Origin of the sequence: Mesorhizobium sp. M0522, assembly GCF_040321085.1 — a bacterium.
Classification (GTDB): Bacteria; Pseudomonadota; Alphaproteobacteria; order Rhizobiales; family Rhizobiaceae; genus Mesorhizobium.
In genome coordinates, this window is sequence record NZ_JAMYQW010000014.1 from 1 (window position 1) to 55437 (window position 55437).

Here is a 55437-nt window from a genome sequence, read left to right on the forward strand (position 1 = left end):
GCGGGTTCCTTCCCTGGAGGCTTCCGGACGCCGGCCTCGAGCCACGCCATCTCAGTAGACGGCCGGCATCCGAAACCCATCACAAATGCCGAATTTGGTCCGCTGTAACATAGCTCCGACTTCCTTGCGCGCCGAGCACGAAATACCACCGATCCTGCCGACATCATGGCACACCTCGAGTAAAGCCTTCGTCTCGAGCCCCTCGCCCCGATTTTGTTCGCGCGATAGAAGCGGCGGTTGGCGATTAAGCAGCATGGAATCGCCGAATTCATGCGCGCGGTAGCGGTAGGCGGCAAAGGCTGTGGAGGCCTTGGCGAGCAGAGCATCGTCGGCAAAGGCGCGCAGGAGCTCGAAATGGCTTTCGCCGGGCTGGTGGACGCCTGTAAAAATCGCATCGACCACGCGAAGCGGCGTGCCGCGCGCGATGCGCCCTGTCGCAATGCCTTTTCCGGCACGCACACCGCCATCGGAATTGGCGGCTGCCTCAAGGGCGCGCACTACGCTCGTGCCGATCGCGATGATGCGGCTGCCGCGGAGCTTCGCCCGCACGACCTGCGCTGCGGTGCGCTCGGGAATGCGGTAGGGCTCGTCGAAGGGAAGACGCGAATCGAGTGCGGGATCGCCGGTGGAAGAAACGCCGGCGGCATGCGTGAGCGTTGCGAAGCCAACGTCGCGCCGACGCCAGACCTGGAGCGTACGCCAGTCGAGCGCGAAGCCTGCCGATGGCGCCTCGAACGCGGCCGGCTCGGCGGCAATATTCGTCCAGACATCCCACAGTGCCAACGGCTCACGAACATGCGCGTATTGGATCGGTCGGCCGTGCTGCGCCAGTGCTGCAAGCACCGCTGCGCGGTTGCCTGGCAAACGCAGCTCAAGAAGGCGAGGATGGTCGAGAAGGCGCTCTACGACGGCGTTAAGCGGGCCGAGCCGGAGTCGATCGCCTGGTGACAGCGGAGGCGGAGGCGGCCGGTCTTCAGTGCGCGTGCCGTGATCGCCTGCACCGAAGGCAATCGCCAAGAAACGGGTTGGATCGGGAAACGACTGCCAGCCTGCCAGGCGGATCTCGATCGCCTCGTCGCTCGGGACATGCGTGCCGTGCAAGCTGGCAGGCAAGGTCGCGGCGTCATTGGCGACGACCAGATCGCCGGGACCGAATAGCGTCTTGATTCCAGCGCGCGGCAGGTCGCGCGTCGTGCCGTCCGCCTCGAGGACCAACAGCCTGGCAGCGCGCCGGTCGGGACGGTCGGCGGCAATCATGTATTTGCCCCGGCGTGAAGCGTAGCACGGACCTGCAACGCGCCGAGCATCTTTTCGATGATCTCGGCAGCGGACAGCTCGGGGCGTTTCAATGTAGACGGATCGGCGTCAGGAAGCGCCAGCGCGTGCAATGGGGTGTCCATATCACCGGGGTCTAGCGCGAAGAGCCGTATGCCGTCAGCCTTCGCCTCCTCGTCCCAAATCGCCGTCAGATGAGCAAGAGCAGCCTTGCTCGTGCCGTAGGCGCCCCAGCCGGGATAGGCGTTCACCGCCGCATCGCTGGAGATGTTGATCACCAGCGCGCCACGGCCCCCGCGTGCGGACGCGGCAAGTGCACCGAACGGGGCCTTCGTCAGCCGGAACGCGCCGACCAGGTTGACCGCGAGCGCCACCTCCAGTTCCTCGCACTCAGTATCGGCGAGGAGCGCCAGAGGGACAGGGCCGAGGCTCGAGGCATTGTTGATCAGGACGTCGAGCCCGCCGAGGCTCGCAGTTACCTGTAGCGCGATCGAGTAGGTGTCCTCCTTCTTGCCGACGTCGCCGACAATGCCGTGCGCGCCCGTCTCGTCAGCGATGCGTTCGACATTCGCGGCGGTGCGAGCGACGAAGGCCACGCACGCACCCTGCGCGGTCAGCTGCCGCACGAGCGCCATTCCGAGCCCGGAGGTGCCGCCCGTAACCGCCACGCGAAGTCCCTGAGGATCAATATTCGACTGCATTGCCGGTGCTCCTTCAAGCTTTATGGCGCCTTCTACAAGTTCAAGTTAACTTGAAGTCAAGCGGGAATCGTGCTTTCGTTCATGCATGGATTCCATGCTGACCATCGCCGACGTGTCGCGGCGTAGCGGCGTCGCCTCATCGGCCCTGCGCTTCTACGAGGAGCGCGGGCTGATCGCGTCCGAGCGGGCCGGCTCGGGACACAGACGCTATCCGCGATCCGTGCTGCGCCGGATCGCCTTCATCGTCTTCGCGCAGCGAATTGGGCTGACGCTCGAGGAGATCGGCGCCGAGCTCGCCAAGTTGCCAGCCGATCGCGTGCCGTCGCGTCGGGATTGGTCGCGGTTGTCGGGCCAGTGGACCAAGCGCATCGACCAGCGCATCGCCGAGTTGCAGCGCCTGAGGTCGGGGCTTACCGAGTGCATCGGTTGCGGCTGCCTGTCGATCGACCGGTGTAGCCTTGCAAACCCTACCGATATGGCAGGACGCAAGGGGCCGGGGCCGAGGTATTGGCTGGGGTGAGTTGGCAGCCAAGTGCGAGACGCTGCGGACCGGTAAGTATCGCCGCTGCACGATGCGGGAGGCAAACCGCTTTTCTCACCTGCGCCTGCTGCCATTATCTCGTCTGTGTCATCGCCGAACAGGAAACAGACGGGACAGACAATGACCTGTGTTCTGCCACAGGTAAGCACTGTTCCTGAGCCCGTGACCTTAGACAGAATTGACCGCGCTCTGGATACGCTCGCCCTAGCTATCCACAAGGCTGGCAACAAAGGACGAGCGTATCTCCCGATTTACGAGCGTCTTGAACGGGAGAAGAAGAAATTGATTGCAGAGATGGGCGCAATGCTGCGCGTCCAGGAACGGCTCAAACGATCTCGGGATCGAAAGGCAAAGCAATTTTTTTGAGTTCGTCTCGTCGCCATTGCAACGATCCGCCCGTACCATACTCTACACGCTCTATCGTATGGCCCATCAAGATTTTGCGAAGCTCGCTGTCGATACCTGCCTCCTTCATACGATCCTCGAAACTGTGCCGGAGGGAATAAATCTTGTGCTTCGGTGTCGGGAAAAGTTTGTGTGTTTTAAAGAATTTATTGAGGTTTGCAGAAAGCGCCTCTTCACGATTGCGGTAGCGCGGAAAGCCCTGCGGATTTTTCTTAAAAACTTCCAGCGCGACGCCTACCAGCGGTACATCTCGCACTGACCATTCGGTCTTGATCTCGCGCGGATCATCGGCGTCCTCTCGTGGGGTAATGCGAATATACGGAACCGGCGTGTCAAGGAAGATCACGGTCTCATCAAGATTGCATATCTCGCTTGGGCGTGTGCCTGTCTCGATCAGCGCCAGAACGCAGCGACGCGCTTGAGCATCCAGGGATGCTAAAGCGCCCGGCCTCATGATCTGATCGGTTATCCATTTGGGTTCGAATGACGGCCGTTTACGACGGCGCTTGCCACGCTCCGAAAAGCGGAGGTCATCGAATGGGGTGCCTTTTTGTTCCTCGCCCAAATGAGCGAAATAACGCCTGTAGAGATCCCGCATGTTGCCGAGGTCTCGATTGCCGGCAGACGCCGAATGTGTCGCGGCTCCGATGTCTGGCGGCGGCGCGATGCGCTTGAGCCAGAACCGGTAGAAGGTCAGTCCGTCTTCACGCGTGACGTCGCCGATCGGCTTGTCACCAACCAGGGCAACGAAATTGTTTACGGCTCTCTGCTTTACCTTCTTCCACATTCGGCGCTGCGACTGGCTCTTACCCGCGACTTCATGGGCCATGATCTCATCGGCGTAGAGATCAAAAGCTTTGGAGACTTTGACCGGCGGCACCTGCACCCCGCCGAGGAGAGCGTCGGCGACCGCGGGGGCCGCTTGAACGCGCTCCAGCGCCTCGACACGCTTTAAAATTGAATCGACATTCTGAAAGCCTGCCACCTGTCCATTTGAAAGGTAGGAAACGCCCATGGCTTCAGCCCGGCGAACGGCGTCGCGATACTGATCGAGTGCTGACCTTGTCTCGCCGCCGCAAAGAAGCACCGCCCACAGGGTCTTGTCCGCGTCTTCGAGCTTGTCGCGCATGGCACGTGCGAGGCGGCGTTCGTCCGTTCCCAGGGACTTGCGAATGAACCTGCCGCGATCGTCGATGCCGACCATCTTGGCGGGCATTCGCCGATGATAATAGAAAATTCCGTCGCGCTGGACGAGGTAGCGATCCGGGTCTCTGGCGGGCTCTGCGACGGCCTCTTTTCGCATGGGCCAAACTCGCGATGTATCTCAGTTTGTATCCCAAATTGTATCGCATTTCGGCAAGAACGCCAAGCGCCCTCATCAACGGGTGCTCTGCCGGACTGGAGTTTCAATGGCTTAGAGGGCCAAGTTCACGAATTTGATGGTGCGGTCGAGAAGACTCGAACTTCCACGGGTTGCCCCACAGCGACCTCAACGCTGCGCGTCTACCAATTCCGCCACGACCGCACGTGGTAGGAGCCGGAACCAACCGGCCCGCGGCGTGTAGCAAATCGTTTCCGGTGAAACAAGTGCGCGGCCAGCAATAATCGGCCGGACATCGGCATAACTCTTCAAGGGCCGAACGTGCCGGAACTGGACGTTCGTACCGATTGCCGCCATATGAGTGGCGAGACGAGATATCATGACAGAACGCAGCCAGATCGCCACGTCGTTCCTGCCCTTGCCCGGCTCGGCGCCGGTCGAATGGCGCATCGAGCCCGGGCTCACCGCCTATCCCGATGCGCTCGCCGTGATGGAGGCGCGCGCCGAGGCAATCCGCAGCGGCGCCGCCGGCGAGATGGTCTGGCTGGTCGAGCACCCGCCGCTCTACACCGCCGGCACCAGCGCCCGCATCAAGGACCTGATCGAGCCGGACCGTTTCCCGGTCTTTGCCGCCGGGCGTGGCGGCGAATACACCTATCATGGGCCGGGCCAGCGAGTCGCCTACGTCATGCTCGACCTGAAGCGGCGGCGCGAGGATGTCCGCGCCTTCGTCGCCGCACTCGAACAATGGATCATCGGCTCGCTGGCCGCCTTCAACGTACGCGGCGAACGCCGCGAGGACCGCGTCGGCGTCTGGGTGGTTCGGCCGGACCGCCCCGCTTTGCCCGACGGCTCGGCGGCCGAGGACAAGATCGCCGCCATCGGCATCAGGCTGAGGCGCTGGGTGAGCTTTCACGGCATCGCCATCAATGTCGAGCCGGACCTTAGCCATTTCAGCGGCATCGTGCCGTGCGGCGTCCAGCATCACGGCGTCACCAGCCTTGTCGACCTCGGCCTTCCCGTGACCATGGCCGACCTCGACCTGGCGCTGAAATCCGCTTTCGAGGACGTGTTCGGGCCCGCCGCGGTGTCGCCTGTCGAAGTGTCCCGCAAGGCCGGCTGAAACACTCGCCCAATGCCTGCGCCAATATGCGAAGGCGGCCCTCGCTCATCAGCATCGAGCCCGCCCTCGAGCTAAATTCTCACATCGCGCCGATCCAGATTGCCATGGAAATGAGGAACGTGCTCATGCACACCAGCGAGACGACATCCTGAACAAGATCGGTCATAACTCTCTCCTGTTGTTAGTATGTTCGTATTTTGTTCTAATTTTGTTCGAATGTCAACGATCGCAGTCCGGGCGTCACCCGAATTGCGCTCGGTCATTTCGACAGGGTTAAGAAAGGGTTGAGAAGGAGATGCCGAGCGTTTCGGGGCCGACAGGCGCGCGAAAGCGGCGGGACGGCGCACGGCAGCTCGCGGGCCGTCATCGCCTCAATTGCAGCGCACCCTAAAGCGGCACAACCTTGCCGTCGGACAGCGTCACGCGGCGGTCCATGCGCGAGGCGAGCTCGTGATTGTGGGTGGCGATGAGCGCCGCCAGGCCCGATTGCCGGACCAGTGCTGCCAGCGCCTCGAACACATAGGAAGCGGTCACCGGGTCGAGATTGCCGGTCGGCTCGTCGGCCAAAAGCACCAGCGGCGCATTGGCGACGGCACGCGCAATGGCGACCCGCTGCTGCTCGCCGCCGGAGAGCTCGGAGGGGCGATGCTGTGCCCGCTTGCCGATCTGCATATAGTCGAGCAATTGCGCCGCCCGCTCGGCCGCCTCCTTGCGCGGCAGCCCTTTTATCAGCTGCGGCATCATGATGTTTTCCAGCGCAGAAAACTCAGGCAACAAATGATGGAACTGGTAGACGAAGCCGACATCGTTGCGGCGGATCGCCGTGCGCTCGTCGTCGGAAAGCCGGCCGCAGGCGCGCCCCGCCAGGATCACGTCGCCGGCGTCCGGTCGCTCCAGCAGCCCGGCCGTGTGGAGCAGCGTCGACTTGCCGGTGCCCGACGGCGCCACAAGCGCCACCATCTCGCCACGCTTCAGCGAAAAATCGGCGCCGTTCAGGATGGTCAGCTTGCGCGGCCCCTGTACATAATGGCGTTCGACGCTCTTCAGCTCGATAATGGCCTCGGCCATCATTCGTACCTCAGCGCTTCGACCGGATCGAGCCTGGCAGCGCGCCACGCCGGAAACAGTGTCGCCAGGAACGACAGCGCCAAAGCCATGAGAACGACCGAGATCGTCTCGCTGGCATCCATGCGCGCCGGCAGCTGGCTCAGGAAATAAAGCTCGGGATTGAACAGCCGCTCGTTGGCCAGCCAGGAGAAGAACTGGCGGATGCGCTCGACGTTGAGGCAGATCACGATGCCGAGCAGCACGCCGGCGATGGTGCCGACAACGCCGATCGCAGCCCCGGTCATCAGGAAGATGCGCAGGATCGCGCCGCGCGTGGCGCCCATGGTGCGCAGGATGGCGATGTCGTGGCCCTTGTCCTTCACCAGCATGATCAGGCCCGAAATGATGTTGAGCGCCGCCACCAGCACGATCAGCGTCAGGATCATGAACATGACGTTGCGCTCGACCTGCAGCGCGTCGAAAAACGTCTTGTTACGCTCCCGCCAATCGACGAGGGTGATCGGCCGTTGCGCCGCCTCTTCGACCTTCGGCTTCAGCGCGTCGATATTGTCGGGATTGTCGGCGTAGATCTCGATCGTCTGCGCCCTGCCGTCCATGTTGAAATAAAGCTGCGCTTCCGAAAACGGCATGTAGACGATGGAGCTGTCATATTCCGACATGCCGACCTCGAAGATCGCGGTTATCGGATAGCCTTTCATGCGCGGCGTCGTGCCGAGCGGCGTGACGTCGCCCTCGGGCGAGATCAGCGTGATGGTATCGCCGAGCACAAGGCCGAGATTCTCGGCCATGCGGCTGCCGATGGCGACTCCCTCGCCGGTGTCGAAGCCGACGATCGAGCCCGCCTTGATGTTGTTGGCGACGATCGTGATCTTGCCGAGATCCTCGCCGCGTATACCGCGCACCAGCGCGCCGGTGCCGCCGCCGACATTGCCTTGCGCCAGCACCTGCCCGTCGATCAGCGGAATGGCATATTTGACGCCGGGCACGCCGTTGATGCGGCCGGCGACCTGGTCATAGTCCTCCAGCGGCATGTCGAGCGGCTGCACGATCAGGTGCCCGTTGACGCCAAGGATGCGCGTCAGCAGTTCGGCGCGAAAGCCGTTCATGACCGCCATGACGACGATCAGCGTGGCAACGCCCAGCATGATGCCGAGGAAGGAGATCGAGGCGATCACCGAGATCACCGTCTCCTTGCGGCGCGAGCGCAGATAGCGCCACGCCACCATGCGCTCGAAGCCGGAAAAGGGTCCTGCCGCCGAAGGTTTGGCTGCTGCCGCTTCACTCATACGGCGGCACCGAAACGCTTTTTCACGTCGCCGATCGGCAGCGTCTCGCGCTCGCCGGTCCTGCGGTTCTTGATTTCGACCTCGCCGGCGGCGACACCACGCGGCCCGACGATCACCTGCCACGGGAGCCCGATCAGGTCGGCGGTGGCGAACTTGCCGCCCGGCCGCTGGTCGGTGTCGTCGTAGAGCACCTCCTTGCCGGCGGCGGCAAAGGCGGCATTCAGCTCGCGGCAGACGCGGTCGCATTCGGCATCGCCAGCCTTCATGTTGATCAGGCCGACATCGAACGGTGCCACCGCCTCCGGCCAGATGATGCCGTTATCGTCATGGCTGGCCTCGATGATCGCCGCGACCAGCCTGGACGGGCCGATGCCGTAGGAACCGCCAGAAACGAAATGATCCTTGCCGTCCGGCCCGGTCACCTTGGCGCCCATCGGCTTGGAATATTTGTCGCCGAAATGGAAGATATGCCCAACCTCGATGCCGCGCGCCGAGACCCTGTCGCCTTCGGAGAGCTTTTCCCATGCCGCCTCGTCATGCATTTCGTCGGTGGCGGCATAGGGCGTCGTCCACGTCTTGACGATGCCGCCGATCTCGGCGTCGTTCGAAAAATCGGTATCCGCCCCCGGCACCTCAAGCGAGAGATAGTCGCGATGGCAAAACACCTGGCTCTCGCCGGTGTCGGCCAGGATGATGAACTCATGGCTGAGGTCGCCGCCGATCGGCCCGGTGTCGGCGCGCATCGGAATGGCCTGCAGCCCCAGGCGCGTAAACGTCCTGAGATAGGACACGAACATGCGGTTATAAGCGGCCTTGGCGCCTTCATAATCGAGGTCGAAGGAATAGGCGTCCTTCATCAGGAACTCGCGCGAACGCATGACGCCGAAGCGCGGGCGCACCTCGTCGCGAAACTTCCACTGGATATGATAGAGGTTGAGCGGCAGGTCCTTGTAGGACTTGACATAGGAGCGGAATATCTCGGTGACCATCTCCTCGTTGGTCGGCCCGTAGAGCATATCGCGGTCTTGCCGGTCCTTGATGCGCAGCATCTCCTTGCCGTAGTCTTCATAGCGGCCGCTTTCGCGCCACAGCTCGGCCGATTGGATGGTCGGCATCAGGATTTCGAGTGCGCCGGCGCGATTCTGCTCCTCGCGAATGATCCGGCAGACCTTGTCCAGCACCCGCTTGCCGAGCGGCAGCCAGGAAAAGCTGCCCTGCCCCTGCTGGCGGATCATGCCGGCGCGCAGCATCAGCCGATGCGAGACGATCTCGGCCTCGCGCGGATTTTCTTTGAGAATGGGCAGGAAATAGCGCGACAAACGCATGGACTGGTCCGTGAGAGAGGATGGCGGCGCCGGAATCGGCGCAGCGCAGGCTTGCTTGCCCCGGCTTCATAGCCATTTCATGGCGGAATGGAAACCCGGCCCAAGCGCTGCACAGGCGCCGCAATTGCCGCACGCGGCTTGCTGGGCGTTTCGCAAGCAACGCCTGCCGTACTATTGTGCACTGCAGCACGAGATTGCCTGTTTCCGGGCAAAATTCTTCGTGACATTTTCACCCGCCTTAGGCTAGTGTGCCCCCATAACCGAGAGGGTAGAGAAAAATCTGCCCTCCTACGCGGTCAAAGTCTTGGGAGGATGCGATCTAGGCGCGGTAACTCGCTGCCGCCGGACACCGGAAACAGATCGGACGCGTTTAAATTGCAAGGCCTCGCGCCTTGCATTTTTTTTGTGCAATCATCTGGTTAGCACGACAGATTACCAAACTACATGACGTTGCGTCAGCCCAAACCCGCCCCGGCCTTTACTTTGGATTGACCTTGCTGGCTCAGCTTGATTTCAGAGCCTCGGCTAGGCTGGGATAGTCGGACACGGTAGGTAGCCGGCTAATGCGCTAGGCTCTGGTTGAAATCCGGCACGATGTGCGGGATGTCGTCGATACCGAGGCCAAGCCCTCTCGTGATGCCGTAGAAGATACCCATGAGGACCAGCGTGACGATCGTCGTGCGCAGCGCCGCGCGCAGCATGTGCGGTCCGCGCGGTGCGCTCGGAACCGTGCCAAGCGTCACGTCCCGATCCTCGTCCTGCGTCCGCATGCTGAACGGCAGGACGGCGAACAACACCACCCACCATGTGGCGAAGAACAGGGCGACAAACGAAACCCAACTCATGCTTGCTCCAGTTCGACCAGCGTGCCGAAGAAATCCTTGGGGTGCAGAAACAATACCGGCTTGCCATGTGCGCCGATCTTCGGATTGCCGTCGCCCAGCACGCGCGCGCCGCTGGCCTTGAGACGGTCGTGCGCCGCAACAATGTCGTCCACCTCATAGCAGACATGGTGCATGCCGCCGGACGGATTCTTCGCGAGGAATGCGGCGATCGGCGAGGCTTCGCCGAGAGGCTCGAGCAACTCGATCCTGGTGTTGCCGACGTCGACGAACACCACCGTAACGCCATGCTCCGGCAGCGCCTGCGGCGCGGTCACGCAAGCGCCAAGCGTATCGCGATAGACCGCCGCAGCCGCGGCCAGATCCGGCACCGCAAGCGCGACATGGTTGAGGCGTCCGAGCATAGGGTGCTCCAGGTCTGGGGTAGTGAGTAGTGAATGGTGAATGGTGAATGGTGAATGGAATATTGCGCATTGCAAAACCGCTAACCCACAACATCCTATTCTCTATTCACTATTCACTATTCACTTACCTTGTGACGAACACCGTCACCAGCGGCTTCTTGCCCCAGGCTTCGTTGGCCGCGCCGCGCACCGCGCGCCGCACTGCCTCCTGGACCAGGTCGAGGTCTTTTCGGCGCTGGCGGGGGATGGAGTCCACGGCGCCGATTGCCGCATCGATCATCAGGTCTTCCAGGCTCTCGCCGCTGCCGTCGGCCTCGGCGACGCCGATGGCGACGAGATCGGGATCGCCGGCAAGCGCGTATTTGTCGTCGAGCACGACATTGACGGCGACATGGCCGGCAAAGGACAGCTTGCGGCGGTCGCGAATGCCCATCGCCTGGTCGGTGCCGATCAGCCTTCCGTCCTTGTAGATGCGGCCGAACGGCACCTGGTCGATGATGGCGGCGGCACCCGGATACAGCCTGAGCATGTCGCCGTCGCGCACCTGCGCGACCTGGCCGATGCCGGACGTCGACATCAGCGAGCCCTGCGCCACCAGATGCGCCGCTTCGCCATGCACGGGAACGCCGATCTGCGGCCGCACCCATTCATACATCTTGCGCAATTCGCTGCGGCGTGGATGGCCGGAGACATGCACCAGCGCATCGCCGTCCTCGATGATCTTGATGCCGAGATCGATCAGGCGGTTCTTGATTTCGAGGATCGCCTTCTCGTTGCCGGGAATGGTGCGCGAGGAAAACACCACCGTGTCGCCGGCCGTCAGCGCCACCGACTTCATCTCGTCGCGCGACAGCTTGGCAAGTGCGGCAAGCGGCTCGCCCTGGCTGCCGGTGCAGATGATGACGAGGTTTTCGCGCGGGATGAAGCCGTAATCCTCCTCGGCGATGAATTCCGGCAACCCGTCCATATAGCCGAGTTCATCAGCCACATCGATGACGCGCTTCATCGAGCGGCCAATCACCAGGCACTGGCGGCCGGCATCCCGCGCCGCCTTGGCGATGGAGACGATACGCCCGACATTGGAGGAGAAGCTGGTGACGGCGACCCGGCCCTTGGCGTTCTGGATGACGCTCTTGAGGCCCTCGCCCACCGCCACTTCGGACGGCGATTCCCCTTCCCGCATCGCATTGGTGGAATCGCAGACCAGCGCCAGCACACCCTTGTCGCCATAGGCTCGGAAGCGCGCCTCGTCGGTCATCGGCCCGACCGTCGGCGCCGGATCGATCTTCCAGTCGCCGGTATGGATGACGACGCCGGCCGGCGTCGTGATCGCCAGCGACATCGGTTCGGGAATGGAGTGCGCAACAGGGATGGCCTCGATCTCGAACGGGCCGACGGTGAATTTCTCGCCGGCCCGGTAGATCGTCACCGGGATCTTCGGCGCCCCTTGCTCGCCCTGCCGCTTGGCTTCCAGCAGGCCGGCGCTGAACGGCGTCATCCACACCGGCGCCTTGAGCTTCGGCCAGATGTCGTGGAGCGCGCCGTAATGGTCCTCATGCGCATGGGTGATGACGATGCCGCGCAGATTGGCGACATTCTCCTCGATGAAACGCGTGTCGGGCAGAACCAGGTCGACGCCGGGCAGGGTTGCATCGGGAAAAGTGACGCCGACGTCGACCACGATCCATTCGCGCGCATTGGCCGGCCCATAGCCGTAGAGGGCGAAGTTCATGCCGATCTCGCCGACACCGCCGAGCGGCACGAAGACAAGTTCGGCGTTTTCCGCTATCGCCATGGTCTTTCCTTCCTTGCCGGTCAAAATTGTGGGCCGGTCAAAATTGTCGGCCGGTCAAAATTGTCGGCCGGTCAAATTCAAGCTGGTCAAATACCTGGCCAGTCAAACGTATTGGCCAGTCAAACGCCGGCCGAGGCAACCGCGCCGAAATGCACGTCGCCGGCGGCGATCGTCAGAACCGAACCTTGATCGTCGCGGATCACGAAACGGCAGTCCTCGTCAATGGTCTCGAAGGTGCCGCGCACCACATTACCGTCAATTCTGACAGCAACCTGCCCGCCAAGCCCCGCCGCACGCGCCAGCCACCGCCGCCTGACGGCGGCAAGCCCGCGCCCTTCGTTCCACAGCCGCGCATTCTCGCTCCATGTATCCGACAGCGCCAGGAACAGCGTCTCGGCATCGCAAGCAGACCCCAGCGCGCTGAGCGACGTCGCTGGATAAGGCAAATCCTCAGGGTATGCCACCACGTTGACGCCGACACCGACAGCCACCGCGGAACGGCCACCATCCAGCATCGCCGATTCCAGCAGGATGCCGGCGAGCTTGGCGCCCGAGGCAAGCACATCGTTGGGCCATTTCAGTTCGAAACGGTTCTTGCCTTGGCTCGCACCATCGAGGCCGATCGCGATCCTGCCCTTCGGCACGACAGCGTCGAGCGCGTCGGCCAGCGCCAGTCCGGCAACGAAGCCGAGCGTCGCGGCAAGCCGAAGCTCGGTGTTGGTGATCACCAGCAACGTCGCTGCCAGATTGCCCTCGGGCGTCGCCCAGGCGCGGCCACGGCGGCCACGCCCGGCTTCCTGCTTTTTGGAGACGACCCAGAGTTTGCCCGGATCGCCGGCCCGTGCATGCTCCAGCGCCAGCGCGTTGGTGGAGCCGACCGTGTCGTGCGCCTCGAGCCGGAACCCGTCCGAAGCCGCGGTTGGAGCCAGCCTGAAAGTCATTCCGTCAGAAGAAGGTCTTGGCCGCGGCTGCGGCGTAGGTTCCGATCGGGCCGCCGATCAGCACGTAGAACAGCACGAAGGCGCCACAGACACCGAGCACGACGCGCAGTTCGGACGCCATCGGCACGAAGCCGCCGACCGGTTCGTCGAACCACATGATCTTGATGATACGCAGATAATAGTAGGCGCCCACCACAGAGGCGAGCACGCCGATGATCGCCAGCGCGTAGAGGTTGGCATTGATGGCGGCGAGGAACACGTACCATTTCCCCCAGAAGCCGGCGAGCGGCGGGATGCCGGCCAGCGAGAACATCAGGATGGTGAGGATCGTCGCCATGATCGGATTGGTCGCCGACAGGCCGGCGAGATCGCTGATCTGCTCGACATTGCCCTCCTTGCGCCGCATGGCGAGGATGAAGGCGAAGGTGCCGAGCGTCATCACCAGATAGATCAGCATGTAGATGGCGACGCCGCGCACGCCATCCTGGCTGTTCGCGGCAAGGCCGACCAGCGCATAACCCATATGACCGATGGAGGAATAGGCCATCAGCCGTTTGATGTTGGTCTGGCCGATGGCCGCAAAGGCACCAAGCGCCATCGAGGCGATCGAGATGAAGACGATGATCTGCTGCCAGTCGGCGGCGATCGGCTTGAAGGCGCCCATGGTGACGCGCACCATCAGCGCCATCGCCGCCATCTTCGGTGCCGCCGCCAGAAAAGCCGTCACCGGCGTCGGCGCGCCTTCATAGACGTCGGGCGTCCACATATGGAACGGCACCGCCGAGATCTTGAAGGCAAGGCCGGCCAGCACGAAAACCAGGCCGAAGACGAGCCCAAGCTGGCGCTCACCGCCGCTCAGCGCCGTGGCGATCTCCTGGAAGCCGGTGTTGCCGGTGTAGCCGTAGACCAGCGAGATACCGTAAAGCAGCATGCCCGACGACAGGGCGCCAAGGACGAAATACTTCAGCCCGGCCTCGGTCGAGCGCAGATTGTCCCGGTTGATCGCCGCCAGCACGTAGATCGCCAGCGATTGCAGCTCGAGGCCGAGATAGAGCCCGATCATGCCGTTGGCCGAGATCATCAGCATCATGCCGAGCGTGCAGAGCAGGATCAGCACCGGATATTCGAACTTGTCGAAACGCTCCGCCTGGGCAAAGCGGACCGACATGACCAGCGTCACCGCCGAGCCGACGAGCGCCAGCACCTTCATGAAGCGGGCGAACGGATCCTGGATGAAGGCTTCGCTATAGGCGTTGCCCTGTCCCGGCGAAAAGACCAGCCAGGCGCCGGCGATCACCAGCACGGCGACGGCAAGGCCGCTCACCGTGACAGTGGTGTTGGCGCGCGAATAGGCGCCGAGCATCAACAGCGCCAAGGCGCCGATGGCGAGGATCAGCTCTGGCGTCGAGAGCGACAGGCTTGAGAGAAGGTCCGGCGTCATGGTTCGCAAAACCCCCAGTCAGTTCGCCGCCGCGGTCTGCGCGGCGCCGATGGATGCGGTGACATTGGTAACGAGCGCCTTGACCGATTCGGCGGTCGCGTCGAAGATCGGCGCCGGATAGACGCCGAAGAAGATGACCAGCGCGACCAGCGGATAGATGATCACCTTCTCGCGCGTCGACAGGTCGAGCAGGCCTTTCAGGCTTTCCTTGGTCAGCGCGCCGAAGATCACCTTGCGGTAGAGCCAGAGCGCATAGGCCGCCGAAAGGATGACGCCGGTGGCGGCGAAGAACGCTACCCAGGTGTTGACCCGGAACACGCCGAGCATGGTCAGGAACTCGCCGACGAAGCCGCTGGTGCCGGGCAGGCCGACATTGGCCATGGTGAAGATCATGAACACGGTTGCATATTTCGGCATGTTGTTGACCAACCCGCCATAGGCGTCGATGTCACGCGTATGCATGCGGTCGTAGACGACGCCGACGCAGAGGAACAGCGCGCCGGAGACCAGGCCGTGCGACAGCATCTGAAAGATCGAACCCTGGACGCCTTCCTGGTTCATCGCGAAGATGCCCATGGTAACGAAGCCCATGTGAGCGACCGACGAATAGGCGATCAGCTTCTTCATGTCCTCCTGCATCAGCGCCACCAGCGAGGTGTAGATGATGGCGACAACGGAGAGCGTGAAGATCAGCGGCGCGAACATTTCGGATGCGATCGGAAACATCGGCAGCGAAAAGCGCAGGAAGCCGTACCCACCCATCTTGAGCAGGATGGCGGCCAGGATCACCGAGCCGGCCGTCGGCGCCTCGACATGCGCGTCCGGCAGCCAGGTGTGCACCGGCCACATCGGCATCTTCACCGCGAAGGACGCGAAGAAGGCAAGCCATAGCCAAGTCTGCATATTGGCCGGGAAGTTGTGGGTCAGAAGCGTCGGGATGTCGGTGGTGCCGGACTGGAAGAACATCGCCATGATGGCGAGCAGCATCAGCACCGAGCCGGCCAGCGTATAGAGGAAGAACTTGAACGAGGCATAGACGCGCCGCTTGCCGCCCCACACGCCGATGATGATGAACATCGGGATCAGGCCGGCTTCGAAGAAGACATAGAACAAGACGATGTCGAGCGCGCAGAACACGCCGATCATCAGCGTCTCGAGCAGCAGGAACGCAATCATATAGGCCTTGACGCGCTTCTCGATCGATTCCCACGAGGCGAGGATGCAGAGCGGCATCAGGAAGGTGGTCAGGATGACGAACAGCATGGAGATGCCGTCTACGCCCATATGATAGGAGATGCCGGAATCCAGCCAGGCAAACTTCTCGACGAACTGGAAGCCGGGCTGCGAATTGTCGAAGCCGGTCCAGATGAACAGCGAAATCACAAACGTGAACGCGGTCGTGAACAGTGCTATGGCGCGGATGTTGCGGCGCGCGTTCTCGCTGTCGTCACGCACGAAAAGGATGAGCAGCACACCAACCAGCGGCAGGAAGGTGACCAGCGATAGGATCGGCCAGGCGGTCATCAGAGCATCATCCAGGTGACGAGTGCGGCAACGCCGATCAGCATGGCGAAGGCATAGTGGTAAAGATAGCCGGTCTGCAGCTTGACGACCCGGTTGGTGACGTCGACGACGCGCGCCGAAATGCCGTCCGGCCCGAGCCCGTCGATGACGGTGCCGTCGCCGGTCTTCCACAGGAAGCTGCCGAGGCGCTTTGCCGGCCGCACGAACAGGAAGTCGTAGAGCTCGTCGAAATACCATTTGTTGAGCAGGAAGGCGTAGAGCAGGCGATGGTTGGCGGCGACGCTCCGAGGCATTTCCGGCGCGCGAATATAGAACTGCCAGGCAATCGCAAAGCCGATCAGCATGGCGATGAACGGTGACAGCTCGACCCACAACGGCACTTCGTGGATTTCGTGCAGGATGTGGTTGTCCGGCAGCGTGAACAGCGACGCCTTCCAGAATTCGGCATAGCCCTCGCCGAAGAAGGCGCCGTGGAAGATCACGCCGGCAAACAGCGCGCCCGCCGCCAGGATGAACAGCGGCACCAGCATGACCGGCGGCGATTCATGGACATGGTGCATGACCTCGTGGCTGGCCCGCGGCTCGCCGTGGAAGGTCATGAAGATCAGCCGCCAGGAGTAGAAGGAGGTGAAGCAGGCAGCAATGACCAGCAATATGAAGGCAAACGCGGCGACCGCATTGTGGCCGGCGAAGGCCGCTTCGATGATGGCGTCCTTGGAAAAGAAGCCGGCCGTGCCGATGATCGTTACCGGGATGCCGACACCGGTCAGCGCCAGCGTGCCGATCACCATCATCCAGTACGTTTTCGGAATGAGCGTCCTCAGGCCGCCCATCTTGCGCATGTCCTGCTCGTCGGAGACGGCGTGGATGACCGAGCCCGAGCCGAGGAACAGCAGCGCCTTGAAGAAGGCGTGCGTGAACAGATGGAAGATCGCCGCGCCATAGGCGCCGACGCCGAGCGCCACGAACATGTAGCCGAGCTGCGAACAGGTCGAATAGGCGATGACGCGCTTGATGTCGTTCTGGACGAGACCGACTGTCGCCGCGAAGAAGGCGGTGAAGGCGCCGATGAAAGTGACCACGGTCAATGCCGAATGCGACAGCTCGAACAGCGGCGACAACCGCGCCAGCATGAACACGCCTGCCGTCACCATGGTCGCGGCATGGATCAGTGCCGAGACCGGCGTCGGGCCTTCCATGGCATCCGGCAGCCAGGTGTGAAGCGGCACCTGCGCCGACTTGCCCATGGCGCCCATGAACAGGAGCAGGCAGACAACCGTCATCGCAGCCTGCTTGTCGAGCGCATAGCCGAGGAAGGTCAGCACGGCCGGGCCTTGCGGCGCGCCTTCCGCCGGAATGAACGTCGCCGCATTGGCGAAGATGGTGCCGAGATTGACCGAGCCGAACAGCACGAACACGCCGAATATGCCGAGCGCAAAGCCGAAATCGCCGACGCGGTTGACGACGAAGGCCTTGATCGCAGCCGCATTGGCCGACGGCTTCTTGTACCAGAAGCCGATCAGCAGATAGGAGGCAAGGCCGACGCCTTCCCAGCCGAAGAACATCTGCACGAGGTTGTCGGCCGTCACCAGCATCAGCATGGCGAAGGTAAACAGCGACAGATAGGCGAAGAAGCGCGGCCGGTCCGGATCGTGATGCATGTAGCCGATCGAGTAGATATGGACCAGCGACGACACCGTGTTGACAACTACCAGCATCACCACCGTCAGCGTGTCGATCCTGAGCGCCCAGGACGCCTCCAGCCCGCCCGACTGGATCCAGCGCATCACCGGCACGGTGAACACCTCTCCGCCGCCGAAGCCAACCGAGAAGAAGGCGACCCACGACAGCACGGCCGCGATCACCAGGAAGCCCGAGGTGATGTATTCGGAAGCCTTGGCCCCGAGCGAGGTGCCGAACAGGCCGACGATCAGAAAGCCGAGCAGCGGAAGGAAGACGATGGCCTGATACATGGTGGTTCCGTCAACCCTTCATCATGTTCACGTCTTCGACCGCGATCGAGCCGCGGTTGCGGAAGAAGACGACGAGAATGGCAAGGCCGATCGCCGCTTCGGCCGCCGCGACCGTCAGCACGAACAGTGCGAACACCTGGCCGACCAAATCGCCGAGCGCCGCCGAAAAGGCGACGAAATTGATGTTGACCGCAAGCAGGATCAGCTCGATCGACATCAGGATGACGATGACGTTCCTGCGGTTCAGGAAGATGCCGAACACGCCGAGCGTGAACAGGATCGCCGATACGGTCAGGTAGTGCGCGATGCCGACGACCATCTCAGACTCCTTCGCCCGTCTTGACCTTGCGGATTTCCACTCCGGTTGCCGCCGTGCGGCCGACCTGGGCGGCGATCGACTGCCGCTTGACGCCCGGCTTGTGGCGCAGCGTCAGCACGATGGCGCCGATCATGGCGACCAGCAGCACCAGCCCCGCTACCTGGAAGTAATAGAGGTAATCCGTATAGAGGATGTCGCCGAGCGCTGCCGTGTTCGACCGCGCGGCCAGGTCCGGAATGGGTTTCGCGACCGTCGCCGCCAGTTTCGGCGCGAATGTATAGCCGCCGAGCACCACGATCAGCTCCGCCGCCAGGATCAGCCCGACCAGCGCGCCGATCGGTGCATATTGCAGGGCGCCTTCCTTCATTTCGGCGAAGTCGACGTCGAGCATCATGACGACGAACAGGAACAGCACCAGCACCGCGCCGACATAGACGACGAGCAGGATCATCGCCAGGAACTCGGCGCCGGTCAGCATGAACAGGCCGGCGGCGTTGAAGAAGGTCAGGATCAGGAACAGCACCGAATGCACGGGATTGCGCGCCGAAATGACCATGAACGCCGATGCCACCGCGACAAAGGCGAAGAGGTAGAAAAAGGCCGCCTCTAGTCCACTCAGCATGGGTTCCCCCGGGTTTCCTGTCAGAACAGGACGTTCGTCCTGTTTTTTGCCACCGCCTCCGGTCGGCAAGTTGCGTGTTCCTTAAACCAGGCCCCTCGCCCCGTCCATGCGTCAAATATCAGCGGTAAGGCGCATCCAGCGAGATGTTGCGCGCCAGCTCACGCTCCCAGCGGTCGCCATTGGCCAGGAGCCTGTCCTTGTCGTAATAAAGCTCCTCGCGCGTTTCCGTCGCGAATTCGAAATTCGGCCCCTCGACAATGGCGTCGACCGGGCAGGCTTCCTGGCAGAAGCCGCAATAAATGCATTTCACCATATCGATGTCGTAGCGCACGGTGCGCCGTGTGCCGTCGTTGCGGCGTGGGCCGGCTTCGATGGTGATGGCCTGTGCCGGGCAGATCGCCTCGCACAGTTTGCAGGCGATGCAGCGTTCCTCGCCGTTCGGATAGCGGCGCAGCGCATGTTCGCCGCGGAAGCGCGGGCTGACCGGCCCCTTTTCATGCGGATAGTTGATCGTCTCCTTCGGCGCGAAGAACTGGCGCATCGACAGGAAGAAAGCGCTGACGAAATCCTGCAAAAGCAGTGACTTGGCGGCCTGGGATAATGCTGACATCAGGCAAACCCGGTGAGTTTGAGAAAGGCGGCGGTGGCGACCACCATGAACAGCGAGATCGGCAGGAAGACCTTCCAGCCGAGCCGCATCAGCTGGTCGTAGCGATAGCGCGGCACGAACGCCTTCACCATGGAGAACATGAAGAACACCAGGCAGACCTTGAGCACGAACCAGATGAGCCCCGGCACCCAGGTGAAGGGTGCGAAGTCGAAGGGCGGCAGCCATCCGCCGAGGAACAATATGGTGGCCAGTGCGCACATCAGGACGACGGCGACATATTCGCCGAGGAAGAACAACAGGAACGGCGTCGAGGAATATTCGACCATATGGCCGGCGACGAGTTCCGATTCGGCTTCCACAAGGTCGAAGGGCGGCCGGTTGGTCTCGGCCAACGCCGAGATGAAGAAGACGATGAACATCGGGAACAGCGACAGCCAATGCCAGTCGAGGAAGGTGTTGGGCAGGCCGAGCCGCGTGCCCAGCCCGTCCTGTTGCGACAAGACGATGTCGGACAGGTTGAGCGAGCCGACGCAAAGCAGCACGGTGACGATGACGAAGCCGATCGAGACCTCGTAGGACACCATCTGCGCCGCCGAGCGCAGTGCGCCGAGGAACGGGTATTTCGAATTGGAGGCCCAGCCGCCCATGATGACGCCATAGACCTCGAGCGAGGAGATGGCGAAGACATAGAGGATGCCGACATTGACGTTGGCGATCGCCCAGCCTTCATTGACCGGTATGACCGCCCAGGCGGAGATCGCCAGCACCGCCGACACCAAAGGCGCCAGCAGGAAAACGCCCTTGTTGGCGCCGGACGGGATGACCGGCTCCTTGAAGACGAATTTCAGCAGATCGGCGAAGGCCTGCAGTGTGCCCCATGGGCCAACGACATTCGGGCCTCGGCGCAATTGCACCGCCGCCCAGATCTTGCGGTCGGCGTAAAGCACATAGGCGACGAAGATCAACAGAACGACGATCAGCACGACCGACTTCAAAAGGATCAGCAGCGCCGGCAGCACGTAGAAGGAGAAGAAGGTGTCCATGTCTACTCCGCCGCCTGCCTGAAGCCGTTCTTCGCCAAAGCCGAGCATTCGGCCATCACCGCGGAAGCCCGCGCGATCGGGTTGGTCAGGTAGAAATCCTTGACCGGCGAGGTGAAGGTGCCCTTGTTCAACCGCCCGCCGAGCTTGGCAACCCTGGCGATGTCGGCCGGGTCGCCGGCCGCGACATGATCGATGCGGGCAAGATGCGGGTATTCCGCATAGAGCTTTGCGCGTAGCTGCGGCAGCGAATCGAAAGGTAGCTTCTTGCCCAGCACATCCGACAGTGCCCGAAGGATCGCCCAGTCCTCGCGCGCTTCGCCGGGCGCAAAGCCGGCCCGGTTGGTCTGCTGCACGCGGCCCTCGGTGTTGACGAAGGTGCCCGACTTCTCGGTATAGGCGGCACCCGGCAGGATGACGTTGGCGCGATGCGCGCCCTTGTCGCCATGCGTGCCGATATAGACGACGAAAGCGCCGCCGGTCTTGGCCATGTCGATTTCGTCGGCACCGAGCAGGAACAGCACATCGGTCTCGCCGAGCATGCCGGCGACATTCCTGCCGCCCTCGCCCGGCACAAAGCCGACATCGAGGCCGCCGACCCGCGCCGCCGCGGTGTGCAGTACGGCAAAACCGTTCCAGTCGGCCCTTGCGGCATTGACGGCGACGGCGAGCTTCGCCGCCTGGCCAAGCACGGCCGCGCCGTCCGGACGCGCCAGCGCACCCTGGCCGACGATGATCAGCGGATGCGTCGCCTTCTTCAGTAGCTGGAAGAACTTGCCGTTGCCGTCGGCCAGATCCTTCAGCGATTCCGGCCCGGCGCCGAGCTGCTCATAATCATAGCGCGTATCGCCGACGTCGCCGATGACGCCGACCGGCAGATTGCCGGCCCGCCAGCGCTTGCGGATGCGGGCGTTGAGCAAGGATGCCTCGAAGCGCGGATTGGCGCCGATGATCAGCACCGCATCGGCCTGTTCGATGCCTTCGATGGTCGGGTTGAACACATAGCTCGCCCGGCCGAGCGACGGATCGAGTGCGGCGCCGTCCTGGCGGCAGTCGGTGTTCTTCGAGCCGAGCGAAGCCATCAGAAGCTTCAGCGCGTAGATCTCCTCGACGGCGGCAAGATCGCCGGCAATGGCACCGATCTTTTCGGGTGCCGCATTCGACACCGCTTCCTTGATCGCGGCAAAAGCCTCGGCCCAGCTTGCCGGGGCCAGTCTGCCATCCTTGCGCACATAGGGGCGGTCGAGGCGCTGCGTGCGCAAGCCGTCCCAGACGAAGCGGGTCTTGTCGGAAATCCATTCCTCGTTCACCGCCTCGTTGGTACGCGGCAGGATGCGCATCACTTCGCGGCCCCGGCTATCGACACGGATCGCGGAGCCGACGGCGTCCATCACGTCGATGGATTCGGTCTTGGTCAGTTCCCACGGCCGTGCCTGGAAGGCGTACGGTTTGGAGGTCAGCGCACCAACCGGGCAAAGGTCGATGACATTGCCCTGCAGTTCCGAAGTCATCGCGCTTTCGAGATAGGTGGTGATCTCGGCATCCTCGCCGCGGCCGATCAGGCCGAGCTCGGATATGCCGGCAATCTCGGTGGTGAAGCGGACGCAGCGCGTGCAATGGATGCAGCGGTTCATGATCGTCTTGACCAGCGGCCCAATATACTTGTCTTCGACCGCCCGCTTGTTCTCATGGTAGCGCGAGGAATCGACTCCGAACGCCATCGCCTGGTCCTGCAGGTCGCACTCGCCGCCCTGGTCGCAGATCGGGCAGTCCAGCGGATGGTTGATCAGCAGGAATTCCATCACGCCTTCGCGCGCCTTCTTGACCATCGGCGTGTTGGTGAAGATTTCCGGCGGCTCGCCGTTCGGGCCGGGGCGCAGGTCGCGCACGCCCATGGCGCAGGACGCCTGCGGCTTGGGCGGGCCGCCTTTCACCTCAATCAGGCACATGCGGCAATTGCCGGCGATCGACAGCCGCTCGTGGAAGCAGAAGCGCGGCACTTCTGCGCCGGCGTCCTCGGCCGCCTGCAGCAGCGTGTAATGGTCGGGTACAGTGATCTCTTTCCCGTCGACCTTGAGCTTTGCCATTTCGCCTCAAACCCCTGCGGACGTTCCGCAATCTTTCCTTCCGGGCGCAGCCGAGACCGCGCACGATATTGAATTCACTTTTTGGCCCCGGCCAACGCGGCCGCCTGACCGATCCAGCCGTCACGGCCGATGCGGCCCTTCAACGACAGGTAATCTTCGACCCAGGCGATCTCTTGCGGCGTCCACGCGGCGATCTGGGCGTATGTCCAGATGCCAAGGCCGTTCAGCACCTTTTCCAGTTTCGGCCCGATGCCCGATATCGCCTTGAGGTCGGCGGGCTTGGCTGGCCGATCCATCGGCCTGGGCTGCTTGAAATCTTCCGGCATCAGCCCGGCCGACGCATCCGCTGCAACGGTGCTCGCATTCGCCAAGCTCCGCGCCGCGGTGCTCGTCGCAATGTCGGTCACATCATTGGCGAAGGACTGCGCCTCGGCAATCAGGGTTTTGGTCGCTGCGCGCGCCTTTGTCGAGGAGCTTTTGCCGGTCGCGGAAAAGCGTTCCGTCCGGGCCTCGAAATCCTCGGCGACCGGCTGCCAAAGCCGCTGCGAGGTTTCGGCCGCGCCCGAAAGCACGCCCATCCAGATGCCAAAGGCGTGGTTGGCAAGACCGATGCCGAGTGCCGTCATCGCCGCCGCGCCCGCGACAGGATGCGCCAGGAGATTGACGGCATTGGCCATCTCCTTCGGCATCATCCTGGTCAGATCCTGGTTCATCTTCAACAACGGGTCCATATCGGGCGTAAAATCGTCGGGTGTCGAAAACAGCGACATAGGTGGTCTCCTGGTCGTTTCCGTCTGCCCCGCGCTCGTTTCCTCGTGTCGGACATTCGTCCGCATTTTGAATACTTCTATTCCGCCGCCGCCAGCACCGGTTCGGCACGGTGCGCGTTGCGCGAAAACTCGTCGATGCGCCGCTCCACCTCGCCGCGGAAATGCCGCATCAGGCCCTGGATCGGCCACGCCGCCGCGTCGCCCAGTGCGCAGATCGTGTGGCCCTCGACCTGCTTCGTCACGTCGAGCAGCATGTCGATCTCGCGCTTCTGCGCTTCGCCGCGCACCAGCCGCTCCATCACCCGCCACATCCAGCCGGTGCCTTCACGGCAGGGCGTGCACTGACCGCAGCTTTCGTGCTTGTAGAAGTAGGAAAGCCGCGCGATCGCTTTCACGATATCGGTCGATTTGTCCATGACGATGACAGCCGCCGTGCCGAGGCCCGATTTCAGATCGCGCAGCGCGTCGAAATCCATCGGCGCGTCGATGATTTGCTCGGCCGGCACCAGCGGCACCGAGGCGCCGCCCGGAATGACCGCCAGCAGATTGTCCCAGCCGCCGCGGATGCCGCCGCAATGTGTCTCGATCAGCTCGCGGAACGGGATCGACATCGCCTCTTCGACGGTGCACGGATTGTTGACGTGGCCGGAGATGCAGAACAGTTTCGTGCCGACATTGTTGGGCCGGCCGAAGGACGAGAACCAGGCGGCACCGCGGCGCAGGATGGTCGGCGCGACAGCGATGGACTCGACATTGTTGACTGTCGTCGGGCAGCCATAGAGGCCGACATTTGCCGGAAATGGCGGCTTCAGCCGCGGCTGGCCCTTTTTGCCCTCGAGGCTTTCGAGCAGCGCCGTCTCCTCGCCGCAGATATAGGCGCCGGCGCCGTGATGCATGTAGATGTCGAAATCGTAGCCGGATGTGTTGTTCTTGCCGATCAGCTTGGCCGCATAGGCCTCGTCGATGGCGCGCTGCAGCGCCTCGCGCTCGCGGATGAACTCGCCGCGCACATAGATGTAGGCTGCGACCGCGCCCATGGCGAAGCCGGCAAGCAGGCAGCCTTCGACCAGCGTGTGCGGGTCGTGGCGCAGTATGTCGCGGTCCTTGCAGGTACCGGGCTCGGACTCGTCGGCATTGACGACGAGATAGCTCGGCCGGCCGTCGCTTTGTTTGGGCATGAACGACCATTTCAGCCCGGTCGGGAAACCGGCACCGCCGCGGCCGCGCAGGCCCGATGCCTTCATCTCGTTGACGATCCACTCGCGCCCCTTGGCAACGATGCCGGGCGTGTTGTCCCAGGCGCCGCGCGCCATGGCACCGGCCAGCGACTTGTCGAAGCGGCCGTAGATGTTGTTGAAGATGCGGTCTCTGTCCTGAAGCATTGCTCGTTCCTCAGACCGGCTTCTTGCCGATCGGCCGGCTCCTGTTTCCGGGCGACGGCTTGGCCGCCTTGGCGGCAGCCTTCGCCGGTTTGACCTTGGCCTCCGGCGCCTTGAAAGCAGACGCCGGCTCGGCCTTGTTCTTTGGGCCCTTGCGCTGTTTCGAGACGTCCTCGACCTGCGGTTCGGCCTTGTTGGCATTGGCGGCCGAATGCAGAGGCGCTGCGACGCTCGCCGCCCTTTCCGCCGCGGGCGCGACTTTCGTCGCCGACGGCGATTTCAGCGCCGGGCTGGTCTCGACCGCATCGGTTTTCGGCTTGCTGGCATTCGAGGGCGCAACCGGCGCCGGTGCAGGCGCGGCCGAAGCCGCTGGCGGAACTGGTGCTGCGGCGGCAGCCGCCGGCTCTGCATCCTTGGCGGCCTTGGTCGCCGCCCTGGTTTCCCGGTCGCGGGTCGCCTTGAGGATCGCCTTTTCGCTCTTGAGGGTCGTCAGGCCGCTGGCCGGCTCCGAGGTGATGCGGCCGTTTTGCGGTCCTGGCGTCACCGAAGCACCTTTGCCGGCGTCATAGAGGTCGATGATCTCGGCAAGCCGCTCCGGCGTCAAATCCTCATAGGTGTCCTTGAATATCATCACCATCGGTGCGTTGACGCAGGCGCCGAGGCACTCGACCTCCTCCCACGACAGCGTGCCCTTGTCGTTGGTGTGGAATTGGTCGTGATGGATTTTCGAGCGGCACACATCCATCAGCGCTTCCGAGCCGCGCAGCATGCAGGGCGTGGTGCCGCAGACCTGGATATGCGCGCGGGTACCGACCGGATTGAGCTGGTACTGCGTATAGAAGGTCGCGACTTCGAGCCCACGGATACGGGGCATGCCGAGCATGTCGGAGATCGTCTCGATCGCCGCCTTGGTCACCCAGCCTTCCTGTTCCTGCGCCAGCATCAGCAAGGGAATGATCGCGGACTGTTCGCGCCCCTTCGGATATTTCTTGATCCACTGCTTCGCCGCCGCCGCATTCGCCCGGTTGAAGGCGAAGGAGGCTGGCTGGACGCTGGCTTCTGCGAGACGGCGGACTGACATTTAATTTTGAACTCTGTTGTAGCAGTCGAAATAAAGGCGAGGGTCGGACCTGGCCAAGATGGCGGTCTTCTCATCGCTTGCGATCTTTTTCCAAGTGGTATCGACATAGTCGCGATATTTACGGTACGGATCTGAGCAATCCGCGCCAAGTGCCACCTTCCAATCCGGATATGCCGTATCGGCGTACAGATACCAACCGGAATCCAGGCTCCAAAGCCTGCCCTTCGTCGTTACCCTGCACATGACATCTGTCTTCACGCCCTCAAGCTGGCAGGACACCCAATAGGCTTGCGGCGAACTGCCCCAGGCGGCAATTGCGCCCATGCCTGCCACTCCGGCTGCAAAGCCGGCAGCAACATGCAGGGCGCTCCGCATCTTCACCGATCCACCTCACCAAACACGATGTCGAGGGAACCAAGCACAGCGGTGACGTCGGCCAACATGTGGCCGCGACACAAAAAGTCCATGGCCTGGAGGTGCGCGAAGCCGGGCGCGCGCAGCTTGCAGCGATAGGGTTTGTTGGTGCCGTCGGAGACGAGATAGACGCCGAACTCGCCTTTCGGCGCCTCGACGGCCGCATAGACCTCGCCGGCCGGCACGCGGTAGCCTTCGGTGTAGAGCTTGAAGTGATGGATCAGCGCTTCCATCGAGCGCTTCATCGCCGCGCGCTTCGGCGGCACCACCTTGCCGTCGAGGTTGGACACCGGTCCGCTGCCTTCCTTGCCGAGCAACAGGTCGACGCATTGGCGCATGATCTTGGCCGACTGTCGCATCTCTTCCATGCGCACCAGATAGCGGTCGAAACAGTCACCGTTCTTGCCGATCGGAATGTCGAAGTCCAGCTCGGCATAGCATTCGTAAGGTTGCGATTTGCGCAGGTCCCAAGGCGCACCCGAGCCGCGCACCATGACGCCTGAAAAACCCCAGGCCCAGGCGTCGGCCAGAGACACCGTCGCGATGTCGACATTGCGCTGCTTGAAGATGCGGTTGCCGGTCAAGAGTGAGTCGAGGTCGTCGACCGATTTCAGGAACGGGTCGATCCAGCTGCCGATGTCCTCGATCAGCTTCTGCGGCAGGTCCTGGTGGACGCCGCCGGGGCGGAAATAGGCGGCATGCATGCGCGAGCCGCTGGCACGCTCATAGAACACCATCAGCTTTTCGCGTTCGACGAAGCCCCACAGCGGCGGCGTCAGCGCGCCGACATCCATCGCCTGCGTCGTCACGTTGAGGATGTGCGACATGATGCGGCCGATTTCCGAATAGAGCACTCGGATCAACTGGCCGCGCTTCGGCACCTCGATGCCGAGCAGCCGCTCGGCGGCGAGCGCAAAGGCGTGCTCCTGGTTCATCGGCGCGCAATAATCGAGCCGGTCGAGATAGGGCACGGCCTGCAGATAAGTCTTGGCCTCGATCAGCTTTTCCGTGCCGCGGTGCAACAGCCCGATATGCGGATCGACGCGATCGACGACTTCGCCGTCAAGCTCCAGCACGAGGCGCAAAACGCCATGCGCCGCAGGGTGTTGCGGGCCAAAATTGATGTTGAAGTTGCGAACGGAGGTTTCAGCCATGAGCGTGTTGCTCGCGCGCCACGTGAATGGTGAATGGTGAATGGTGAATAGTCATTGGCCTGAATCGACCTCCAGCGATCGAATGAACGAACGCATCATCTTCCCTAACTTCTCGAACCTGACCGACAACAGCCCTGCACTCTTCTCGTCCAACAGTCCCACGCTCATCGAAAGAAGCGTATGGGTTTCCAGTTCCTTCAACGAACCTTGCGCAATACGAAGGAACTGAACGAAGGGCTTGCGCTGACCGCGGCCGAAACCCTCGGCGATATTTGCCGGTATCGACGATGCCGCGCGCCGCATCTGGGATGTCATGCCGAACATTTCCTTTCGCGGGAATGCTTTCGTCGCGAGATAGATGTCCGCAGCCAATACCATCGAATCTTTCCATACGTTCAGATCTCGATAGTCGTTGATTTTCCCGGACGTTCCATCCCGCTTTTCCATTCACTATTCACAATTCACCATTCACTGCTTTGCCTTTTCATCCCCCGGAAGCACGTAATCCGTACCTTCCCACGGAGACAGAAAATCGAAATTGCGGAATTCCTGCTTGAGCTCCACCGGCTCGTAGATGACGCGCTTGGCTTCGTCGTCGTAACGCACCTCGACGAAGCCGGTCAGCGGAAAGTCCTTGCGCAGCGGATGGCCTTCAAAGCCGTAATCGGTAAGAATCCGCCGCAGATCGGGATGGCCCGAAAACAGCACGCCATAGAGATCATAGGTCTCGCGCTCGAACCAGTCGGCGCCTGGATATATCCCGGTGATCGACGGCACCAGCGTCTCTTCGTCGGCCTGGACCTTGATGCGGATGCGGATATTCTGTCTCGGCGACAGCAAATGATAGACGACGTCGAAGCGCTTCGCCCGCGACGGATAATCGGCGCCGCAGACGTCGATGATCGAAATGAACTGGCATTTCGGGTCGTCGCGCAGGAAGGTCACCACCTCGATCAGGTCGCGCGGCTCGACCGAGATGGTGAGTTCGCCATAGGCGAACACCGCCTCGCCGATCCGGCCGATCAGCTTCTCGCCGAGATAGGTCGAGAGGTCATTCAACGCCTGGGTCATGCCGCTCACCGCTCTATCGTGCCGGTGCGGCGGATCTTCTTCTGCAGCAGAAGGATGCCGTAAAGCAGCGCTTCAGCGCTCGGCGGGCAGCCGGGCACGTAGATGTCGACCGGCACGATGCGGTCGCAGCCGCGCACCACCGAATAGGAATAATGATAATAGCCGCCGCCATTGGCGCAGGAGCCCATCGAGATGACGTAGCGCGGCTCCGGCATCTGATCGTAGACCTTGCGCAGCGCCGGCGCCATCTTGTTGGTCAGCGTGCCGGCGACGATCATGATGTCGGACTGGCGCGGGGACGCGCGCGGCGCGACACCGAACCTCTCCGAGTCATAGCGCGGCATCGACGTATGGATCATCTCGACGGCGCAGCAGGCGAGGCCAAACGTCATGAACATCAGCGAGCCGCTGCGCGCCCAGGTGATCAGCGCCTCGGTCGAGGTGACGAGAAAGCCCTTGTCGGCGAGCTCGTTGTTGATCTCCAGGAAGAACGGGTCGTCAGACCCTACCGGCCTGCCGGTGTTGGGGTCGATGAGGCCCTTGGGCTTCGGCGCGACGAGCGTGCCGGAACTGTCGTTCAATCCCATTCCAGCGCTCCTTTTTTCCATTCATAGGCAAAGCCGATGGTCAGCACCGCCAAAAACACCATCATCGACCAGAAACCGAGCATGCCGATCTGGCTGAACGACACCGCCCACGGAAACAGGAAGGCCACCTCCAGATCGAAGATGATGAACAGGATCGACACCAGGTAGAAGCGGATGTCGAATTTCATGCGGGCGTCATCGAACGAGTTGAAGCCGCACTCATAGGCCGAAAGCTTTTCCGGATCGGGGTTGCGATAGGCCACCAGGAAGGGTGCGGCGAGCAGCGCCAGCCCGACGATCAGCGCCACGCCGATGAACAGGACGATGGGCAGGTACGAACCTAAAAGTGCGTTCATGCTGCAGTTTCCGTTGGCGGCCAATCCACTCTGATTACAGCACCGGACCCACTTGCGGAAGCGTGACAGTTTAACCACTGAACCGTTTTAAGGAGGCTCTATGCTGCAACGCGGCGAGGGTTAGCGCAGCGCTTTCGGCGAAGCAAGTCAAACCTTGTTCAAATCGCGGTGCTGGACGGCATATCCGGGAAAACTGGTCCGATCCGCTCCTGTTTGATTTCCTTCACTTTTTACTCCACTTTTCTCTCCTGACATGAATGCCGCCAAAACCCTGTTAGCATGGCACGGAATCGCAGGTCATTTTCTCTGTCTAAAATCGTCCGGATGCCGCCTTCATGAAGGAAAAAATCTCGCTTGCCATGGCCCGCCGCATTGCGCTCGCGGCACAGGGATTCAATGACCCGCGCCCCACCGGCACGCCTGACCGCCGGCATCTGGCCCGCGTGCTTGCCCGTACCGGCCTGCTGCAGATCGATTCCGTCAGCGCCGTGGTGCGCGCCCACTATATGCCGCTCTATTCGCGGCTTGGCCCCTACAAGCTGGCGCTGCTCGACGACGCCGCCGTAACGCGCAAGCGCATGGTCTTCGAATATTGGGCGCACGAAGCCTCCTTCTTGCCGGTCGAGACCTATCCGCTGATGCGCTGGCGCATGCAGCGGGCCGAGTGCGGCGACGAAATGTACAGCGGACTGGCCAAATGGGGCCGCGAGCACGCCGCCTATATCGAAGACATCTATCGCGAGGTCGCCGAACGAGGCCCGATCGCGGCGTCGGCTTTCGAAGGCCAGAAGGGTTCGGGCGGCTGGTGGGGCTGGAGCCATGCCAAGCACGCCTTCGAATGGCTGTTCTGGGCCGGCCGCATCACCACGGCGCATCGCCGCGGCTTCGAACGGTTCTACGATCTGCCGGAGCGCGTATTGCCGCCGGCGGTACTCGCGCTACCGGTTCCCCGTCCCGAGGATGCTCACCGCGAATTGCTGCGCATCTCGGCCCGCGCCCACGGCATCGCCACGGCAGGAGACCTGCGCGACTATTTCCGCCTCTCGCCCGCCGACATCAAGGGCCGCATCGAGGAGTTGGTCGAGGCCGGCGACCTGTTGCCGGTGAGCGTCGAAAGCTGGAACAAAACAGCCTATCTCCACAAGGACGCCCGTTTGCCGCGCAAGATCGAGGCGCGCGCCTTGCTCGCGCCGTTCGATCCTGTCGTCTTCGAACGATCGCGCACCGAGCGGTTGTTCGACTTCCACTACCGCATCGAGATCTACACGCCGGCCGAAAAGCGCCAGTATGGCTATTACGTGCTGCCGTTCCTGTTCGGCGACAGCATCGTCGGGCGCGTCGACCTCAGGGCCGACCGCCCGGCCGGCGTCTTGCGCGTCCATGCCGCCTATGCGGAGCCCGGCGCCTCGCTGCAAACCGCAGCCGAGCTTTTCGAAGAATTGAAGCAGATGCAGGGCTGGCTCGGCCTGGAACGCATCGAGGTGACCGCTGCCGGCGACCTCGGCCGGCCGCTCGCGGATATCGCCGCGTCATAGACGTGCGTTGACACGACTGCCTCCACAAGCCTAAATCCGTTCCAGACGGTCCCCTGCCCGCAACGGCAGGGGCCAAGAGGGAATGCGGTGCGAAATCTCGATTTCAAATCCGCGGCTGTCCCCGCAACTGTAAGCGACGAGCCTCGGCCGAAAACCACTGGGATATTCCCGGGAAGGCGGCACCCAGGCGATGACCCGCGAGCCAGGAGACCTGCCGTCTAGGACATAAGAATCCGATCGCCTGGCGGGTTTTCCGGGCAAGGAGCCTGATTTGGAACACGACAGCAGTTTTCCGGCTGAGACAGCGGATTTATTGTCCGGCCATGGTGATTCCCCGGCCGGCGTTACCGTCATCGTCTGCTCGTCCTGCCGTGACGAGACCGGTTCGGACGCTCATCCGCGCGCCGGCGAACTGCTCGCAGAGGACACGCGCCGCGCCGCTTCCAGCGAAAACATCAAAATCCGCACCGTCGAATGCCTCGGCAATTGCAAGCGCCGGCTCAGCGCGGCCATGCTGCGCGACGGCTGCTGGAGTTACGTCTTCGGTGATCTGACCACGACCAGCGGGGCCGATCTCGTCACCGGGGCAAAGCTGTTCGCCACCGCGACGGATGGGCTCATTCCATGGCGCGGCCGTCCCGATTGCCTGAAGCGCGGCCTGGTTGCCCGCATCCCTCCCCTTGACGTTTTGAAGGACCTGACATGACCGCTGCCTCCCTTTCGCGCGTTCCCTGCACCGTGGTCACCGGCTTTCTCGGCGCCGGCAAGACGACGTTGATCCGCCATTTGCTCGAAAACGCCAAAGGCAAGCGCCTGGCCATCATCGTCAACGAGTTCGGCGACATCGGCATCGACGGCGAGATTCTGAAGGGCTGCGCCATCGACACCTGCCCCGAGGAAAACATCGTCGAGCTGGCCAATGGTTGCATCTGCTGCACCGTCGCCGATGATTTCGTCCCGGCGCTGGACCAGATCCTGTCGCTGACGCCGAGGGTCGACCACATCCTGATCGAGACATCCGGCCTCGCTTTGCCCAAGCCGCTGGTCCAGGCCTTCCAGTGGCCGTCCGTGAAAAGCCGCGTCACGGTCGATGGCGTCATCGCCGTCGTCGACGGGCCGGCGCTGGCTGATGGCCGCGTAGCCAACGACATGGACGCCCTGCAGGCCCAGCGCGCGCAGGACGAGACGCTCGACCATGACGATCCGGTCGAGGAAGTGTTCGAAGACCAGCTCGCCTGCGCCGACCTGATCATCCTGTCGAAGAGCGACCTGATGGACACAGCCGGCGCGGCCCGCGCCAATGCCGTGATCGGAAAGCATGTTGCGCGGGCGGTGAAGATCGTACCGACTTCGCAAGGCAAGGTCGACCCGTCGGTGCTGCTCGGCCTCGGCCTCGCCGTCGAGGACGACATCGAGAATCGCAAGACCCACCACGACGACGAGCTCGACCACGAACATGACGATTTTGACTCGTTCGTCATCGACATCGCGTCTGTGTCCAACCCGGACGAGCTCGCACAACGGGTCGCCACGGCGGCGGAGGAAGAAAACGTGTTGCGCGTCAAGGGTTTCGTCGAAGTCGGCGGCAAGCCGATGCGGCTCCTGCTGCAGGCCGTCGGTCCGCGCGTCAACCACTATTACGACCGCGCCTGGACCGCTGAAGACGACCGCCGCTCGCGCCTGGTCGTCATCGGCCTGAAAGGGCTGAACCGCCCGGCCATCGAGCGTATCCTCGCCGGCTGACCCCAGGCACGAGCCGCGATGCACATCCTCACCACCACATCCGCCTCGCTCGACGATCTCGCCGAGCCCGTCGATCTCAGGCAAACGCCTGCGGATGTCGTGGCGCTGTCCTTCACCGACAGCGACCTGGCCGGGCTGGCGGCGGCGTGGAAGGCAGATGCGCACCGCCTGCCGTCGATGCGGCTCGCCGCCTTGCGCGACCTGCGCCATCCGATGTCCGTCGACCTGTGGATCGACAGCGTCGCCCGCCACGCCAAGGTCATTCTGGTCCGCATCCTCGGCGGCTATGACTGGTGGCGCTATGGCTGCGACCAGCTCGCCGTTATCGCGCGAAATCGCGGTATCAAGCTGGCGCTCCTACCGGGCGAGAGCCACGACGAGGATTTGCGACTGATCGAAGGCTCGACGCTGCCGCGCGAGGAGTTGGACGCCCTGCTTGGCTATTTCCGCGAGGGCGGGCCGGCAAATATGACGGCGCTGGTGCAGAGGCTGGCAAGTCTCGCTGGATCGGGTGCGGCGGTAGCCGAACCTGTTAGCGTGCCAAAGGCGGGATTTTACGAGCCGGGACTGGGGGTAGTAGAACGCGGCGTCCCCCTCCCCCTCGAGGGGAGGGTCCGGCCGCAGGCCGGGGGTGGGGTCCTCTCCGAAGCGCGCCTACACAAAACGTCGCGCACTGCCGTGACGACCGCACCCGGCCCTGCGGGCCACCCTACCCTCGAGGGGAAGGGGGACGTCGTGCCAATTCTCTTCTACCGTTCGATGCTGCTCGCCGCCGATGTCGCGCCCATCGACGCGCTTTTCGAAGCCCTGCGCCACCGCGGCATGGCTCCCGTGCCTCTGTTCGTCTCCAGCCTCAAGGACCCGGCGTCGCTCGCCTTTGTCGAAACCGCGCTCGCAACCCTGAAGCCTGCCGCCATCATCACCGCCACAGCTTTCGCCTCGGGTGCCGAGCCCGGTGTCGAAACCCTGTTCGACCGCGCCGGCGTGCCGGTGTTCCAGGTCATCGTCGCGACTACCCGCCGCGACATCTGGCAAACCAATCAGCGCGGCCTGGCGCCCGCCGACCTTGCCATGCATGTCGTCCTGCCCGAGCTCGACGGCCGCATCCTGGCCGGCGCCATTTCATTCAAGAGCGAAAGCGAAACCGACCCGGCGCTGGCCTTCCGCGCCTTCGCAAACCGGCCTGAGCCCGACCGCGTGGCGCAAGTGGCGAACCGTGTCGAGGCCTTCGTGCGCCTGCAGCGGACGCCGCGTGCGGAGCGCAAGCTCGCCATCCTGATCCCCGACTATCCGAGCGCCCCCGGTCGCACCGGCTACGCGGTTGGTCTCGACGTGCCGTCCAGCGTGCTGGCAATGCTGCACGACCTGAGCGAACAGGGCTACGCCGTTGAAAGGATTCCGCAAACGCCGCGCGAGTTGCTAGAGGTGCTGGAAAAGGACAGCCAAGGGTTGGCCCTACACGACTATCAGACCTTTTCGAAGGAATTGCCTGCAGCGGCAATCGCTGCGGTAGAGGCGGCTTGGGGGAATGCGGCAGATGAGACAAGTTTGTGCGAGGCACCCCCCTCTGTCCTGCCGGACATCTCCCCCTCAAGGGGGGAGATTGGCAGTTTCGCCGACGGCTCTCTCTCAACATCCTTGGTGATTGGCGAAAGCAGAGACAACAGCGCAATCTCCCCCCTTGAGGGGGAGATGTCCGGCAGGACAGAGGGGGGTGTTCAGGCGCCTAGCGCCGCAAAATTCGCCTTCCGCGCAGCCACCTTCGGCAACGTCACCGTGGCACTCGCACCTGACCGCGGGCGCTCAGCCGACCGCCGCGCCGACTATCACGACCCGACGCTGCCGCCGCGCCATGCGCTGGTCGCCTTTGGCCTCTGGCTGCGCAAGTCGCTCGGCATCCATGCAATTGTCCATGTCGGCGCCCACGGCACGCTGGAGTGGCTGCCCGGCAAGACCGTGGCGCTCAGCGAAAACTGCTTTCCCGAGATAGTCACCGGTCCCCTGCCCGTCATCTATCCCTTCATCGTCTCCAACCCGGGAGAGGCAGCGCAGGCCAAGCGGCGCATTGCCGCCGTCACGCTCGGCCATCTGCCGCCGCCGCTGACCGGCGCCGGGCTGGACGAAAACCAGCACAGGCTTGAACGACTGGTTGACGAATATGCCCAGGCCGACGGGCTCGACCGCCGCCGCCGCGACCGCCTGGCGAAGCTGATCGTCGAGACGGCGGAAAAGACCGGCCTCGCCTCAGAGGCAGGCGTCGCCAGGACCGACGCAGCCGACGAGGCTTTGCGCCGCATCGACGCCTGGCTCTGCGATCTCAAGGATTTCGCCATCAAGGACGGCCTGCACATTTACGGCCGCGCGCCGGAAGGCGAGGCTGATCCGTTGCGGCGGCAAAGTGCGGCAGCTGAAAAAACCGCGCTGCTTGCCGCCCTCGATGGCCGCCACGTCGCTGCCGGTCCGGCCGGTGCGCCGGCGCGTGGCCGGAGCGATGTGCTGCCCACCGGCCGCAATTTGTTTACCGCCGACCCGCGCACCATGCCGACGCCGACCGCCTATGATCTGGGCAAGATGGCAGCGGAAGAAGTGGTCCGCAGCTACATGCAATCGCATGGCGACTGGCCGCGCTCGCTGGTCATCGACCTGTGGGGCTCGGCCTCGCTGCGCACCGGCGGTGAGGAGATCGCGCAAGGCCTGGCGCTAATGGGCTGCCGGCCGCAATGGGATTCCGCCACCGGCCGCATCACCGGCATAGATGTGCTGCCGCCGGCAACACTCGGCCGTCCGCGCATCGATGTCACCTGGCGCATATCGGGCCTGTTCCGCGACATGTTCCCGACCCAGATCGCGCTGATCGACGCCGCGGCCAACGCGGTGGCGACCCGCGACGAGGACGATTCGGAAAACCCGCTCGCCGCTAGGACCCGCATCGACGGCAAGATCGGCCCGCGCATTTTCGGCACCTCGCCGGGCACTTACGGCGCGGGCGTCGAGGACTTGTTGTCGAGCGGCGACTGGGCCGCGCGCGAAGAGATCGGCCGCACCTATCTCGCCGCCACCTCGCACGCCTATGGCGGCTCCGAGGGCAAAGGCATTTCGGCGCCCGGCGCGTTCGAGGATCGCCTCGCCGAGGCCGACCTTCTGGTTCATAGCGGCGACGACCCCGGCCGCGACATCCTCGAAGGCTCGGCCGACGTCGCCTTCATCGGCGGCTTTTCGGCAGCACTTGCCGCGCTCGGCAAAAACGCCGACGTGATCGTGCTCGACACCACGGACCCGCAAAGACCGAAGCCGCGCTCGGTTGGTGAGGCCGTATCCCGGGTAGTTCGCGCCCGCGCGGTCAACCCGCGCTTCATCGCCGGCCAGATGCGTCATGGCCCGCGCGGCGCCTCGGAATTCGCCGAGACGGTCGACCGGCTTGTCGGCTTTGCTGAGACTACCCATGCCATATCGGGCACGCTGATCGAGGCGATGCACGACGCCTATCTTGGCGACCCCGTGGTGCGCGCCTTCATACTGCGCGAGAACCCGGCGGCGGCGAAGGTGATTGCCGAGCGTTTGCTGTCGGCACGGCGGCGCGGGCTCTGGCATCCGCTGCGCAATTCGATCGATGACGATCTCGCCGCACTGATTGCCGAAGCGCAAGCTCTGGGAGTGGCGGCATGAACGCTTTCTCGCGCCGTGGCGCCTGCCCTGCCTTGTCCGCGCCGATGCAGACCGGCGACGGGCTGCTGGTGCGGCTCAATCCGGTCGCTGGAGGACTGTTGCCGAAATCGTTGATCGGACTCTGCGAATCTGCCTTGCGCCATGGCAACGGTATCATGGAAGTGACCGCCCGCGGCAGCCTGCAGATCCGCGGCCTGACGTCGGCAAGCGCGCGGCTGCTGGCGATGGAGGTCGATGCGCTCGGCATCGCGGTGCGCACCGGCGTGCCGGTCGAGACCGGCCCGCTGGCCGGGCTCGACCAGGAGGAGATAGCCGACCCGCGCCCAATGGCGCAGCGGATTCGGGCGGCAATTGAGGACGCCGGTGTTACGCAACGGCTTGGCCCGAAGGTGTCGGTGATTGTTGACGGCGGCGGGCAGCTGACAATGGATGCGGTTACGGCCGATGTCAGGCTGGTCGGGGTGCGGGCCGCCGACGGAATTAAGTGGCGGGTATCGCTCGCCGGAGATGCGCAGGGTGCCACGCCGCTGGCGATGTCCGAGGAAGATGCGGCTTGTGACATCGCCGTCGCCATTCTCAGGATGGTTGCCGAAAAGGGCCGCGATGCCCATGCGCGGGATTTGACGGCGAGGCAGCTGAGATCTCTCGCAAGTTGGCGATCCGTCGCGCCCCCCTCTGTCCTGCCGGACATCTCCCCCACAAGGGGGGAGATCGGCAGCTTCGCCGGCGGCTTCCCCCCAGCACCTTCGGCGATTGGCGAAATCGGAGACGAAGGCGCAATCTCCCCCCTAGAGGGGGAGATGTCCGGCAGGACAGAGGGGGGCGCGAAGGATCGCCGGCCCATCGGAGTTTTCGATCTGGCAGCCGGCAGTACCTCCCTCGGCATCGGCCTGCCGTTCGGCAGCATACCAGCGCAAAAACTTATCGATCTCACCCAATACGCCCTCATCCTCGGCACCACCGAAATCCGTCTGGCGCCGGGTCGCACGCTGCTTTTGCTTGGCCTCTCCCCAGCCGCATGTCTTTCACTCCAGAAAACCGCCGCAACCCTCGGCTTCGTCACCGACGCAGCCGATCCGCGCACCAGGATCGCCGCCTGCCCGGGTGCTTCCGCCTGTGCCTCGGGCCGCATCGCGACACGCAACATCGCCGAGACCATCGCCGTGGAAGACCGCGATATCCTCGATTCCTCGCTGACGCTGCACATCTCCGGCTGCGCCAAGGGTTGCGCCCATCCCGGTCCGGCGGCGCTGACCCTGGTCGGTGGCGAAAACGGAGCCGGACTTGTCGTGGACGGGACGGCAAAGGCATTGCCCGCCGGATACAGGCCGGGCTACGACGCCGCGCACGGCATCGGCCGCGTTGCAGCGATGATCCGCAGCGCACGACATTCCGGCGAAACCGCTGCCGCCTGCCTGGCAAGGCTCGGCGCGGCCGGCATCACCGAAATCTACCGACAGGAATGAGCATGCCCGCCCAGAACGCCTACGACTACATCCATGACGGCACGGCGATCTACGAGCGCTCCTTCGCCATTATCCGCGCCGAGGCCGACCTGTCGCGCTTTTCCGAAGCCGAGGCCGAAATCGCTATCCGCATGATCCACGCCTGCGGCCAGGTCGATGCTTGCAGGCACTTCGTTTTCTCGAGCGATTTCGTCGCCGCCGCGCGCACGGCCCTGGGCGCCGGCGCGCCGATCTTCTGCGACGCGCAGATGGTCTCGCACGGCGTCACGCGCGCCCGGCTGCCGGCCGGCAACGATGTGATCTGCACGCTGCGCGATCCGCGGACCGCCGACATCGCGAAAAAGATCGGCAACACCCGCTCGGCCGCCGCGATCGACCTGTGGGGCGAGCGCATGGCCGGTTCGGTCGTCGCCATCGGCAATGCGCCGACAGCCCTTTTCTATCTGCTGGAAAAACTGCGCGACGGCGCGCCGAAGCCGGCGGCGATCATCGGCATGCCGGTCGGGTTTGTCGGCGCCGCTGAATCGAAAGATGCGCTGGCCGAAAATTCCTATGGCGTGCCTTACGCCATCGTGCGCGGCCGGCTGGGCGGCAGCGCCATGACCGCCGCCGCCCTCAATGCATTGGCGAGGCCGGGCCTATGAATGCGATTGCAAAAGGCAGGCTTGTCGGCGTCGGCACCGGACCCGGCGACCCGGAACTCTTGACGCTGAAGGCAGTGCGCGCGCTGGCTGAGGCCGATGTCGTCGCGCATTTCGCCAAGCGCGGCAACAACAGCAACGCCCGGGCCATCGTCGAAACCCATTTTCGCCCCGATTTGATTGAACTGCCGCTGCTTTATCCGGTGACGACCGAGATCGACAAGGACCACAGCGATTACCGCTCGCAGATCACCGATTTCTACGAGCAATCGGCCGAAAAGGTCGCCGCGCACCTCAGCGCCGGCAGGATGGTCGCTGTGCTTTCGGAAGGCGACCCGCTTTTCTACGGCTCCTACATGCATCTTCATGTCCGGCTGGCGCACCGTTTTCCGACCGAAGTCATTCCCGGCGTCACCGCCATGTCCGGCTGCTGGTCGGCGACCGGCCTGCCGATCGTCCAGGGCGATGACGTGCTGACGGTGCTGCCGGGCACCATGAGCGAATTCGAGCTGACGCGTCGCCTCGCCGACACCGACGCTGCGGTGATCATGAAGGTCGGCCGCAACCTGCCCAAGATCAGGCGCGCGCTGGAGGCAACCGACAAGCTGGCGCGGGCCATCTATGTCGAGCGCGGCACCATGCCGGGCGGTGTCTCGATGCGGCTTGCCGACAAAAAGGATGACCAGGCGCCTTATTTCGCCATCGTGCTGGTGGCCGGCTGGTCGGGCCGGCCAAGCGCATTGAAAGCCGAAGCATGAGCGGCCGCCTCACTGTCATCGGCCTCGGGCCCGGCAACGCCGACCAGGTGACGCCGGAGGCAAGCCGTGCCGTTGCCGAGGCAAAATTCTTCTATGGCTATAAACCCTATCTCGACCGGCTCGATCTGCGCCCCGACCAGATTCGCGTCGCTTCCGACAATCGCGAGGAACTCGCGCGCGCCAGGGACGCGCTGCTGAAGGCTGTGGAAGGCCACGATGTCGCCGTCGTGTCGGGCGGCGATCCCGGCGTCTTCGCCATGGCCGCGGCTGTCTGCGAGGCGATCGAGGCGGGCCCGCCCGAATGGCGCGCGGTCGACATCGCCATCGTGCCTGGCATCACCGCCATGCTCGCCGTTGCCGCCCGCATCGGCGCGCCGCTCGGCCATGATTTCTGCGCCATCTCGCTGTCCGACAATCTGAAGCCGTGGGACCTGATCGAGCTACGCCTGCTGGCGGCAGCCGGCGCCGGCTTCGTAATCGCGCTCTACAACCCGATCAGTAAGGCGCGCCCATGGCAGCTAGGCCGCGCCTTCGAATGCCTTGCTGCGATCCTGCCCGGCACCACGCCGGTGATCTTCGGCCGTGCCGCCGGCCGTCCCGACGAGCGCATCGAGGTTTTTCTGCTGGCCGACGCCGATGCCGCGAAGGCCGACATGTCGACCTGCATCATCATCGGCTCGCCGGAAACCAGGATCATCAAGCGGGGTGACAAGGCCGCGCTGGTCTACACGCCGCGTTCGGCAGCGGGCCCAAGAACATGACCGACCAGAAAATGATCGACCATCTCGGCAAGAGATTCGACGGTCTCAGCCGACGTGACGTCCGGCAGCGCCGGCCTGCGGATCATCACCGCCTCGATCCCCAGCGCTCGCGCCGCCGCGATCTTGCCGTAGGTCGCCTCGCCGCCGCTATTTTTGGAAACAACGACTTCGATGCCACGGCTTCCGAGCAGCGCGCGCTCATCGACCTCATGAAACGGCCCGCGCGCCAAGAGATAGGTCGCGTCAGGCACAGCGAGCCTGGGCTCGACCGGGTCGACACTGCGGATGAGATAATGATGCTGGGGGGCGGCCTTGAAGGCAGCGACCTCCTGTCGCCCGAGCGCCAGGAACACGCGGCGCGGCACCGATCCCAAAGCCGTCACCGCGCTGGCAACGGTGTCGACCAACATCCAGCGATCACCTTCGACCGCCTCCCATCCGGGACGCCTGAGCGCAACGATAGGCACGCCGGTCATGCGCGCCGCTTCCGCCGCATTGCCGGAGATTCGCGCCGCATAGGGATGCGTGGCGTCGATCAGCAGGTCGATCTTGTTCTGGCGGAGATATGCCGCCAGCCCGCCGGCACCGCCGAAGCCGCCGACCCGCACCGGCACCCCCTGCGCGGCCGGGTTTTCGGTGCGGCCGGCCAGCGACAGCATGACCGAAATATCCGCGCGCGCGGCCAGCTTTCCGGCCAGTTGCCGGGCTTCGGTGGTTCCGCCGAGGATCAGAATGCGGTGGGTCATCATGCCTGCTGAAGCTCCGCGCGGCGCCAAGCTCACCTCAAAGTGGCTCACGATCATCGGCATCGGCGAGGACGGTGTAGCGGGTCTCGGCGACGAGGCCAAGCGGTTGATCGCGGAGGCCGAATTCGTCTTCGGCGGCAAGCGCCACCTTGCCCTCGTCGCGTCGCTCGCCAAAGGTGAAGCGCGCGCCTGGCCGACACCTTTCGATGCCGAGCTGCGCGACGTGCTGGCGCTCTCCGGCAGACGCGTCTGCGTGCTGGCCTCCGGCAATCCCTTCTACCACGGTGTCGGCGTCACCCTCGCCCGCAAGGTCGCGGCAGAGGGTATGCGGGTGATCCCCGCGCCCTCGGCCTTTTCGCTGGCCGCCTCACGCCTGGGCTGGGCGCTGCAGTACGTCGAGACCATTTCGCTGCATGGCCGCTCGCTCGACCTGATCCGGCCGTTGCTGCATCCTTGCACCCGCATTCTCGCGCTGACCTCGGACAGCGATGCACCGGAAGCGATTGCCGGTCTGCTGACAGAGCTCGGCTTCGGCGCCTCGCAGCTGACCGTTCTGGAGGCGCTGGATGGGCCGAACGAAAGGCTGCGCTCGGCGAGCGCCGGCACTTTCGCCCTCGAAAAGATCAACCCGCTCAACGTGCTCGCGATCGAAGTTGAATCGACTTCGCAAGCACGCATCCTGCCGCTGACATCAGGCCTTGCCGATCATTTGTTCGAGCACGACGGCCAGATCACCAAGCGCGAAGTGCGCGCCGTCACCCTGTCCGCTCTCGCGCCAAGACGCGGCGAGTTGCTGTGGGATATCGGCGCTGGCTCAGGCTCGATCGGCATCGAGTGGATGCTGGCCCATCCCTCCATGCGTGCGATCGCCGTTGAGGCAGATCCGGCCCGCGCCGCGCGCATCCGACGCAACGCCGCGGCTTGCGGCGTTCCCGGTCTTGCCGTCGTTGAAGGTTCGGCACCGCAAGCGCTTGGGCTGGAGACGCCCGCGGCGATCTTTATCGGCGGCGGCGGCAGCGATGCCGGCGTGCTGGAGGGAGCCATGGATGCCTTGCCTGCCGGCGGCCGCCTCGTCGCCAATGCGGTGACCCTGGAGATGGAGGCACTGCTGCTTTCCCGTCACGCCGCGCACGGCGGCCAGTTCACCCGCATTGCTATATCCCGTGCTTCGCCGGTCGGTTCGATGCAGGCGTGGCGGCCGGCTATGCCGGTCACTCAATGGAGCTGGGTGAAGCCATGATGGTCGCGGGCATCGGCAGCCGCAAAGGCGTCAGCGCGCGCGACGTGCTTGCCGCGATAGAAACCGCCCTGGAAGCGCACGGGCTTGCCCTGCCCGCGCTTTCAGCCCTCGCGACCGCGTCTCTCAAGCAGGATGAAGCGGCAATCTTCGCCGCCGGACGCGAACTCCGCCTTCCGGTGATCGTCGTCGAGCAGGATGAACTCAAAGCCTCATCTACGACCAGCCGTTCCGACCTATCGCAGGAGCATGCCGGCACGCCGTCGGTTTCCGAAGCCTCGGCGCTTGCCGCCGCCGGCAAAGGCGCAAAACTGCTCGGGCCGCGCACAGTGCTCGGTGCTGTCACTTGCGCCATCGCCATCAGCGGAGATGCGGCATGACCGTTCACTTCATCGGTGCCGGCCCGGGTGCTGCCGACCTCATCACCTTGCGCGGCAGCCGCCTGCTCGGCAGTTGTCCCGTCTGCCTCTATGCCGGATCGATCGTCGCGCCGGAGCTGTTGCAGCACTGCGCGCCCGGAACGCGGTTGATCGATACCGCGCCGATGTCGCTCGACGAGATCGAGGCCGAATATCTGGCAGCCCACGCGGCCGGCCATGATGTCGCCCGCCTGCATTCCGGCGATCTTTCGGTCTGGAGCGCCGTTGCCGAGCAGATCCGCCGGTTGGAAAAGCACGGCATTCCCTACACGCTGACGCCGGGCGTGCCGTCCTTCGCCGCTGCGGCGGCAGCGCTGCGCCGCGAGCTGACCATTCCAGAAGTCGCGCAAAGCCTGGTGCTGACCCGCATCTCCGGCCGCGCCTCGAAAATGCCGCCGGGCGAAACCCTGGCCAGCTTCGGCCGCACCGGCGCCACGCTCGCCATCCACCTCGCCATCCACGCTGTCGACCGCATCGTCGCCGAGTTGACGCCCTACTACGGCGCCGACTGCCCGGTCGCCGTTGTCTTCCGCGCCTCCTGGCCGGACGAGCGCGTGCTGACCGGCACGCTGGCTACCATTGAGGCGCAGCTAGGCGCCGATCCGATGGAACGCACGGCGATCATTTTCGTCGGCCGCTCGCTGGCGGCGGAAGGTTTTAGCGAAAGTTCACTTTACGACGCCCATTACCAGCGGCGCTTTCGCGGACGGGATGGATTGTGAGCGGCAGCAACAGAAACACTACGGTCGAGCAGGCGCTCACCCGGCTCAACTTCAAGCCGCGCCAGCTTGAGCCCGGGCATGTCTGGCTGGCCGGCGCCGGCCCTGGCGATCCCGGCTGCCTGACGCTGGAAGTGCTAGCCGCCCTCGGACAGTGCGACGCGCTGGTTTATGACGCGCTGGTCTCGCCAGAAGTCGTCGCTGTCGCCGAGGGCGCGGAACTGTTCTATGCCGGCAAACGCGGCGGCAAGCCGTCGATGAAGCAGGACGACATCACCGCTCTGCTGGTCCGGCTGGCGCGTGCGGGCCGGCGCGTTGTCAGGCTGAAGGGCGGCGACCCCTATATTTTCGGGCGTGGCGGCGAAGAGGCGCTGGCGTTGGCCGGGGAAACTATCCCGTTCCGCATCCTGCCTGGCCTGACGTCCGGCCTCAGCGCGCTGGCCGCGACCGGCATTCCCGGCACCATGCGCGGCATCAACAAGGCGCTGATCCTGGCGACCGGCCATGCCGCCGGCACCGATGATGATCTCGACTGGGCGGCAATCGCCCGCACCGGCCAGCCGGTGGTCGTCTATATGGGTATGGCCAACCTGCCGCTGATCGCCGCTTCGTTGCTCGAGGGCGGCCTGCCGTCTTCGACGCCCGCCGCGGTCATCGTTGCCGCGACGACGCCGCAGGAGCGTATCGTCGTCGCCACGCTCGCCACGATTGCCGAGGAAACGGCCGCAGCCGGCTTGACCTCGCCGGCGCTGATCGTCGTCGGCGGTATTGTCGGGATGCGCGCGGCACTGGCGGGTGAGTCATGACCCGCGCCATCATCATCGGCGCGCCGCGCTCGGGCTCGGGCAAGACCAGCGTCACCATCGGCATTTTGCGCGCACTTGCCCGGCGCGGCCTGAAAGTGCGCGGCGCCAAATCCGGCCCGGACTATATCGATCCCGGCTTCCACACCGCAGCCACTGGCCTGTCCGGTGTCAATCTCGACAGTTGGGCAATGCCGCCCGCCCTGCTCAACGCACTGGCCGGCGAAGCGACCGAAGATGCCGATTTTATCTTTCTCGAAAGCGCCATGGGCCTGTTCGACGGGATCCCTGCTGCTCCAGGCCGTTCCGGCTCGGCTGCCGACCTTGCCCGGCTTTACGGCCTGCCGGTGCTGCTTGTGCTCGATGTCTCCGGTCAGTCGACCACGGCAGCGGCCGTCGCCAGGGGATTTGCCACCTATGACCCGGATGTACGCATGGCCGGGGTCGTGCTCAACCGGCTGGGCAGCGAGCGCCACCGCCGGCTATGCGGCGATGCCATCGAGGCACTCGGCCTGCCTGTCGTCGGCGCCATCCTGCGCGATCCCTCGCTCAACCTGCCCGAGCGCCATCTCGGCCTCGTCCAGGCCGGCGAATATGAGAATCTGATGGCGCATCTCGACCGGCTGGCCGACATGGTCGAGCGGTCGCTCGACCTCGACTCCATTATGGCGCTGGCGGCGCCATTCACGCCCGCGCCGGGCAATTTCGACGACGGGCTGCCGCCGCCCGGCCAGCGCATCGCATTGGCCGAGGACGCCGCCTTCACCTTCCTCTATCCGCACGTTGCCGCGCATTGGCGCAAGGCCGGCGCCGAGATCGTTCCGTTCTCGCCGCTCACCGATGAGGCGCCAGGCGACGATTGCGATGTCTGCTGGCTGCCCGGCGGCTATCCCGAGCTTCATGCCGGCCGCCTCGCGGCCGCGGCGAATTTCAGGGCCGGCATGGCGCGGTTCGCCGGCACGCGGTCGGTGCACGGCGAGTGCGGCGGCTTCATGGTGTTGGGCGAAGCGCTCGAGGACGCGTCGGGCGAGACGCATCGGATGCTTGGCCTCCTCGGCCATTTGACCAGCTTCGCCAAGCGCAAGATGAATCTCGGCTACCGCGAGGCGCGGCTGCGGTCCGGCTGTCCGCTCGGCAGCCAAGGCACGCTGATCCGCGGCCACGAATTCCACTACGCGCAGATGATTGCGACCCGCAATGACGAGCCGCTGGCCGACCTCGCCGACGGTCAAGGAAATCCGCTCGGCGCCTCGGGCTACCGGCGCGGCAATGTCAGCGGCACGTTCTTCCATGCCATTGCGAGGGGCGCATGAACGTCTCGCAACGGCAGCTTACCGACGACATCGCGCTTTGCCTCGTCTTCTTTACCCGGCTGCCGCTGCCGAGAGCCGACTTCCGTGGCCGCAGCCTTGCCGCTGCGATCTGGGCTGCACCCGTTGCCGGTCTCGCCGTCGCTCTGGCCGGTGCGCTGGTCTACGCCGTCGGGACGAGGCTCGGCCTTGCCGAGGGTCCTGCTGCAGCGCTGACCCTTGCCGCGATCTTGCTCGCTACCGGCTGCCTGCATGAGGACGGGCTTTCGGACGTCGCCGACGGCTTTGGCGGCGGCAAGACGCGCGGCAGGAAATTGGAGATCATGCGCGACAGCCGCATCGGTGCCTACGGCGCTTGTGCACTTGCTGTCTCGCTGCTGATCCGCTGGAGCGTGCTCTCTGGATTCGCCGGCCCGGCTCATGTCTTCTGGGCTCTCATTGCAGCGCATGCGGCCTCGCGCGGCCTGCTCGGCGCCTTCATGCACCTGCTGCCGCCGGCCCGCGCCGACGGCCTCTCGGCCGATGCAGGCACCGTCTCCACTGAAACCGCTGCTATCGGTGCCGTGCTCGGCGCCGTCGCGCTGCTGGCGCTTGGGTTCAGTGCTGCCATGTTCGCGCTCATCCTGCTTGCGTTCTTGTTTGCCGCATTTCGAGCGCTTTGCCTCAACCAGATCGGCGGCCAGACCGGCGACACCGTCGGCGCCCTGCAGCAGCTCGGCGAGATCGCAATCCTGCTCGTCGCTTCCGTTTCCCTGTCTTGACTCTGTTTCGGAGATTTTGCCCCCATGCCTTTCAAATCGCTCGATGAACTGCGCGCCGCCTGCCTCGACCTGCACAGCGGCAGCGACGCCGCGGCCAACGCCGTCGCCCACCGCCAGGACACGCTGACCAAGCCGCAAGGCAGCCTCGGCCGGCTGGAGACAGTAGCCGCCTGGCTGGCGCGCTGGCAGGGCCGCGACATACCAAAGCTCGACCGCGTCAAGGTTTTCGTCTTTGCCGGCAACCACGGCGTCACCGCGCAAGGCGTGTCGGCCTTCCCGTCGGAGGTCACCGTGCAGATGGTGGCGAATTTCGCCGGCGGCGGCGCCGCCATCAACCAGCTTGCCCGCATCGCCGGCGCGGAGCTGGACGTCATCCCGCTCGACCTCGACCGTCCGACCGGCGACTTCACGCAAGAGCCGGCGATGGACGACGAAGCCTTCCTCGCCGCCGTCTCGGCAGGCTACGACGCGATCAGCAGGGATCTCGACCTTGTATGTTTCGGCGAAATGGGCATCGGCAACACCACGCCGGCGGCGGCCATCTCGACCGCGCTGTTCGGCGGCGGCGCGGAGCGATGGACAGGGCGTGGCACCGGCGTCGACGACGCCGGCCTCGTGCGCAAGATCGTCGCCATCGAGGCCGGCCTGAAGCGCCACGCCCCGGCGCTAGCCGACCCCCTGAAGGTAGCGGCAGCCCTCGGCGGCCGCGAGCTCGCGGCGATCCTTGGTGCGACGCTAGCTGCGCGCCACCTGGGCGTCCCGGTGCTGCTCGACGGCTTCGTCTGCACCGCCGCCGCCGCACCTTTGGCAGCGCTGCACCCTGCTGGCCTCGCTCACACCATGGCCGCTCACGTCTCAGCTGAATCCGGCCACCGCCGCCTGCTCGAAGCGCTCGGCCTGCCACCCTTGCTCGACCTCGGCATGCGGCTCGGTGAAGGCTCCGGCGCCTGCCTCGCCGTCAACATTGTTCGTTCAGCGCTCGAATGCCATGCCCGCATGGCAAGCTTTGCTGAGGCTGGTGTTTCGGAGAAGTAAGGCGGAGCCAAGCGCGGATCGCGTTGATGAACAAACTCTCACAGATTTTCGGAGACCCCAAACAGGGGCTTCGCGATATTCTTGCTCGGATCATCAGAGATTTCGATAGCAAGAGCGGCGCTTTTGCCGGGCTGAAATACAATTCCCCGTGGATACGCGCCACCGAAGATTGGGCAGAGCGATCGGGCCATACGGTCGAAGAGCTGTGCGAGATGATTTCTCAATGCCGGATTTCGGTTCGCTCTGGGAATCCGACGAATCCGCCAATCATCCAAATTTTTGAAGATCTTCGCAGTGCTGCGGAAGAGTGGAGAACAGAGACAGGTTACAGTGATCCGCCCATCCATCTGACCCCGGAATTGACGAAATTCCCTAATCGCAAAGAACTGAAAGCCCATACCCTGAAGGTATGGAGTTCTTTGGGATTGGCGAGGCAATGGCATAGCTATGATGCCAAGGACCTTAGGTTCTGCGGAATTTTTGAGGACAGATTTGGTCACAATGTTACAGTCAGAATGACCTTTAAGCTTGGATATGGTGGGGCGATTCGGCTGGATTTTCACTTTTCTTACTACGCAGACGGTGAACCTACATTCTTTGAACTGGGCGGTCTCTCGGGCGAGGCGCTATTCCATGCACTTCGACTGCCCAGGCATCCTGAACTCGAATGGATCGCAAGCAAGAGCAAAACAAACTTCGATGCCGTCGACGGCGTGATAGCCATAACGCGAGCAATCCTGACCTATCTGAAGCCCACTATCCAATAGTCGGGCGAGTCAGCTAGCCGCTTGCCGACATGTGCGACGGGCAAAAGCTGTCTCGCGCCGCGGCTCGATGTAAGGTCTTTCCACCAAATCCCGGAGATTTTTGGTGGGTGCGCACAGGATTGAACTGTGGACCCGCTGATTAAGAGTCAGCTGCTCTACCAACTGAGCTACGCACCCACTCGGCCGGTAAAACCGGCGTTGGCGGGCATATAGCCGCCGACATCCGCCATGTCCAGCCCTGCCGATTCATTTCCCGACAAATCGCACCGGGGGTCTCGTCATCCCTGGGCGGAGCGAACGCGAAGCGGAGCGCAGACCCTGGGATCCATGCCGTTACAGTCGTCGAAGAACGCAGCGACGCGGATTAGCATCCGTCCGCAAATGAGCAGAAGACGGCGGCTCGTTGAAGTCCAGCTTGCACCGTCGGCGCATTGCCGTCCGGTCACGGCATGGATCCTATGGTCTTCGCGACGTCGCTTCGCTCCTGGTCCGCCCTAGGATGACGAAACGTAAGGGTAGGATCAGACAAAAAGCCTGCCTTCAGCCACCTTCACCGCATGGCCGCCAATGCGGGCGGCCGCCAGTTTGCCGCCTTCGACATTCAGTTCGAGGCGAATGCGCGAAGGCCGGCCCATCTCCAGCCCCTGCTCGATCCACAGTTGTGAAACACCGTCGGTCGGGCCGTCGAAATGCATGATCGCGCCGGCGAAGGCGGCCGCCGCTGAGCCGGTCGCCGGGTCTTCGTAGGACGGATTGCCGGGCACCATCATGCGGACATGGAAGGCGCTGTCGTGATGCACCGTCTCGCGGCAATAGACATAGGGGCTGGCGAAGGCCCAATCGCTCTTGCGTGGTGCAAGCTCCGACCACGCCTGGTTGTCCAGCCTGATCCGGGCGGCCGCCTCCAGATTGGCGACGGGGATGGTCACGTAGGGCACGCCCGCCGACCAGAACGAAACGCGGTGGTTCTCGAAGCCGATCTCGTGCGGCCCAAGGCCAAGGGCCGCGCCGATCGCCTCGGGATCGGCCGACAATGCCAGCTGCGCCGGCAGTTTCGCCAGGTCGAACTCGGCAAAGGTCGAACCGTCGTGCTTGCTGACAGCGCAGCGCACCGGACCGATATTCTCCTCGAGCACGAAGATGCCGGCGGCCTCTCCCGCCATTTCGGCGAGCGCTATCGCCGAGCCGACGGTTGGGTGGCCGGCGAACGGCATTTCATAGTCGGGCGTGAAGATACGGATGCGGGCCCGGTGCTTCGGGTTGTCCGGCGGCAGCAGGAAGACGGTTTCGGACAGGTTGAACTCGCGCGCCACCGCCTGCATCGCCGCAACGTCCAGCCCATCACAGTCGAGCACGACGGCCAGCGGATTGCCGGCCAGCCGGTTGGTGGTGAATACGTCGTAAAGCAAGTAATTCCGCGGCTGCATCTCAGTAAGTCCTCTGCCTCATTCCAAACATGAGCGAAATTTAATTTGAATTTTGAACCATAAGGCCTGATTTGTGCACCGATGGGATATCACTGAACATAGGGGTCCGGCGTGGACCAGATTGTCAATCTGCCAAAGACGGAATCCGCTTCCGCCATCGAGACGGCGCTCGGGCTCGACCACCAGGGCCTGAAGACAAAACGCCGTCGCGGTTGGCTTTACGCAGTGTTCGCACTGCTTGCCGTCGCCGCGAGTGTCGTCGGCTACCAGTGGTATGCGGGCTCGCCCGCCAAGATCGAGTATACCACGACACTGGCCGCCATGGCCGACCTTACCGTCGCGGTTTCGGCTACCGGCACGCTGCAGCCTCTCACCCAGGTCGATATTTCCAGCGAACTCTCCGGCGTCGTCCGCTCGGTTTCAGTCAACGAGAACCATCTGGTGAAGAAGGGCGATGTGCTGGCCGCGCTCGACACCGCAAAGCTGGAGGTGCAGATCGAGCGCGCCCAGGCCTCGGCCAAGGCAGCGGCGGCGAGCGTCGAGGACGCCACCGTGACCGTGGCCGAAAACGAAAAGGGCCTGGTGCGCGCGGTACAACTGACCAAGCGCGGCATGGCGACGGACCAGTCGCTTGAAGCGGCAACCGCCACCCGCGACCGCTCGAAGGCGGCGCTTGATATCGCCAAAGCCAACCTCGCCATGGCCAATGCCGATCTCAAGGCGCAGCAGACGGATCTTGCCAAGAGTACCATCTACGCTCCGATCGATGGCATCATATTGACGCGCTCGGTCGACCCCGGCCAGACGGTCGCCTCCTCGCTGCAGGCGCCGGTGCTGTTCGTCATCGCCGCGGATTTGAAGAACATGGAACTGAAAGCTGCGGTCGACGAGGCCGATATCGGCGCAGTAAAACCTGGCCAGCATGCGCGCTTCACCGTCGACGCTTTTCCTGAACGGCCATTCGACGCCGAGATCCGGGACATTTCCTATGCCTCGGTCACCACCGACGGCGTCGTCACTTACGATGCAAGGCTGGATGTCGACAATAGCGAGCTTCTGTTACGGCCCGGCATGACTGCCACCGTCTCGGTCGTCACCAAGCAGGCCAAAAACGTGCTCACCGTGCCATCGATCGCCTTCCGCTACCGGCCGGCGCAGACGGCGGACCGCGGCTGGAGCCTCACCGACCTGTTCACCGGCCGCATGGGGCGCCCGGGCGGCAACCGCCAGCGGCAGGCGGCGACGAAGCCCATCGACGGCTCGCGCACGCTCTACGTGCTGGAGAATGGCCGGCCGCATCCGGTCAACGTCAGGGTCGGCTCGACAGATGGCGAACTGACCGAAATCGTTTCCGGCCTGGAGGAAGGCGCGCAAGTCATTACCGCCTCGCAGCAGCGGAGCTGATCGTGGCATCGGGCGCGACCCTCATCGGCTTCGACAAGGTCTGGAAAAGCTATGGCCAGGGCGAAGCCCGGGTGCACGCGCTGGCCGGCGTCGACCTCGCCATCAGGCGCGGCGAATTCGTCGCCATCATGGGCCCGTCCGGTTCGGGCAAATCTACGGCCATGAACATCATTGGCTGCCTCGACACGCCGACTGCTGGGACCTACAGCTTCGAAGGCATCGATGCCGGCCGTCTCGACCGCAACCGCCGTGCTCAGCTGCGCAATCTCTATGTGGGCTTCGTCTTCCAGGGCTATAATCTCTTGCCGCGCACTACGGCGGCGGAGAATGTCGAACTGCCGCTGATCTACCGCGGCGTTGGTGCCCGCGAGCGTCGCGGCCTTGCCATGCAGGCGCTTGCCGAGGTCGGCCTTGTCGGCCGCGAGCATCATACGCCAGCCGAGCTGTCCGGCGGCCAGCAGCAGCGCGTGGCGATCGCCCGCGCCATCGTCACCAGGCCGACGCTGCTCGTTGCCGACGAGCCGACCGGCAATCTCGACACCGCACGCACGCACGAGATCATGGAACTCCTGACGCAATTGAATACCGAACTCGGCTTGACGATCGCCATGGTCACGCACGAAGCCGACGTTGCCGGCTATGCCCAGCGCACGATCCGTTTCCTCGATGGCCATGTCGCCTTGGACACAGCCAATCTCGAGATGGCCTAGCCATGATCTGGGAAACCGTTCGCCTCTCGCTCCGCTCCATCCGCCGCAACGTGCTGCGCTCGTTCCTGACGCTGCTCGGCATCGTCATCGGCGTTGCCGCCGTCATCGCCATGCTGACCATCGGCTCGGGCACCACCGAAAAGGTCAAGTCCGATATTTCCAAGCTCGGCAGCAATCTGCTCGTCATCCGTTCCGGCCGTCCGGCCGGGCCTGGCGGACCTGGAGGGCTCGATCAGGTCGTCCGACCGCTGGGCGACAAAGATCTTGCAGCGCTTGCCGCGCATCTGGACGGCTCGCGCGCCATCTCGCCGGCGTCGCAAAAGCAGGTGCGCGTCATTTTCGGCACCGAAAGCCTGACCTCGGGCGTCACCGGAACCGACAGCGCCTATCTCGATGCCCGCGACTGGAAGCTGGTTTCGGGCCGCCCCTTCAGTGATTCGGAAACCCGCTCGGGCACCGGCGTCTGCCTCATCGGCGAGACGGTGCGCCAGCAGTTCTTCGGTGCCGGCGACCCCGAAGGCGAGATCATCCGCGTCAACCGCACCTCCTGCAAGATCATCGGCCTGCTCGAACCGAAGGGCTATACCGGTTTCGGCCAGGACCAAGACAATGTCGTGCTGATGCCGCTCGCCGCCTATCAGCGTCGCATTGCCGGCAATCGCGACATCGAATCGATCTATGTCGCCGCCGACGACGGTACGCCAACCACGGTGCTGCAGCAGCGCGTCGAGGACATCTTGCGCGACACACGCCGCATCACGCCCGACCGTGACGATGATTTCTCGATCCGCGACATGACCCAGATCGCCGATGCCATGGCCAGCGCCACCACCACCATGACTGGCATGCTCGGCGCCGTCGCCGGCGTCAGCCTGCTCGTCGGCGGCATCGGCATTATGAACATCATGCTGGTGTCGGTAACCGAGCGCACGCGCGAGATCGGCATCAGGCTCGCCATCGGCGCCCACGAAAAGCACATCCTCATCCAGTTCCTGGTCGAGGCAACCGTGCTGTCGCTGCTTGGCGGCATCATCGGCATCCTGATCGGCCTGGCGCTGGCCGGCCTCGCCTCGGTGACGCTGACGATCCCGTTTGCGCCGAGCCCGGCGGTCATCCTGCTTGCCGTCGGCTTTTCCGCGCTGATCGGCATGGTGTTCGGCTTCTTCCCGGCGCTGCGCGGCGCGCGGCTTAACCCGATCGACGCGCTGAGGCATGAATAGGCATTGCAGCAAGTGTCGCCTCCAGACGCTGCCAATTTTTTATGCAACCTGCCCTTGTCGCAGCACATTCTGCAATGATAACAATGCTGTTGGGGACTAAGGGGGAACAATGGATGAGCAAGAAAGCGCGACTGGCTCTGGCGATTGTGATCGTCGAAGCCGCCTTGGCAGGGCTTTGGTGGAATTTGATCCTTTATGGGATGGAGAATCCCGATCGCGTCACCGCTGACTTCCAGCAGGTAATTGGGCAGACGATGGGAACGACGATGGGCGCGCTCCTGGGTCTCGGCGTGCTGTTGTATTTTGTTGCCGCCCGCAACGACCGCAAGGCTATTGAAGGTAGGCTACGACGTTAGAGTTGGAAACCTTGCTCGCTCGCAAAGTGCCATTCGATCAGCGGTCTCATATGCGGCATCAACCCGTCCGGCAGGTCGGCTGCATTGCGGATGATGACGGGGCCTTCGATTTCAGGCTCTGACTCGGCCGCGACGAAAGCGCTGATCCGCTGTGCCAGGTCGTCGGCGGACGCCGTCTCGCGGTAGCGGCGAAAGATCACCGTGCCGCTTGCCGTCGACAGGGCGTAATGGCGCTTGCCGCGTGTCGCGCCTGATAGTTCGAGGCCGGTCTCTTCACGCACCTCGCGGATCATGTTGAAGTCGACGTCGACAAGGCCGTCGCGGAAATCGGTTGGCTCGAACGAACCGGCGGCGAAGTAGACGCGCCCGGCATTGACCGTATGCGGCGCCATGCGGATCGCCACCAACGCGTTGTCGCCGGCGACCAGCATGGCGTGGGCGTAGGCATGTTCGGCGCCAGGCACCTGTCGATTGCTGCGCCAAAGCATGAAGGTCGAATAACGCACCGCATGGCAACGGCCGACTAGGCGATTGTCGCGATAGCTGAGAGCGGAAAGCAGCACCACGATGCCGTCGAAAAGCGCCGGCTTGGCTGCGGTCTCACGCCGCCAGTTCTCGGCGATCGCGTCGGCATGATCGCGCTCGAACGGATGCGGGCCGGAATCGAGCCTGACGTCGATGGCATCGACCGGCAGGATGACGTTGCGCGGCAGATCGAAACTCACGCCTGTCTCACACCATGTCGAGGGCAATTGCTACCGGGCAATGGTCGGATGCCTTCGGCCGGTCCCACCCGGCACGTGGGTAGCGCTCGACCTCCTGGCCCGCCGGAAATATGGTGCGCCAAGGCTGCCCGTTACGGATGATATCGGGAACGGCGGTGGCGTTCTGCCTGGCTAGCGCCCTCGACAAAAGGATGTAGTCGAGCTGGCAGAGATGCCGCTCTTCCGGTCCGCGCGTGTGATAGAAAGTCCAGCGGTCCATTTCCGGCCGCCGCTCGACCGCGTTTTCGCAAAAACCGCCGGCAGTGAGCACATCGATGCAGGACCGGCTCTCGTCGATGACCTCGAAACGGTAGCCGTCGACGGCATCGCCGGTAATCTTCACGCGCTGCCGGTAGTCGTTCATATCGCCGCAGATTGCCCAGCGCTTGTCGGCGGCATGGTCCTTGCCGAAGCGCTCCTCGATGATCCGGCGCACCGCTTGCGCCTCGGCGATGCGCAGCGGCATTGTCGCCTCGCGGCCGTCGAGGCCGTTACGGGGCGAGCCCATCGACTTGAAATGCACGAGATACAGCGTCAACGGCGCGCCAGCCACCGTCAGATCGATTTCCAGGCAGTCGCGCCGGAAGATGCGTTCATTGGCCTGGTGACCAAGCGCTGCCAATTCCGCCGTGTGCAGCCCGAATTGCTCGAACGTGACATAGGCGTAGCTGGTCATGCGCACGAATTCGATCGGCTGGCCCTGCGCGGTCTCGTTGCGCATCATCACGGCGACGTCGATGCCGCGCGAATCATTGCCGGCGGTGGTGTATTTCTGCCGGTAGCCTTGCCCCACCATCTTGAACAGATAGCCATATTCGAAGGCCCTCAGCGCCTCGATATTGTCGACCTCCTGCATGCAGATGATGTCGGCGCGGGTGGCCGCGATCGCCAGCGCCGTCAACTGCCGCGTGTCGTCGGATTGGGCGATGGCCCGCGCCTGCTCGAGCATCTTGTATTCGGCCTCGCTCTGGATGTCGAAAAGCGCCAGCGTGCGATCTTCGTTGAGCTGATTGCGGTATCCGGAATAATCAAACCTGTTCATCAGGTTTTCGACGTTGAAGGTGGCAAGGCGCAGCGACATGGCTTTGACCTTTGCCCGCAAGCGCGCCCGAAAACAAGGGCGCAGAAATCAGGCGGCTCTGATTGATCGCGCGCTCGTTATGGTTGACGGAACCTTTTTGTTCATCTTCCGTTCAGATGGAAAGTTCCATCAATAGGCCCTTCCCCGGGGTATTCTGGGCGTGGGGCCTGAATCTTCGGAGAGTGCGATGAAACCGCTCTTTTTATCTTCTGTCAGATCCGGGCTGATGGCCCTCGGTCTGATCGCCGGCCTCTCGGCCCCCTCGCTTGCCGGGCCGATGCCCAAACCCCTGCTGCCGGTGGCGGGCAATGCCGCCGACATCGTGCAAATTCGTGAAGATTGGGCAGGCGGCAATGACAGGCAGATCTGGCGTTGGCGCAATCACGGCGTTCGGCAATGGCGCGGCGACGATGGTTGGAGATGGCGGTCCAACAATTTCCGCGGCCGTCATTTCTCGAGACACTGGGACAATGGCGACTGGAATGACAACTGGCGTTGGCGCCATCACCGCCGCCATTACCGCGGCGGTTACTACGATGATGGTGCCGGCGCCGCGATTCTTGGGCTGGGCCTGGGGTTTGGCCTCGGCAGCCTATACAACAATTACAACTACTACGATGCGCCCGCACCGCGGCGCTACTACCGGACACAGC

55 protein-coding genes, 2 tRNA genes and 1 riboswitch (1 of these 58 only partly in view) are annotated in these 55437 nt (G+C 63.8%); of the genes, 24 read left to right on the top strand and 33 right to left on the bottom strand.

Annotation, left to right across the window (positions count from 1 at the left end; all coding sequences use genetic code 11):
* Positions 1 to 51: 51 nt before the first annotated feature.
* Together NKI58_RS16755 and NKI58_RS16760 are read right to left on the bottom strand one after the other, a co-directional pair.
* Complete coding sequence (locus NKI58_RS16755; RefSeq protein ID WP_352786688.1) at positions 52 to 1257, bottom strand: S-adenosylmethionine:tRNA ribosyltransferase-isomerase; 1206 nt, start codon at positions 1255 to 1257, stop codon at positions 52 to 54.
* The gene (locus NKI58_RS16760; RefSeq protein ID WP_352824436.1) at positions 1254 to 1976 is read right to left on the bottom strand and encodes an SDR family NAD(P)-dependent oxidoreductase; all 723 of its coding nucleotides are present in this window, start codon (positions 1974 to 1976) and stop codon (positions 1254 to 1256) included. The genes NKI58_RS16755 and NKI58_RS16760 overlap by 4 nt, the downstream gene beginning before the upstream one ends.
* An 85-nt stretch (positions 1977 to 2061) precedes the next feature.
* Here NKI58_RS16760 and soxR point away from each other — a divergent pair, with 85 nt between their 5' ends.
* Positions 2062 to 2496 (top strand): redox-sensitive transcriptional activator SoxR, encoded by a 435-nt coding sequence (gene soxR / locus NKI58_RS16765; RefSeq protein ID WP_352617470.1) that lies wholly within the window; start codon positions 2062 to 2064, stop codon positions 2494 to 2496.
* Between the two features lie 346 nt (positions 2497 to 2842).
* Here soxR and NKI58_RS16770 read toward each other — a convergent pair whose 3' ends face one another.
* Together NKI58_RS16770 and NKI58_RS16775 are read right to left on the bottom strand one after the other, a co-directional pair.
* Positions 2843 to 4225 (bottom strand): DUF6538 domain-containing protein, encoded by a 1383-nt coding sequence (locus NKI58_RS16770; RefSeq protein WP_023676607.1) that lies wholly within the window; start codon positions 4223 to 4225, stop codon positions 2843 to 2845.
* A 137-nt stretch (positions 4226 to 4362) separates the two neighbouring features.
* Positions 4363 to 4447: transfer RNA gene (locus NKI58_RS16775), tRNA-Leu, on the bottom strand.
* Positions 4448 to 4622: 175 nt separating this feature from the next.
* Here NKI58_RS16775 and lipB point away from each other — a divergent pair.
* Complete coding sequence (gene lipB, locus NKI58_RS16780) at positions 4623 to 5366, top strand: lipoyl(octanoyl) transferase LipB (protein ID WP_352786691.1); 744 nt, start codon at positions 4623 to 4625, stop codon at positions 5364 to 5366.
* Positions 5367 to 5753: 387 nt separating this feature from the next.
* On the opposite strand, the gene NKI58_RS16785 is transcribed toward lipB, so the two are convergent.
* The 24 genes from NKI58_RS16785 to NKI58_RS16900 all read right to left on the bottom strand — a co-directional run bounded on the left by NKI58_RS16785 (position 5754) and on the right by NKI58_RS16900 (position 29455).
* A complete protein-coding gene (locus NKI58_RS16785) occupies positions 5754 to 6437 on the bottom strand; it encodes an ABC transporter ATP-binding protein (RefSeq protein WP_023676610.1) in 684 nt (227 codons plus the stop codon).
* Positions 6434 to 7720, bottom strand: a complete 1287-nt coding sequence (locus NKI58_RS16790) for a lipoprotein-releasing ABC transporter permease subunit (RefSeq protein ID WP_352458234.1) — start codon at positions 7718 to 7720, stop codon at positions 6434 to 6436. The genes NKI58_RS16785 and NKI58_RS16790 overlap by 4 nt, the downstream gene beginning before the upstream one ends.
* A complete protein-coding gene (gene proS / locus NKI58_RS16795; RefSeq protein ID WP_352570374.1) occupies positions 7717 to 9045 on the bottom strand; it encodes a proline--tRNA ligase in 1329 nt (442 codons plus the stop codon). The genes NKI58_RS16790 and proS overlap by 4 nt, the downstream gene beginning before the upstream one ends.
* 560 nt (positions 9046 to 9605) lie before the next feature.
* Entirely contained in the window at positions 9606 to 9890 is a 285-nt protein-coding gene (locus NKI58_RS16800) for a DUF1467 family protein (RefSeq protein WP_352786692.1), read from the bottom strand.
* Positions 9887 to 10291 carry a methylmalonyl-CoA epimerase gene (gene mce, locus NKI58_RS16805; RefSeq protein WP_352786693.1) on the bottom strand — a complete coding sequence of 135 codons (405 nt, stop codon included), beginning with the start codon at positions 10289 to 10291 and terminating at the stop codon, positions 9887 to 9889. Before mce ends, NKI58_RS16800 begins: the two co-directional genes overlap by 4 nt.
* Positions 10292 to 10415: 124 nt before the next feature.
* Positions 10416 to 12086 (bottom strand): ribonuclease J, encoded by a 1671-nt coding sequence (locus NKI58_RS16810; protein WP_352786694.1) that lies wholly within the window; start codon positions 12084 to 12086, stop codon positions 10416 to 10418.
* Positions 12087 to 12205: 119 nt separating this feature from the next.
* On the bottom strand, positions 12206 to 13027 hold the full coding sequence (locus tag NKI58_RS16815; protein ID WP_352589715.1) for a biotin--[acetyl-CoA-carboxylase] ligase: 822 nt from the start codon (positions 13025 to 13027) through the stop codon (positions 12206 to 12208).
* Positions 13028 to 13031: 4 nt separating this feature from the next.
* A complete protein-coding gene (gene nuoN / locus NKI58_RS16820; protein ID WP_352589712.1) occupies positions 13032 to 14468 on the bottom strand; it encodes an NADH-quinone oxidoreductase subunit NuoN in 1437 nt (478 codons plus the stop codon).
* An 18-nt stretch (positions 14469 to 14486) separates the two neighbouring features.
* The gene (locus tag NKI58_RS16825; protein ID WP_352450009.1) at positions 14487 to 15992 is read right to left on the bottom strand and encodes an NADH-quinone oxidoreductase subunit M; all 1506 of its coding nucleotides are present in this window, start codon (positions 15990 to 15992) and stop codon (positions 14487 to 14489) included.
* Positions 15992 to 17965, bottom strand: a complete 1974-nt coding sequence (gene nuoL / locus NKI58_RS16830; RefSeq protein WP_023676619.1) for an NADH-quinone oxidoreductase subunit L — start codon at positions 17963 to 17965, stop codon at positions 15992 to 15994. The genes NKI58_RS16825 and nuoL overlap by 1 nt, the downstream gene beginning before the upstream one ends.
* Positions 17966 to 17975: 10 nt before the next feature.
* Entirely contained in the window at positions 17976 to 18284 is a 309-nt protein-coding gene (gene nuoK, locus NKI58_RS16835; protein ID WP_023676620.1) for an NADH-quinone oxidoreductase subunit NuoK, read from the bottom strand.
* A gap of 1 nt (position 18285) precedes the next feature.
* Positions 18286 to 18906, bottom strand: coding sequence for an NADH-quinone oxidoreductase subunit J (locus NKI58_RS16840; protein ID WP_023676621.1), 621 nt, complete (start codon positions 18904 to 18906; stop codon positions 18286 to 18288).
* A 118-nt stretch (positions 18907 to 19024) separates the two neighbouring features.
* Positions 19025 to 19516, bottom strand: coding sequence for an NADH-quinone oxidoreductase subunit NuoI (gene nuoI / locus NKI58_RS16845; RefSeq protein ID WP_023676622.1), 492 nt, complete (start codon positions 19514 to 19516; stop codon positions 19025 to 19027).
* Positions 19516 to 20559, bottom strand: a complete 1044-nt coding sequence (gene nuoH / locus NKI58_RS16850) for an NADH-quinone oxidoreductase subunit NuoH (RefSeq protein ID WP_023676623.1) — start codon at positions 20557 to 20559, stop codon at positions 19516 to 19518. Before nuoH ends, nuoI begins: the two co-directional genes overlap by 1 nt.
* Positions 20560 to 20561: 2 nt before the next feature.
* Positions 20562 to 22643, bottom strand: a complete 2082-nt coding sequence (gene nuoG, locus NKI58_RS16855) for an NADH-quinone oxidoreductase subunit NuoG (RefSeq protein WP_352570380.1) — start codon at positions 22641 to 22643, stop codon at positions 20562 to 20564.
* A 74-nt stretch (positions 22644 to 22717) separates the two neighbouring features.
* A complete protein-coding gene (locus NKI58_RS16860) occupies positions 22718 to 23413 on the bottom strand; it encodes a helix-hairpin-helix domain-containing protein (protein WP_352786695.1) in 696 nt (231 codons plus the stop codon).
* Between the two features lie 77 nt (positions 23414 to 23490).
* A complete protein-coding gene (gene nuoF / locus NKI58_RS16865) occupies positions 23491 to 24795 on the bottom strand; it encodes an NADH-quinone oxidoreductase subunit NuoF (protein ID WP_023676626.1) in 1305 nt (434 codons plus the stop codon).
* A 10-nt stretch (positions 24796 to 24805) separates the two neighbouring features.
* Positions 24806 to 25873: an NADH-quinone oxidoreductase subunit NuoE gene (gene nuoE, locus NKI58_RS16870; protein ID WP_352786696.1), complete on the bottom strand. Its 1068-nt coding sequence runs from the start codon at positions 25871 to 25873 to the stop codon at positions 24806 to 24808.
* Positions 25874 to 26248: a hypothetical protein gene (locus tag NKI58_RS16875; RefSeq protein ID WP_352824548.1), complete on the bottom strand. Its 375-nt coding sequence runs from the start codon at positions 26246 to 26248 to the stop codon at positions 25874 to 25876. It abuts the gene before it with no gap.
* Between the two features lie 2 nt (positions 26249 to 26250).
* Positions 26251 to 27441: an NADH-quinone oxidoreductase subunit D gene (locus NKI58_RS16880; RefSeq protein ID WP_352786698.1), complete on the bottom strand. Its 1191-nt coding sequence runs from the start codon at positions 27439 to 27441 to the stop codon at positions 26251 to 26253.
* A gap of 51 nt (positions 27442 to 27492) precedes the next feature.
* Entirely contained in the window at positions 27493 to 27888 is a 396-nt protein-coding gene (locus NKI58_RS16885) for a four helix bundle protein (protein ID WP_352786699.1), read from the bottom strand.
* Between the two features lie 21 nt (positions 27889 to 27909).
* A complete protein-coding gene (locus NKI58_RS16890) occupies positions 27910 to 28512 on the bottom strand; it encodes an NADH-quinone oxidoreductase subunit C (protein ID WP_352617419.1) in 603 nt (200 codons plus the stop codon).
* A gap of 5 nt (positions 28513 to 28517) precedes the next feature.
* Complete coding sequence (locus NKI58_RS16895; RefSeq protein ID WP_023670824.1) at positions 28518 to 29099, bottom strand: NuoB/complex I 20 kDa subunit family protein; 582 nt, start codon at positions 29097 to 29099, stop codon at positions 28518 to 28520.
* Positions 29090 to 29455 carry an NADH-quinone oxidoreductase subunit A gene (locus NKI58_RS16900; RefSeq protein ID WP_023676631.1) on the bottom strand — a complete coding sequence of 122 codons (366 nt, stop codon included), beginning with the start codon at positions 29453 to 29455 and terminating at the stop codon, positions 29090 to 29092. The genes NKI58_RS16895 and NKI58_RS16900 overlap by 10 nt, the downstream gene beginning before the upstream one ends.
* 335 nt (positions 29456 to 29790) lie before the next feature.
* On the opposite strand from NKI58_RS16900, the gene NKI58_RS16905 reads away from it, so the two are divergent.
* The 8 genes from NKI58_RS16905 to NKI58_RS16940 all read left to right on the top strand — a co-directional run bounded on the left by NKI58_RS16905 (position 29791) and on the right by NKI58_RS16940 (position 40025).
* Positions 29791 to 30990: a winged helix-turn-helix domain-containing protein gene (locus tag NKI58_RS16905; RefSeq protein ID WP_352786700.1), complete on the top strand. Its 1200-nt coding sequence runs from the start codon at positions 29791 to 29793 to the stop codon at positions 30988 to 30990.
* 29 nt (positions 30991 to 31019) lie between these two features.
* Positions 31020 to 31223, top strand: a riboswitch (cobalamin riboswitch).
* Positions 31224 to 31261: 38 nt separating this feature from the next.
* Positions 31262 to 31696 carry a DUF1636 family protein gene (locus tag NKI58_RS16910; RefSeq protein ID WP_352786701.1) on the top strand — a complete coding sequence of 145 codons (435 nt, stop codon included), beginning with the start codon at positions 31262 to 31264 and terminating at the stop codon, positions 31694 to 31696.
* Positions 31693 to 32733, top strand: coding sequence for a cobalamin biosynthesis protein CobW (gene cobW / locus NKI58_RS16915; protein ID WP_023676634.1), 1041 nt, complete (start codon positions 31693 to 31695; stop codon positions 32731 to 32733). The genes NKI58_RS16910 and cobW overlap by 4 nt, the downstream gene beginning before the upstream one ends.
* A gap of 18 nt (positions 32734 to 32751) precedes the next feature.
* Complete coding sequence (locus NKI58_RS16920; protein ID WP_352589681.1) at positions 32752 to 36399, top strand: cobaltochelatase subunit CobN; 3648 nt, start codon at positions 32752 to 32754, stop codon at positions 36397 to 36399.
* Positions 36396 to 37865: a precorrin-3B synthase gene (cobG, locus tag NKI58_RS16925; RefSeq protein ID WP_352570390.1), complete on the top strand. Its 1470-nt coding sequence runs from the start codon at positions 36396 to 36398 to the stop codon at positions 37863 to 37865. Before NKI58_RS16920 ends, cobG begins: the two co-directional genes overlap by 4 nt.
* Positions 37862 to 38509 carry a precorrin-8X methylmutase gene (locus tag NKI58_RS16930; RefSeq protein ID WP_502896971.1) on the top strand — a complete coding sequence of 216 codons (648 nt, stop codon included), beginning with the start codon at positions 37862 to 37864 and terminating at the stop codon, positions 38507 to 38509. The genes cobG and NKI58_RS16930 overlap by 4 nt, the downstream gene beginning before the upstream one ends.
* Positions 38506 to 39264, top strand: coding sequence for a precorrin-2 C(20)-methyltransferase (locus NKI58_RS16935; protein ID WP_352589675.1), 759 nt, complete (start codon positions 38506 to 38508; stop codon positions 39262 to 39264). Before NKI58_RS16930 ends, NKI58_RS16935 begins: the two co-directional genes overlap by 4 nt.
* Complete coding sequence (locus NKI58_RS16940; protein ID WP_352589672.1) at positions 39261 to 40025, top strand: precorrin-3B C(17)-methyltransferase; 765 nt, start codon at positions 39261 to 39263, stop codon at positions 40023 to 40025. Before NKI58_RS16935 ends, NKI58_RS16940 begins: the two co-directional genes overlap by 4 nt.
* Here the strand turns inward: NKI58_RS16940 and NKI58_RS16945 are convergent.
* Positions 39989 to 40771, bottom strand: coding sequence for a cobalt-precorrin-6A reductase (locus NKI58_RS16945; protein ID WP_352589669.1), 783 nt, complete (start codon positions 40769 to 40771; stop codon positions 39989 to 39991). The two genes, NKI58_RS16940 and NKI58_RS16945, sit on opposite strands and share 37 nt — an antisense overlap.
* A gap of 1 nt (position 40772) precedes the next feature.
* Between NKI58_RS16945 and cbiE the strand changes: the two genes are divergently transcribed.
* From cbiE to NKI58_RS16985, 8 genes are read left to right on the top strand one after another with little or no spacing between them, the layout of a single operon-like run.
* Positions 40773 to 42011, top strand: a complete 1239-nt coding sequence (gene cbiE, locus NKI58_RS16950) for a precorrin-6y C5,15-methyltransferase (decarboxylating) subunit CbiE (RefSeq protein WP_352786703.1) — start codon at positions 40773 to 40775, stop codon at positions 42009 to 42011.
* Complete coding sequence (locus NKI58_RS16955; RefSeq protein ID WP_352786704.1) at positions 42008 to 42388, top strand: cobalamin biosynthesis protein; 381 nt, start codon at positions 42008 to 42010, stop codon at positions 42386 to 42388. The genes cbiE and NKI58_RS16955 overlap by 4 nt, the downstream gene beginning before the upstream one ends.
* Positions 42385 to 43149, top strand: a complete 765-nt coding sequence (cobM, locus tag NKI58_RS16960) for a precorrin-4 C(11)-methyltransferase (RefSeq protein WP_352786705.1) — start codon at positions 42385 to 42387, stop codon at positions 43147 to 43149. Before NKI58_RS16955 ends, cobM begins: the two co-directional genes overlap by 4 nt.
* Positions 43146 to 43952 (top strand): uroporphyrinogen-III C-methyltransferase, encoded by an 807-nt coding sequence (gene cobA, locus NKI58_RS16965; RefSeq protein WP_023676644.1) that lies wholly within the window; start codon positions 43146 to 43148, stop codon positions 43950 to 43952. Before cobM ends, cobA begins: the two co-directional genes overlap by 4 nt.
* The gene (locus tag NKI58_RS16970; RefSeq protein WP_352786706.1) at positions 43949 to 45262 is read left to right on the top strand and encodes a cobyrinic acid a,c-diamide synthase CobB; all 1314 of its coding nucleotides are present in this window, start codon (positions 43949 to 43951) and stop codon (positions 45260 to 45262) included. The genes cobA and NKI58_RS16970 overlap by 4 nt, the downstream gene beginning before the upstream one ends.
* Positions 45259 to 46020: an adenosylcobinamide-GDP ribazoletransferase gene (gene cobS / locus NKI58_RS16975; RefSeq protein ID WP_352786707.1), complete on the top strand. Its 762-nt coding sequence runs from the start codon at positions 45259 to 45261 to the stop codon at positions 46018 to 46020. The genes NKI58_RS16970 and cobS overlap by 4 nt, the downstream gene beginning before the upstream one ends.
* A gap of 24 nt (positions 46021 to 46044) precedes the next feature.
* A complete protein-coding gene (gene cobT / locus NKI58_RS16980; protein ID WP_023676647.1) occupies positions 46045 to 47055 on the top strand; it encodes a nicotinate-nucleotide--dimethylbenzimidazole phosphoribosyltransferase in 1011 nt (336 codons plus the stop codon).
* A gap of 26 nt (positions 47056 to 47081) precedes the next feature.
* Positions 47082 to 47822, top strand: coding sequence for a hypothetical protein (locus NKI58_RS16985; protein ID WP_023676648.1), 741 nt, complete (start codon positions 47082 to 47084; stop codon positions 47820 to 47822).
* A 101-nt stretch (positions 47823 to 47923) separates the two neighbouring features.
* On the opposite strand, the gene NKI58_RS16990 is transcribed toward NKI58_RS16985, so the two are convergent.
* Both NKI58_RS16990 and NKI58_RS16995 read right to left on the bottom strand, forming a co-directional pair.
* Positions 47924 to 47999: transfer RNA gene (locus NKI58_RS16990), tRNA-Lys, on the bottom strand.
* Between the two features lie 344 nt (positions 48000 to 48343).
* Positions 48344 to 49249 carry a PhzF family phenazine biosynthesis protein gene (locus tag NKI58_RS16995; RefSeq protein ID WP_352623931.1) on the bottom strand — a complete coding sequence of 302 codons (906 nt, stop codon included), beginning with the start codon at positions 49247 to 49249 and terminating at the stop codon, positions 48344 to 48346.
* A gap of 111 nt (positions 49250 to 49360) precedes the next feature.
* On the opposite strand from NKI58_RS16995, the gene NKI58_RS17000 reads away from it, so the two are divergent.
* From NKI58_RS17000 to NKI58_RS17015, 4 genes are all read left to right on the top strand, one after another.
* Positions 49361 to 50653, top strand: coding sequence for an efflux RND transporter periplasmic adaptor subunit (locus NKI58_RS17000; protein WP_023676650.1), 1293 nt, complete (start codon positions 49361 to 49363; stop codon positions 50651 to 50653).
* Between the two features lie 2 nt (positions 50654 to 50655).
* Complete coding sequence (locus NKI58_RS17005; RefSeq protein WP_031211754.1) at positions 50656 to 51363, top strand: ABC transporter ATP-binding protein; 708 nt, start codon at positions 50656 to 50658, stop codon at positions 51361 to 51363.
* 2 nt (positions 51364 to 51365) lie between these two features.
* Positions 51366 to 52583, top strand: coding sequence for an ABC transporter permease (locus tag NKI58_RS17010; protein ID WP_023676652.1), 1218 nt, complete (start codon positions 51366 to 51368; stop codon positions 52581 to 52583).
* 113 nt (positions 52584 to 52696) lie between these two features.
* Complete coding sequence (locus NKI58_RS17015; RefSeq protein WP_023676653.1) at positions 52697 to 52939, top strand: hypothetical protein; 243 nt, start codon at positions 52697 to 52699, stop codon at positions 52937 to 52939.
* Here NKI58_RS17015 and NKI58_RS17020 read toward each other — a convergent pair.
* Positions 52936 to 53664 (bottom strand): hypothetical protein, encoded by a 729-nt coding sequence (locus NKI58_RS17020; protein ID WP_352786708.1) that lies wholly within the window; start codon positions 53662 to 53664, stop codon positions 52936 to 52938. The genes NKI58_RS17015 and NKI58_RS17020 overlap by 4 nt on opposite strands.
* A gap of 7 nt (positions 53665 to 53671) precedes the next feature.
* Positions 53672 to 54784 (bottom strand): endonuclease/exonuclease/phosphatase family protein, encoded by a 1113-nt coding sequence (locus tag NKI58_RS17025; RefSeq protein WP_352786709.1) that lies wholly within the window; start codon positions 54782 to 54784, stop codon positions 53672 to 53674.
* Between NKI58_RS17025 and NKI58_RS17030 the strand changes: the two genes are divergently transcribed.
* Together NKI58_RS17030 and NKI58_RS17035 are read left to right on the top strand one after the other, a co-directional pair.
* Positions 54783 to 54920, top strand: a complete 138-nt coding sequence (locus NKI58_RS17030; RefSeq protein WP_352570411.1) for a hypothetical protein — start codon at positions 54783 to 54785, stop codon at positions 54918 to 54920. The genes NKI58_RS17025 and NKI58_RS17030 overlap by 2 nt on opposite strands.
* Before the next feature lie 51 nt (positions 54921 to 54971).
* Positions 54972 to 55437, top strand: the 5' portion of a protein-coding gene (locus tag NKI58_RS17035) for a BA14K family protein (RefSeq protein ID WP_352786710.1). Its footprint extends 119 nt past the window's final position; the window shows 466 of its 585 coding nt (coding positions 1-466); the start codon lies at positions 54972 to 54974; the stop codon falls past the right edge of the window.

Bases quoted from the DNA above. Each gene is read 5' to 3' on its own strand.
- NKI58_RS16755 (WP_352786688.1), bottom strand. From the start codon at position 1,257: ATGATTGCCGCCGACCGTCCCGACCGGCGCGCTGCCAGGCTGTTGGTC.
- NKI58_RS16760 (WP_352824436.1), bottom strand. From the start codon at position 1,976: ATGCAGTCGAATATTGATCCTCAGGGACTTCGCGTGGCGGTTACGGGC.
- soxR (WP_352617470.1), top strand. From the start codon at position 2,062: ATGGATTCCATGCTGACCATCGCCGACGTGTCGCGGCGTAGCGGCGTC.
- NKI58_RS16770 (WP_023676607.1), bottom strand. From the start codon at position 4,225: ATGCGAAAAGAGGCCGTCGCAGAGCCCGCCAGAGACCCGGATCGCTAC.
- lipB (WP_352786691.1), top strand. From the start codon at position 4,623: ATGACAGAACGCAGCCAGATCGCCACGTCGTTCCTGCCCTTGCCCGGC.
- NKI58_RS16785 (WP_023676610.1), bottom strand. From the start codon at position 6,437: ATGATGGCCGAGGCCATTATCGAGCTGAAGAGCGTCGAACGCCATTAT.
- NKI58_RS16790 (WP_352458234.1), bottom strand. From the start codon at position 7,720: ATGAGTGAAGCGGCAGCAGCCAAACCTTCGGCGGCAGGACCCTTTTCC.
- proS (WP_352570374.1), bottom strand. From the start codon at position 9,045: ATGCGTTTGTCGCGCTATTTCCTGCCCATTCTCAAAGAAAATCCGCGC.
- NKI58_RS16800 (WP_352786692.1), bottom strand. From the start codon at position 9,890: ATGAGTTGGGTTTCGTTTGTCGCCCTGTTCTTCGCCACATGGTGGGTG.
- mce (WP_352786693.1), bottom strand. From the start codon at position 10,291: ATGCTCGGACGCCTCAACCATGTCGCGCTTGCGGTGCCGGATCTGGCC.
- NKI58_RS16810 (WP_352786694.1), bottom strand. From the start codon at position 12,086: ATGGCGATAGCGGAAAACGCCGAACTTGTCTTCGTGCCGCTCGGCGGT.
- NKI58_RS16815 (WP_352589715.1), bottom strand. From the start codon at position 13,027: ATGACTTTCAGGCTGGCTCCAACCGCGGCTTCGGACGGGTTCCGGCTC.
- nuoN (WP_352589712.1), bottom strand. From the start codon at position 14,468: ATGACGCCGGACCTTCTCTCAAGCCTGTCGCTCTCGACGCCAGAGCTG.
- NKI58_RS16825 (WP_352450009.1), bottom strand. From the start codon at position 15,992: ATGACCGCCTGGCCGATCCTATCGCTGGTCACCTTCCTGCCGCTGGTT.
- nuoL (WP_023676619.1), bottom strand. From the start codon at position 17,965: ATGTATCAGGCCATCGTCTTCCTTCCGCTGCTCGGCTTTCTGATCGTC.
- nuoK (WP_023676620.1), bottom strand. From the start codon at position 18,284: ATGGTCGTCGGCATCGCGCACTACCTGACCGTATCGGCGATCCTGTTC.
- NKI58_RS16840 (WP_023676621.1), bottom strand. From the start codon at position 18,906: ATGCTGAGTGGACTAGAGGCGGCCTTTTTCTACCTCTTCGCCTTTGTC.
- nuoI (WP_023676622.1), bottom strand. From the start codon at position 19,516: ATGTCAGCATTATCCCAGGCCGCCAAGTCACTGCTTTTGCAGGATTTC.
- nuoH (WP_023676623.1), bottom strand. From the start codon at position 20,559: ATGGACACCTTCTTCTCCTTCTACGTGCTGCCGGCGCTGCTGATCCTT.
- nuoG (WP_352570380.1), bottom strand. From the start codon at position 22,643: ATGGCAAAGCTCAAGGTCGACGGGAAAGAGATCACTGTACCCGACCAT.
- NKI58_RS16860 (WP_352786695.1), bottom strand. From the start codon at position 23,413: ATGTCGCTGTTTTCGACACCCGACGATTTTACGCCCGATATGGACCCG.
- nuoF (WP_023676626.1), bottom strand. From the start codon at position 24,795: ATGCTTCAGGACAGAGACCGCATCTTCAACAACATCTACGGCCGCTTC.
- nuoE (WP_352786696.1), bottom strand. From the start codon at position 25,873: ATGTCAGTCCGCCGTCTCGCAGAAGCCAGCGTCCAGCCAGCCTCCTTC.
- NKI58_RS16875 (WP_352824548.1), bottom strand. From the start codon at position 26,248: ATGCGGAGCGCCCTGCATGTTGCTGCCGGCTTTGCAGCCGGAGTGGCA.
- NKI58_RS16880 (WP_352786698.1), bottom strand. From the start codon at position 27,441: ATGGCTGAAACCTCCGTTCGCAACTTCAACATCAATTTTGGCCCGCAA.
- NKI58_RS16885 (WP_352786699.1), bottom strand. From the start codon at position 27,888: ATGGAAAAGCGGGATGGAACGTCCGGGAAAATCAACGACTATCGAGAT.
- NKI58_RS16890 (WP_352617419.1), bottom strand. From the start codon at position 28,512: ATGACCCAGGCGTTGAATGACCTCTCGACCTATCTCGGCGAGAAGCTG.
- NKI58_RS16895 (WP_023670824.1), bottom strand. From the start codon at position 29,099: ATGGGATTGAACGACAGTTCCGGCACGCTCGTCGCGCCGAAGCCCAAG.
- NKI58_RS16900 (WP_023676631.1), bottom strand. From the start codon at position 29,455: ATGAACGCACTTTTAGGTTCGTACCTGCCCATCGTCCTGTTCATCGGC.
- NKI58_RS16905 (WP_352786700.1), top strand. From the start codon at position 29,791: ATGAAGGAAAAAATCTCGCTTGCCATGGCCCGCCGCATTGCGCTCGCG.
- cobW (WP_023676634.1), top strand. From the start codon at position 31,693: ATGACCGCTGCCTCCCTTTCGCGCGTTCCCTGCACCGTGGTCACCGGC.
- NKI58_RS16920 (WP_352589681.1), top strand. From the start codon at position 32,752: ATGCACATCCTCACCACCACATCCGCCTCGCTCGACGATCTCGCCGAG.
- cobG (WP_352570390.1), top strand. From the start codon at position 36,396: ATGAACGCTTTCTCGCGCCGTGGCGCCTGCCCTGCCTTGTCCGCGCCG.
- NKI58_RS16930 (WP_502896971.1), top strand. From the start codon at position 37,862: ATGAGCATGCCCGCCCAGAACGCCTACGACTACATCCATGACGGCACG.
- NKI58_RS16935 (WP_352589675.1), top strand. From the start codon at position 38,506: ATGAATGCGATTGCAAAAGGCAGGCTTGTCGGCGTCGGCACCGGACCC.
- NKI58_RS16940 (WP_352589672.1), top strand. From the start codon at position 39,261: ATGAGCGGCCGCCTCACTGTCATCGGCCTCGGGCCCGGCAACGCCGAC.
- NKI58_RS16945 (WP_352589669.1), bottom strand. From the start codon at position 40,771: ATGACCCACCGCATTCTGATCCTCGGCGGAACCACCGAAGCCCGGCAA.
- cbiE (WP_352786703.1), top strand. From the start codon at position 40,773: ATGCCTGCTGAAGCTCCGCGCGGCGCCAAGCTCACCTCAAAGTGGCTC.
- NKI58_RS16955 (WP_352786704.1), top strand. From the start codon at position 42,008: ATGATGGTCGCGGGCATCGGCAGCCGCAAAGGCGTCAGCGCGCGCGAC.
- cobM (WP_352786705.1), top strand. From the start codon at position 42,385: ATGACCGTTCACTTCATCGGTGCCGGCCCGGGTGCTGCCGACCTCATC.
- NKI58_RS16970 (WP_352786706.1), top strand. From the start codon at position 43,949: ATGACCCGCGCCATCATCATCGGCGCGCCGCGCTCGGGCTCGGGCAAG.
- cobS (WP_352786707.1), top strand. From the start codon at position 45,259: ATGAACGTCTCGCAACGGCAGCTTACCGACGACATCGCGCTTTGCCTC.
- cobT (WP_023676647.1), top strand. From the start codon at position 46,045: ATGCCTTTCAAATCGCTCGATGAACTGCGCGCCGCCTGCCTCGACCTG.
- NKI58_RS16985 (WP_023676648.1), top strand. From the start codon at position 47,082: ATGAACAAACTCTCACAGATTTTCGGAGACCCCAAACAGGGGCTTCGC.
- NKI58_RS16995 (WP_352623931.1), bottom strand. From the start codon at position 49,249: ATGCAGCCGCGGAATTACTTGCTTTACGACGTATTCACCACCAACCGG.
- NKI58_RS17010 (WP_023676652.1), top strand. From the start codon at position 51,366: ATGATCTGGGAAACCGTTCGCCTCTCGCTCCGCTCCATCCGCCGCAAC.
- NKI58_RS17015 (WP_023676653.1), top strand. From the start codon at position 52,697: ATGAGCAAGAAAGCGCGACTGGCTCTGGCGATTGTGATCGTCGAAGCC.
- NKI58_RS17030 (WP_352570411.1), top strand. From the start codon at position 54,783: ATGGCTTTGACCTTTGCCCGCAAGCGCGCCCGAAAACAAGGGCGCAGA.
- NKI58_RS17025 (WP_352786709.1), bottom strand. From the start codon at position 54,784: ATGTCGCTGCGCCTTGCCACCTTCAACGTCGAAAACCTGATGAACAGG.